At 39.8% G+C, this 57,671-nt stretch carries 57 protein-coding genes and 1 tRNA gene (2 of these 58 cut by a window edge); 42 read left to right on the top strand and 16 right to left on the bottom strand.

What is annotated here, in order from left to right; all coding sequences use genetic code 11:
- The 3 genes in view from ACZZZK_RS09010 to ACZZZK_RS09000 are tightly spaced (at most 12 nt apart) and all read left to right on the top strand, a layout consistent with a single transcriptional unit that may run on beyond the window.
- Nucleotides 1–458, top strand: partial view of a TlpA family protein disulfide reductase gene (locus tag ACZZZK_RS09010; protein ID WP_463483841.1) — the 3' portion only. The gene continues 286 nt to the left of window position 1, outside the view; only the last 458 of its 744 coding nucleotides appear in the window; the start codon falls outside the window, past its left edge; the stop codon is at nt 456–458.
- A 1-nt stretch (nt 459) separates the two neighbouring features.
- Nucleotides 460–3,687 (top strand): SusC/RagA family TonB-linked outer membrane protein, encoded by a 3,228-nt coding sequence (locus ACZZZK_RS09005; protein WP_463483840.1) that lies wholly within the window; start codon nt 460–462, stop codon nt 3,685–3,687.
- 12 nt (nt 3,688–3,699) lie between these two features.
- Nucleotides 3,700–5,076: a RagB/SusD family nutrient uptake outer membrane protein gene (locus tag ACZZZK_RS09000; RefSeq protein ID WP_265836328.1), complete on the top strand. Its 1,377-nt coding sequence runs from the start codon at nt 3,700–3,702 to the stop codon at nt 5,074–5,076.
- A gap of 61 nt (nt 5,077–5,137) precedes the next feature.
- Here ACZZZK_RS09000 and ACZZZK_RS08995 read toward each other — a convergent pair whose 3' ends face one another.
- From ACZZZK_RS08995 to ACZZZK_RS08975, 5 genes are all read right to left on the bottom strand, one after another.
- On the bottom strand, nt 5,138–5,518 hold the full coding sequence (locus ACZZZK_RS08995; protein WP_265836329.1) for a hypothetical protein: 381 nt from the start codon (nt 5,516–5,518) through the stop codon (nt 5,138–5,140).
- Nucleotides 5,519–5,620: 102 nt separating this feature from the next.
- Nucleotides 5,621–6,097 (bottom strand): MauE/DoxX family redox-associated membrane protein, encoded by a 477-nt coding sequence (locus ACZZZK_RS08990; protein ID WP_416348656.1) that lies wholly within the window; start codon nt 6,095–6,097, stop codon nt 5,621–5,623.
- 158 nt (nt 6,098–6,255) lie between these two features.
- Nucleotides 6,256–6,822: a Crp/Fnr family transcriptional regulator gene (locus ACZZZK_RS08985; protein WP_463483839.1), complete on the bottom strand. Its 567-nt coding sequence runs from the start codon at nt 6,820–6,822 to the stop codon at nt 6,256–6,258.
- Between the two features lie 45 nt (nt 6,823–6,867).
- Nucleotides 6,868–7,323: a cyclic nucleotide-binding domain-containing protein gene (locus ACZZZK_RS08980; RefSeq protein WP_265836331.1), complete on the bottom strand. Its 456-nt coding sequence runs from the start codon at nt 7,321–7,323 to the stop codon at nt 6,868–6,870.
- A 110-nt stretch (nt 7,324–7,433) separates the two neighbouring features.
- The gene (locus ACZZZK_RS08975) at nt 7,434–8,573 is read right to left on the bottom strand and encodes a hypothetical protein (protein WP_265836332.1); all 1,140 of its coding nucleotides are present in this window, start codon (nt 8,571–8,573) and stop codon (nt 7,434–7,436) included.
- A 293-nt stretch (nt 8,574–8,866) separates the two neighbouring features.
- On the opposite strand from ACZZZK_RS08975, the gene ACZZZK_RS08970 reads away from it, so the two are divergent.
- On the top strand, nt 8,867–9,709 hold the full coding sequence (locus ACZZZK_RS08970) for an RteC domain-containing protein (RefSeq protein ID WP_265836333.1): 843 nt from the start codon (nt 8,867–8,869) through the stop codon (nt 9,707–9,709).
- Between the two features lie 574 nt (nt 9,710–10,283).
- Complete coding sequence (locus tag ACZZZK_RS08965) at nt 10,284–11,255, top strand: toprim domain-containing protein (RefSeq protein WP_463483838.1); 972 nt, start codon at nt 10,284–10,286, stop codon at nt 11,253–11,255.
- A 132-nt stretch (nt 11,256–11,387) separates the two neighbouring features.
- Here the strand turns inward: ACZZZK_RS08965 and ACZZZK_RS08960 are convergent, their stop codons facing one another.
- Nucleotides 11,388–11,594: a DUF6965 family protein gene (locus tag ACZZZK_RS08960; RefSeq protein ID WP_131538525.1), complete on the bottom strand. Its 207-nt coding sequence runs from the start codon at nt 11,592–11,594 to the stop codon at nt 11,388–11,390.
- A gap of 258 nt (nt 11,595–11,852) precedes the next feature.
- On the opposite strand from ACZZZK_RS08960, the gene ACZZZK_RS08955 reads away from it, so the two are divergent.
- The 30 genes from ACZZZK_RS08955 to ACZZZK_RS08810 all read left to right on the top strand — a co-directional run bounded on the left by ACZZZK_RS08955 (nt 11,853) and on the right by ACZZZK_RS08810 (nt 35,727).
- Entirely contained in the window at nt 11,853–12,260 is a 408-nt protein-coding gene (locus tag ACZZZK_RS08955) for a plasmid mobilization protein (RefSeq protein ID WP_056095082.1), read from the top strand.
- A 3-nt stretch (nt 12,261–12,263) separates the two neighbouring features.
- Nucleotides 12,264–13,454 (top strand): relaxase/mobilization nuclease domain-containing protein, encoded by a 1,191-nt coding sequence (locus ACZZZK_RS08950; protein WP_463483837.1) that lies wholly within the window; start codon nt 12,264–12,266, stop codon nt 13,452–13,454.
- A 12-nt stretch (nt 13,455–13,466) separates the two neighbouring features.
- Complete coding sequence (locus ACZZZK_RS08945) at nt 13,467–14,102, top strand: ParA family protein (RefSeq protein ID WP_056095079.1); 636 nt, start codon at nt 13,467–13,469, stop codon at nt 14,100–14,102.
- The gene (locus tag ACZZZK_RS08940) at nt 14,099–14,479 is read left to right on the top strand and encodes a hypothetical protein (RefSeq protein WP_056095077.1); all 381 of its coding nucleotides are present in this window, start codon (nt 14,099–14,101) and stop codon (nt 14,477–14,479) included. The genes ACZZZK_RS08945 and ACZZZK_RS08940 overlap by 4 nt, the downstream gene beginning before the upstream one ends.
- Nucleotides 14,466–14,798: a hypothetical protein gene (locus ACZZZK_RS08935; protein WP_147273667.1), complete on the top strand. Its 333-nt coding sequence runs from the start codon at nt 14,466–14,468 to the stop codon at nt 14,796–14,798. Before ACZZZK_RS08940 ends, ACZZZK_RS08935 begins: the two co-directional genes overlap by 14 nt.
- A gap of 5 nt (nt 14,799–14,803) precedes the next feature.
- Nucleotides 14,804–15,115 (top strand): DUF4134 family protein, encoded by a 312-nt coding sequence (locus ACZZZK_RS08930; RefSeq protein ID WP_056095073.1) that lies wholly within the window; start codon nt 14,804–14,806, stop codon nt 15,113–15,115.
- 33 nt (nt 15,116–15,148) lie between these two features.
- Nucleotides 15,149–15,460 carry a DUF4134 domain-containing protein gene (locus tag ACZZZK_RS08925; protein WP_056095071.1) on the top strand — a complete coding sequence of 104 codons (312 nt, stop codon included), beginning with the start codon at nt 15,149–15,151 and terminating at the stop codon, nt 15,458–15,460.
- A 7-nt stretch (nt 15,461–15,467) separates the two neighbouring features.
- Entirely contained in the window at nt 15,468–15,758 is a 291-nt protein-coding gene (locus tag ACZZZK_RS08920; RefSeq protein WP_463483836.1) for a DUF4133 domain-containing protein, read from the top strand.
- Entirely contained in the window at nt 15,739–18,177 is a 2,439-nt protein-coding gene (locus ACZZZK_RS08915) for a TraG family conjugative transposon ATPase (RefSeq protein ID WP_463483835.1), read from the top strand. Before ACZZZK_RS08920 ends, ACZZZK_RS08915 begins: the two co-directional genes overlap by 20 nt.
- 11 nt (nt 18,178–18,188) lie before the next feature.
- Nucleotides 18,189–18,851, top strand: coding sequence for a hypothetical protein (locus tag ACZZZK_RS08910; protein WP_463483834.1), 663 nt, complete (start codon nt 18,189–18,191; stop codon nt 18,849–18,851).
- A complete protein-coding gene (locus ACZZZK_RS08905) occupies nt 18,848–19,504 on the top strand; it encodes a hypothetical protein (protein WP_056095057.1) in 657 nt (218 codons plus the stop codon). The genes ACZZZK_RS08910 and ACZZZK_RS08905 overlap by 4 nt, the downstream gene beginning before the upstream one ends.
- Nucleotides 19,505–19,508: 4 nt before the next feature.
- Nucleotides 19,509–20,174, top strand: coding sequence for a hypothetical protein (locus ACZZZK_RS08900; protein WP_463483833.1), 666 nt, complete (start codon nt 19,509–19,511; stop codon nt 20,172–20,174).
- A complete protein-coding gene (locus ACZZZK_RS08895; protein WP_463483832.1) occupies nt 20,171–20,944 on the top strand; it encodes a hypothetical protein in 774 nt (257 codons plus the stop codon). Before ACZZZK_RS08900 ends, ACZZZK_RS08895 begins: the two co-directional genes overlap by 4 nt.
- A gap of 3 nt (nt 20,945–20,947) precedes the next feature.
- The gene (locus tag ACZZZK_RS08890) at nt 20,948–22,075 is read left to right on the top strand and encodes a hypothetical protein (protein WP_056095048.1); all 1,128 of its coding nucleotides are present in this window, start codon (nt 20,948–20,950) and stop codon (nt 22,073–22,075) included.
- Nucleotides 22,076–22,079: 4 nt separating this feature from the next.
- Nucleotides 22,080–22,703 carry a conjugative transposon protein TraK gene (gene traK / locus ACZZZK_RS08885; RefSeq protein WP_056095045.1) on the top strand — a complete coding sequence of 208 codons (624 nt, stop codon included), beginning with the start codon at nt 22,080–22,082 and terminating at the stop codon, nt 22,701–22,703.
- The gene (locus tag ACZZZK_RS08880; RefSeq protein ID WP_056095041.1) at nt 22,700–23,086 is read left to right on the top strand and encodes a hypothetical protein; all 387 of its coding nucleotides are present in this window, start codon (nt 22,700–22,702) and stop codon (nt 23,084–23,086) included. The genes traK and ACZZZK_RS08880 overlap by 4 nt, the downstream gene beginning before the upstream one ends.
- 9 nt (nt 23,087–23,095) lie before the next feature.
- Nucleotides 23,096–24,322 carry a conjugative transposon protein TraM gene (locus tag ACZZZK_RS08875; protein ID WP_463483831.1) on the top strand — a complete coding sequence of 409 codons (1,227 nt, stop codon included), beginning with the start codon at nt 23,096–23,098 and terminating at the stop codon, nt 24,320–24,322.
- Between the two features lie 6 nt (nt 24,323–24,328).
- Entirely contained in the window at nt 24,329–25,168 is an 840-nt protein-coding gene (locus tag ACZZZK_RS08870; protein ID WP_056095036.1) for a DUF4138 domain-containing protein, read from the top strand.
- A 9-nt stretch (nt 25,169–25,177) separates the two neighbouring features.
- Nucleotides 25,178–27,220: a type IV secretion system DNA-binding domain-containing protein gene (locus tag ACZZZK_RS08865; RefSeq protein ID WP_463483830.1), complete on the top strand. Its 2,043-nt coding sequence runs from the start codon at nt 25,178–25,180 to the stop codon at nt 27,218–27,220.
- A gap of 36 nt (nt 27,221–27,256) precedes the next feature.
- Nucleotides 27,257–27,679, top strand: a complete 423-nt coding sequence (locus tag ACZZZK_RS08860; RefSeq protein ID WP_056095029.1) for a hypothetical protein — start codon at nt 27,257–27,259, stop codon at nt 27,677–27,679.
- Nucleotides 27,680–27,749: 70 nt separating this feature from the next.
- The gene (locus ACZZZK_RS08855) at nt 27,750–28,286 is read left to right on the top strand and encodes a M23 family metallopeptidase (RefSeq protein ID WP_197413307.1); all 537 of its coding nucleotides are present in this window, start codon (nt 27,750–27,752) and stop codon (nt 28,284–28,286) included.
- Complete coding sequence (locus ACZZZK_RS08850; protein ID WP_463483829.1) at nt 28,279–29,493, top strand: ArdC family protein; 1,215 nt, start codon at nt 28,279–28,281, stop codon at nt 29,491–29,493. The genes ACZZZK_RS08855 and ACZZZK_RS08850 overlap by 8 nt, the downstream gene beginning before the upstream one ends.
- Nucleotides 29,494–29,502: 9 nt before the next feature.
- Nucleotides 29,503–30,255 (top strand): DUF4099 domain-containing protein, encoded by a 753-nt coding sequence (locus tag ACZZZK_RS08845; RefSeq protein ID WP_463483828.1) that lies wholly within the window; start codon nt 29,503–29,505, stop codon nt 30,253–30,255.
- Nucleotides 30,256–30,767: 512 nt separating this feature from the next.
- Nucleotides 30,768–31,085, top strand: a complete 318-nt coding sequence (locus tag ACZZZK_RS08840; protein ID WP_056095014.1) for a hypothetical protein — start codon at nt 30,768–30,770, stop codon at nt 31,083–31,085.
- Nucleotides 31,086–31,105: 20 nt separating this feature from the next.
- Nucleotides 31,106–31,969, top strand: a complete 864-nt coding sequence (locus ACZZZK_RS08835) for a hypothetical protein (RefSeq protein WP_463483827.1) — start codon at nt 31,106–31,108, stop codon at nt 31,967–31,969.
- 23 nt (nt 31,970–31,992) lie between these two features.
- The gene (locus ACZZZK_RS08830; protein ID WP_056095008.1) at nt 31,993–32,193 is read left to right on the top strand and encodes a hypothetical protein; all 201 of its coding nucleotides are present in this window, start codon (nt 31,993–31,995) and stop codon (nt 32,191–32,193) included.
- 5 nt (nt 32,194–32,198) lie between these two features.
- Nucleotides 32,199–33,023 (top strand): DNA adenine methylase, encoded by an 825-nt coding sequence (locus tag ACZZZK_RS08825; protein ID WP_463483826.1) that lies wholly within the window; start codon nt 32,199–32,201, stop codon nt 33,021–33,023.
- The gene (locus ACZZZK_RS08820; RefSeq protein WP_056095002.1) at nt 33,020–33,694 is read left to right on the top strand and encodes a hypothetical protein; all 675 of its coding nucleotides are present in this window, start codon (nt 33,020–33,022) and stop codon (nt 33,692–33,694) included. Before ACZZZK_RS08825 ends, ACZZZK_RS08820 begins: the two co-directional genes overlap by 4 nt.
- Nucleotides 33,695–33,872: 178 nt before the next feature.
- Complete coding sequence (locus ACZZZK_RS08815; RefSeq protein ID WP_463483825.1) at nt 33,873–34,064, top strand: hypothetical protein; 192 nt, start codon at nt 33,873–33,875, stop codon at nt 34,062–34,064.
- A 49-nt stretch (nt 34,065–34,113) separates the two neighbouring features.
- Nucleotides 34,114–35,727, top strand: a complete 1,614-nt coding sequence (locus ACZZZK_RS08810) for a recombinase family protein (RefSeq protein WP_369817107.1) — start codon at nt 34,114–34,116, stop codon at nt 35,725–35,727.
- Here ACZZZK_RS08810 and ACZZZK_RS08805 read toward each other — a convergent pair.
- Nucleotides 35,687–35,760, bottom strand: a tRNA-Met gene (locus tag ACZZZK_RS08805). The two genes, ACZZZK_RS08810 and ACZZZK_RS08805, sit on opposite strands and share 41 nt — an antisense overlap.
- A gap of 136 nt (nt 35,761–35,896) precedes the next feature.
- Between ACZZZK_RS08805 and ACZZZK_RS08800 the strand changes: the two genes are divergently transcribed.
- From ACZZZK_RS08800 to ACZZZK_RS08790, 3 genes are all read left to right on the top strand, one after another.
- Nucleotides 35,897–36,277, top strand: a complete 381-nt coding sequence (locus ACZZZK_RS08800) for an START-like domain-containing protein (protein ID WP_029284154.1) — start codon at nt 35,897–35,899, stop codon at nt 36,275–36,277.
- A gap of 29 nt (nt 36,278–36,306) precedes the next feature.
- On the top strand, nt 36,307–37,731 hold the full coding sequence (locus ACZZZK_RS08795; protein WP_463483824.1) for an LptF/LptG family permease: 1,425 nt from the start codon (nt 36,307–36,309) through the stop codon (nt 37,729–37,731).
- Nucleotides 37,732–37,870: 139 nt separating this feature from the next.
- Complete coding sequence (locus ACZZZK_RS08790; protein WP_056851522.1) at nt 37,871–39,082, top strand: bifunctional 3,4-dihydroxy-2-butanone-4-phosphate synthase/GTP cyclohydrolase II; 1,212 nt, start codon at nt 37,871–37,873, stop codon at nt 39,080–39,082.
- A 95-nt stretch (nt 39,083–39,177) separates the two neighbouring features.
- Here the strand turns inward: ACZZZK_RS08790 and ACZZZK_RS08785 are convergent, their stop codons facing one another.
- A complete protein-coding gene (locus ACZZZK_RS08785; protein ID WP_463483823.1) occupies nt 39,178–43,545 on the bottom strand; it encodes a translocation/assembly module TamB domain-containing protein in 4,368 nt (1,455 codons plus the stop codon).
- A gap of 152 nt (nt 43,546–43,697) precedes the next feature.
- Between ACZZZK_RS08785 and tsaD the strand changes: the two genes are divergently transcribed.
- Together tsaD and ACZZZK_RS08775 are read left to right on the top strand one after the other, a co-directional pair.
- Nucleotides 43,698–44,699 carry a tRNA (adenosine(37)-N6)-threonylcarbamoyltransferase complex transferase subunit TsaD gene (gene tsaD, locus ACZZZK_RS08780; RefSeq protein ID WP_463483822.1) on the top strand — a complete coding sequence of 334 codons (1,002 nt, stop codon included), beginning with the start codon at nt 43,698–43,700 and terminating at the stop codon, nt 44,697–44,699.
- 145 nt (nt 44,700–44,844) lie between these two features.
- Entirely contained in the window at nt 44,845–45,042 is a 198-nt protein-coding gene (locus ACZZZK_RS08775; protein WP_463483821.1) for a hypothetical protein, read from the top strand.
- Between the two features lie 81 nt (nt 45,043–45,123).
- Here ACZZZK_RS08775 and recA read toward each other — a convergent pair whose 3' ends face one another.
- The 5 genes from recA to ACZZZK_RS08750 all read right to left on the bottom strand — a co-directional run bounded on the left by recA (nt 45,124) and on the right by ACZZZK_RS08750 (nt 49,309).
- On the bottom strand, nt 45,124–46,137 hold the full coding sequence (gene recA, locus ACZZZK_RS08770; RefSeq protein ID WP_056094982.1) for a recombinase RecA: 1,014 nt from the start codon (nt 46,135–46,137) through the stop codon (nt 45,124–45,126).
- 133 nt (nt 46,138–46,270) lie between these two features.
- Nucleotides 46,271–46,936, bottom strand: a complete 666-nt coding sequence (gene nth / locus ACZZZK_RS08765; RefSeq protein ID WP_463483820.1) for an endonuclease III — start codon at nt 46,934–46,936, stop codon at nt 46,271–46,273.
- A 43-nt stretch (nt 46,937–46,979) separates the two neighbouring features.
- Entirely contained in the window at nt 46,980–48,167 is a 1,188-nt protein-coding gene (locus ACZZZK_RS08760) for an MFS transporter (protein WP_463483819.1), read from the bottom strand.
- A gap of 275 nt (nt 48,168–48,442) precedes the next feature.
- Complete coding sequence (locus tag ACZZZK_RS08755) at nt 48,443–48,637, bottom strand: hypothetical protein (RefSeq protein WP_056851528.1); 195 nt, start codon at nt 48,635–48,637, stop codon at nt 48,443–48,445.
- Between the two features lie 87 nt (nt 48,638–48,724).
- Complete coding sequence (locus ACZZZK_RS08750) at nt 48,725–49,309, bottom strand: RNA polymerase sigma factor (protein ID WP_056851529.1); 585 nt, start codon at nt 49,307–49,309, stop codon at nt 48,725–48,727.
- A gap of 258 nt (nt 49,310–49,567) precedes the next feature.
- On the opposite strand from ACZZZK_RS08750, the gene uvrA reads away from it, so the two are divergent.
- Entirely contained in the window at nt 49,568–52,381 is a 2,814-nt protein-coding gene (uvrA, locus tag ACZZZK_RS08745; RefSeq protein ID WP_463483818.1) for an excinuclease ABC subunit UvrA, read from the top strand.
- A 50-nt stretch (nt 52,382–52,431) separates the two neighbouring features.
- Nucleotides 52,432–53,043 (top strand): LysE family transporter, encoded by a 612-nt coding sequence (locus ACZZZK_RS08740; protein ID WP_463483817.1) that lies wholly within the window; start codon nt 52,432–52,434, stop codon nt 53,041–53,043.
- A gap of 414 nt (nt 53,044–53,457) precedes the next feature.
- On the opposite strand, the gene ACZZZK_RS08735 is transcribed toward ACZZZK_RS08740, so the two are convergent.
- From ACZZZK_RS08735 to ACZZZK_RS08725, 3 genes are all read right to left on the bottom strand, one after another.
- Nucleotides 53,458–54,492, bottom strand: a complete 1,035-nt coding sequence (locus ACZZZK_RS08735) for a DUF2157 domain-containing protein (protein ID WP_463483816.1) — start codon at nt 54,490–54,492, stop codon at nt 53,458–53,460.
- 121 nt (nt 54,493–54,613) lie between these two features.
- Complete coding sequence (locus tag ACZZZK_RS08730) at nt 54,614–56,827, bottom strand: cation:proton antiporter domain-containing protein (RefSeq protein ID WP_463483815.1); 2,214 nt, start codon at nt 56,825–56,827, stop codon at nt 54,614–54,616.
- A 456-nt stretch (nt 56,828–57,283) separates the two neighbouring features.
- Nucleotides 57,284–57,671, bottom strand: partial view of a bifunctional riboflavin kinase/FAD synthetase gene (locus tag ACZZZK_RS08725; RefSeq protein WP_463483814.1) — the 3' portion only. Its footprint extends 623 nt past the window's final position; only the last 388 of its 1,011 coding nucleotides appear in the window; its start codon lies off the right edge, out of view; it ends in the stop codon at nt 57,284–57,286.

The following is a 57,671-nucleotide window of genomic DNA, read 5'->3' as shown; positions in this document are numbered from 1 at the left end:
GGGATAAAATTGGCAATATCCGATTTTCAAAAATCCTCAATTATTCGGATACATCAATTAATTTTTCAAAGCTCAGGGGAAAAGCTGTTATCCTTGATTTTTGGGCAACATATTGCACCGCATGTCTAAAATACTTTCCTAAAATGGATTCCCTGCAAAAGCTGTATGGTAAGAACTTACAGATCTTCTTAGTCAATGCTTACAAGAACGATACTGAACCAATACTGATAGATTTTTTGGAAAAAGAAAAAAAACGTATTTCCGGTTTTTGCTTACCGCTTATCCAAAGCGAAGAAAACAGCCGTGATCTTTTTCCGATTAAAAGTATGCCACATTACATCTGGGTGGGACCTGATGGACGCGTAAAAGCTATAACTGGTCCAGAACAAATCAACTCTTCAAATATCGAGCGTCTTATTGCAGGGCTAAGCCTTAGCATAAAGAACAAAATTGATTAAGATGAGAATAGATCAATTTAATTCAAGAAAAATGAAATGGAATTTTTTGCTTCTTGCAACTGCATTGTTAATTATTGCACTTTCTGCCCTCACAGCCTTTGCGCAAAAGGGACAGGAGGTGCGTGGAAAAGTGACTGATCTTGATGATCAGGTAATAATTGTTTCTGTTCGTTTTAAGGGTGGGGTTACCCTTACGGATAAAAACGGAAATTTTGTTTTAAAAAATGTGAGAATTGGGGATACCATCCGATTTACTGCTACAGGATTCAAACCAGTAAATCGTATTTACGAAGCCCCGTTATCTTTCATTTCAGTAAAGATGACTGAAGAAGTTCATCAATTGGATGAGGTTTTAGTGCAAACTGGTTACCAGAACGCTAAACCAAATGAAATCAATGGGACAATATCCTTGATTGACGAAAAAGCAATAAATTCCAGATCCGGAACCAATATACTTGACCGGCTCATCGGGCAGAGCAGCGGCTTAATGCTACAGGTAGGTAAAACCAGCAGCAATCCGCAAAATAAAACAAATATCAGTATAAGGGGATTAGGCACGATCAATGGACCATTGGATCCTCTAATTGTTTTGGACGGTTTTATTTATGAAGGCGATATTGAAAATATAAATCCCAACGATATCGAAACCGTTTCAATTTTGAAAGATGCAGCTGCATCTTCGATCTGGGGCGCCCGGGCGGGTAATGGGGTAATTGTAATAACAAGCAAAAAGGGTAAGTTTAATCAGGCTATGCAGCTCTCATTCAACTCAAACTTTCTTTTACAGAGCCTTCCAAAACTTAATGCCGTATCTCAAATAGATAATGCTGACTATATAGCTTTAGAAAGAAAACTATTTGACGCCGGTTACTTTAATGATAAAATAACTTCGACTCCCTGGGCTTCACTTACACCTGTTGTAGAAATTTTACTGGCTCAGAGAAATGGAAAAATCTCAAGAGCTGCAGCCGTTCAGCAGATTGAGGGACTATCAAATAATAATACCCAGCAATCCTATCTCGACAATTTTTATACAAGGGCATTAACACAGCAGCACAGCTTGAACATCAAGGGTGGGGGTGAAAGAAATAACTATCTCCTTTCTGCTGCTTATGATCATGTAAGAGGAGAGACATTTAGCAGTTCGGATAAGATAAACCTGCATTTGGCAAATGACTTTAAATTTAACAAGCTCATTAGCTTAAACACAAACGTTTATTTTACAAATCTGCATTCCAAATCTGGCAGACCCAGCTATAATTCATTATCTGTCGGTGGGAGGTACCCAACCTATCTGGATTTTAATCAAATCTCAGGCTTGGCAATGAAATATAGGGCAAATTATACAGACACAGTAGCAAACCGTAAGTTTTTGGATTGGAAATATTATCCTGATCAGGATTATATCCATGACTACTTTACGGGTAAGTCCCAAGAACTATACGCGAATGTAGGCCTGAAGTTCCAGATTCTCGACGGGCTGGATTTGCAGATATCTTATCAGTATCAAAGGCAAAACAGAGACGATGACCACACCTCAGATAGAGAAAGTTTTGCCGCCAGAGATTTGATCAACACTTATAGTCAATACAATTCTTCAACAGGAATCGTGACTTCTCCTGTACCTCTTGGTGGTATTCTATCAACGAATAGCTCACAGGTATCGTCACAAACCGGCAGGGCGCAGCTCAATTACAATAAGATTTTTGGAGTACACAAATTGACAGCAATTTTTGGTTCTGAGTTAAGGGCTTCTAATTCATCCGGTACCGGTTCCACAAAATTGGGATACCAAGAAGATCCCCTTTATTTCAACCTAGTGGATCAAACGGGTTATTATCCCGAGTATCTATCCGGAAACAGCAGTCAGATTGGGGGTTCCAACACAATCAGTAAGACTGCTTATCGGTTTATAAGCATATACAGTAATTTAAGTTACACATATCGTGGAAAATATATCCTTTCGGGCAGCATAAGGAGAGACGGATCAAATATTTTTGGAGCAAACACTAATGATAAATGGAAACCACTCTGGTCTGCAGGAATAGGGTGGCAGATATCAGATGAGAATTTTTATAATCTTGATTGGCTGCCAGTTTTAAAATTGACAGGTAGTTTTGGATACAGTGGAAACGTTGATTTGACGAAAACCGCATCACCAGTTGCAGGATATGCTAGCAACGTGGTCACCGGGTTTCCGATTACAAGAATCAATTCCATAAATAATCCAGACCTACGCTGGGAGCAACTCTCGCAGTTTAGCGTAAGAGTTGATTTTGAATCGGCCAAGAAAAAGATATCAGGATCACTGTCCTGGTATACTAAAAAGGGATCCGATTTATATGGGCAATCCAGTTATGACTATACCACTTGGGGAGCAAGGGAATTCATTACCCGGAATGTTGCAGATATGAAGGGAAAAGGTCTGGATCTCGACCTGCATACTAAAAACTTAAATGCAGGTAAATTTAACTGGACCACAGACTTGTACGTCAGCTATAACCTCAGTACAACCGAAAAGTATTATTCTAACACCGGTTCAAGCATATATGCACTTCTCTCTGGCGGTAAGGCAATCACTCCATTGGAAGGCTATCCCCTTTACTCAATAGCAGCCTATAAGTGGGGCGGCCTTGATGTAAATGGCAATCCTCAGGGTTATTTGAACGGGGTACTGAGTACAAACTATACTGCTTTGCTAGCGGAGGCTACAAAAGACGGTTCAAATTTAATATATAAGGGTTCGGCATCCCCTACTTACTTTGGATCCCTTATCAATAATTTCAATTGGAATGGTTTCAACCTATCGGTAAACATAAACTTTAAACTTGGATACCATGTGAGGAAACCATCTATTAACTATACTCAATTGATCGCAGGTAGCATTGGAAATTCAGAATTTGCTAGGAGATGGCAAAATCCTGGCGACGAACAGCATACTAATGTTCCTTCATTTCTGTATCCAACCTCAAGTTTACGTGATGCATTTTATTACGGGTCGGAGGTCAATATAATGTCTGGGGATCACATCAGACTTGATTATATAAAGCTAGGTTATAGCATAAATACTTCCCAGTGGAAATTTCCTTTCAGAACGCTTGAGGCATATTCCGGCTTACAAAATGTTGGCCTTATATGGAAAGCGAATAAATTCGGATACGATCCCGATTATGCTGGATTTGTTCCGCCATCAAGGCAGATAACGTTTGGTATAAAGGGCTCATTTTAAATGTTAAATAATATGAAAAATAGAAGAATAATTTTCTTAATAGCAGTTGCTTCACTTTTCCTTGCTATTGTGACCTCTGGGTGTAAAAAGTATCTTGATGTTAAATCAGACTCAAAACTTGTTATCCCAAAAACTCTTCAGGATGTTCAGGGCTTACTGGATGATGCCAACATCATGAACCTTCGGACATCCCCATCTTTTGGAGAAGCGTCCAGTGATGATATATTTTTGCCTTTAGCTGGCTACAATGCAGTGGGACTGACTGGCCAGGAAGCTTACACATGGCGTCCGACACCATATAGAATTGGGAATGACTGGAATCTTGGATATCTGGCAATATATAATTCTAATCTGAGTTTGGAACTGTTAAGTAAAACTGAACGCTCAGCCGTTAATTCGGCAGCATGGGATAATGCACAGGGGAGTGCATTATTTTATCGTGCATATTATTTTCTAATGCTCACAAGCCAGCATGGCTTGGCGTATGATGATTCCCGTTCCACTACTGACCTTGGAATTGTTCTGCGGCTGAGCTCCGATTTCAATGTGCCCTCATTCAGATCAAGCGTTTATGAATGTTATCAGCAAGTTATAAATGATGGGATGAAGGCATTATCTTTATTGCCTGATTATCCGCAACACGTTATGCGCCCATCGAAAGGTGCAGCGGCAGCACTTCTTTCGCGCTGTTATCTTTATATGGGCAAATATGACCTTTCTCTTCAGTATGCTCAGGAGTCATTAAAGTTAAATGCTAAACTAATGAACTTCAATGGAGATCCGGACTTGTTGGCATTAAGCACAGCTGTACCAATAAAAAAGTTTAATAAGGAGACAATATGGTATGCAGAATTAAATAGCAGTTTTGGAATTACAAACGTTACGAGGTTTAGGATCGATTCAAACTTGTATGCCAGCTATAATGCCAACGATCTCAGAAAAACAGCTTTCTTCAAATTAGCTGCTCCCTATCAACAATTCAAGGGTAACTATACAGCCAGTGCAAATATCTTCTTTTCTGGTTTAGCTACCGACGAAGTTTATTTAAATAGCGCGGAGTGTAAAGCAATGCTCAATGATCTCGCTGGTGCAATGAATGACCTAAATACTTTGATGAAAACCCGTTGGAAAAGTACAATCCCTTTCATTCCAATTACTGCCATTGATCAAAGAGATGCCGTAACTAAGATTAGAGAAGAAAGGCGGAAAGAGCTACTCCTGCGTGGTTTGCGTTTCGCAGACATAAAGAGATATAACAAGGAGGGATTTGGGATAATTTTAAGGCGAGTAATTGATGGCAAGACCTTCACTTTAATGCCTGAATCTAAATACTATGCACTTCCTTTACCAACCGATATTATAGAACTGACAGGAATGCCTCAAAATTGATAAAAATCGGGCAGTCTAAATTTAACTGCCCGATTTTAAATATTTGCCGGTAAAATGATGTTTACTCCGCAGAGCGATTGATGATATCCATCGTATTATCACTGCTACCTGAAACATATGCAGTAGAGGCTGCATTCGAAGCAGAAATATTTAAGGACGATTTCAGTGTTGGCGTTGTGCCTTCATTTACGAAACTTTTATACACTGTAATCGTACAAGCCGCCTCTTGTTCATTATCGCACACGGGTGCACTTTCATCATGAGTCCAGTAAGTTTCCTCTTCAACATCTGCTTGAGATAAACTTGGTCCTGTATAGCGGAACTGGTATCTTTCAAGCTTACTGGTCTTTTCAGATTTGAAAGCCGATCCGGTTAAAACTAATACTAACCCTAAAGCGGCGGCCATTAGGCCTTTGCTTACATTTTTTATTGCTGTATACATAATTTAAGGATGCTTTTTACTTTGAAAAAACAAGCGAAAAAGTTAGTTTAAGATTTGGGCACCATGCCCTGTTGAATGCATTAAATTTTGGAATTATATTTTTCACTCTTTGCCGCTTAACCTCCTTTCCTTTTTGATAACTCTAATAAGACAACCCATATTTATAAAAAACAAAAGTATATTGAAGTAGAGATGGGTTTTCCAGCTCATCTTAGAGATGAAGCCACCGCAGCTGCATGGGGCATTGGGAAAAACATGGGTTAGGATCAGTGTGATGTATATCGTAAATCCTAATATCAGAGTTAAGGAAAGCCAAAGCCCCCATTTGTGTTTATTAAAAATCAGTAGCATCGCTGCGGTTAACTCAAGAATCGGGACAAGATAAGTCAGTAACTGCTGTATTGAATAAGGAAAGGGTTGCTCCTTCATCTGGAGCTGGTAAAGTTTTAGATCAGCGAGCTTTGCAAAAACTGCATAAGACCATAGCAATGTTAACAGGAATATTCCAATGGTATTTAGGTTTGATACCAAGCTTTTATAGCTTATATGTGTCCGTTTATGTGAATAAATATTTTCCATGTTTTGTTCATTAAAAACCCATCTGATTGTGGATTAAAGTTCGAAACAACAGAAATAATATTTACTACCCGAATTCGGCAATTTTTACTCTTTTTGCACCCCTTGGAAAAAGTGATAATCGTACACCTATTTGTGTAATAATGCGATTCCCTGCCGTTTCATCTGCGGTATTTCCTTTTTATTTTGAAGAGATATTTTGATTCGATTGCGAGAAGGGAAGCCAGAATCTTATGAATGGGAAGATTAATTAATTCTGGATACTTGGCTTGAAAATAGAGAAATCTTGTTTCCGCATGTCTGATCCTCAGCATTTGTTCTCTTTGCGTTATTTCACGGTAATGTTCCTCATAGATTTCCAGAAGAATCATTAAAAATTGAGGATTTGCTTTGGCAAGATCACTCCATTGGGATAGACTTATTGAGTAGCCGTAACTGTCCTTTAAAAAATTAACATACTCATTTGTGTGACTGAAAGAAAAAAACGAAGTAGTCGGAAAAATAAACCCACTCTGTAATATCCAAGAAGTATTTTCCTGCCCCTCGAAAATAAAATATCCCCTTGCAAGACCCTCTTCGATAAAATAAAGTTCAGGGTATGAATGATCTGGTGTGCTAATAAGTAAGCCTTTATTGAAAGTTTTCTGAACAGAGATTTCCGCCAGTTGGCTTACAACAGGTTCGCTTGCATTTTGAAGACTTTGGAGTTTTTCGATGAGTCGTTTCATTTGAATATGATTTATGGTAAACTTTAAAGTGTGTCATATACGTTATTACCTATCAGGAATATTGTTGTTGCCGAGAAGAAGTTCCAACTGTATGTTCAAATGCCAGGCGGTATATGATAGATTCAAGAGGTACGCATCAGGGAATATTTTCATAAGGTTCGAATAATGCTTTTCGCTAAACGCTATCAAATAGGAATCCTCCAAAAACTCTACATAAAGTTCAAATCTTGATCTTGGCATAACGTTTGGAAAATGATACAGGAATTCCTCAGCATTATAGGTTCGGATAACAATTTCTTCATCATTATCCTTATCGATTGCCATTAGCCGTAAAGACCCGCTTTCAATCAAGGGATAAAAATTATAATCTTCTCTAGTCAGGAACACAGTCTGGCCACCTTTGTATGCAGTTTTTTTGGCTATGGTTGAGATGTATGCTTTGAGTCCAGGCGAGAGTGAGTGAAATGCGTTTAGTTTCTGTGAATAGTTTTCTACGTCCATAATCTTTTTAGGGATAAAGAACGGCTATTTGAAAACTTTGTCAAGTTGCAGAAATTTTATGGTCTTGCAACCCCTCATCAAATTGCAAGATTCGCAGTATTCTCACAATTTCAATATCTTTCCTGAGCTAATGCGAGCATTTCACTGAGCTTTGCGATGACTTTCTTAATATCTTCACTAGCATGATTATAGTGGGCGTTTCTTGCACTTTTTTCAGATATTGAATCGCGTTCCACAGTGCTAAAGTGCCTTGCAATATACTGGTGCGCGAATTTTGCCCTTTGCCATATTATTATCCCGGTCTCCATCTGAAGATGGACAAAAAAGGCCAGCTGTTTAACGGAAAAGGAAACTTTATAGTTGGCGTTCATAATTCCCGCTTCCTCAACTTCATGATTCACAAATTCCATAGCGCGGAGTAAAAGGAGTTCTTCTCGGAGGAATTTTTTTATAGTGCGCTGAATATCGGGTTTCTTTGTAAACTGGAGCATTTGGGTTTCTCTGTATAACACTCTTATCTCTTTCCGATAGGAACAGACTGCAGAAATTTTTTCCCCTAAAGTTGTCTTATGCTCAATCTCTTTTGAAATATGCCGTTTAGTATAAAAAAATAAGTCAGGATGATTTATTCCAAGCCCCATGAAAATTTTTATAATGCGAAATTCATCAACTGGATCAAGCAACATAAGATCTTGATGAATTTTGTAGCAGGATTCTTTCCAAAATTTCAGATCTTGAAAACTGATTATCTGACTTATATCCAAAACCGATCTTGTGACCTGCATCAGTTTAGGATCCAATTTCTTCATTTCAAATTCTCCAACGATTAAATCTAAATCATTCTCAATTTCCGAAATTTCGGACTCAATCATTTTTATAGGGATCCTGCCTTTATAGTCGAAGATCTTCGGAAAGATTTGTTTCATCCAGATTAGTAATTCTTCCATTATATCCAGCAATGCTTCCAGAGTACTTATTATAATCTTGTGGTCCGGATCTTTTTCCCTAAGCTTTTTTTCTGTGCTAGTCTTATCCATTAAAAGGGTTAAGTTCTGTTGGTGAAAATTGAAATATGCTTTTGACTTTTCATGATTATTTAGTTCAACGGCCATATCCCTGAAGGCTCTGGTCAGTCGGGAATGCTCTCGTTCCAGATTTTTTTTTGATTCCATTGCAAAATTTTTTGCAAAAGTTTTTTTCGTTTGCAGGCTTGTGAGATGTTCCTCAAAAAAAATAAATTGGTAATTCATAGCTGATTTTTAGCACAATTTATGACTGAACTTACCTGTCAAAAAGATTTTTACACCGAGGCCTTTGGTGGTTACACCATTAGTTTGATTAGGCTGACAAACATATTCTCAAAAGTAAAATTTAACGAATATTGTCCTTAGAATTTATCTGCAAATAATGTATTCAAAGGGGGTTGATCAATTATGCAACTGATAGTTAACTTGATTTAGAGTGCGAATTGGCACAACTTGCGAAAGTTCCTGTAGGATAATCGCAGGTTCAGTCAACCAACTTTTTACCTAAATCCTTCTCTATGTTAATCCAAACTTCTGAACAGCTTTATTTAGAAATGACCGCAAAACTGCATGCTGTAAAACAAGAACCCATCAGTGACCTAACCAGATTTTCATTCTCTCTAGACATTATCGAAAAGGATATCAGTCGTTTGAACACGTTGGTAAACCAATTGGGTTTCTCTTCTGAAATGGAAGAGATATTATTCTTTAAAGAACACAAACCGAAATTCTATTGCTGTAAAATTTTGATTGTGGAGCAATTCAATATTCTATCAAATATTCCGATTGATACGGACGAGGCAATTAGGAGTTATTATGTTCTGGAAATAGATTTCCTGAGAAGATACTTTGAGCAAAATAAATTCCTTTACCAATATTACCTCAACAATCAAACTGCCCTGGACCAGGAATATTTTCTCAGAAAAAACAAGCAGGGGATTCTTCCAGCGTTGAAATACGACGAATTTGATACCAATGTAGATTATACTTTTGCAAAGTTCCGTGCATACGAGCAGCTGCGCGAATTTTTGCTGACCAGGATTCGTTTGATTTATAACAATCCCGATTCCTCCCTTTATCACCTTCTTGCGAAAAATTCGGAGCTGAAATGGACCGATGACAAAGTTAATCTGGTTGAGCTCGCCTATGGCATATACTTTATGGGTTCTTTAAACAATGGAAAAGCTGACATTTCCCAGGTAGTGGATATTCTTGAGCGAACCTTGAATATAGACCTGGGTGTTGCCTACCGAAAATTCATCGATATATCCAGAAGGAAGAGCAAAGGGTATACAGTTTATCTCGATGGTATGAGAAGTGCAATCAACAATCATATTATCAGTAAACAACGCTTCAGTTAAGATGATTCTTCTGGGATTTTTTCTAACAAATTCAATGTAAAGCTATGTGTCCGGAAAGAAATTTTTAAAAATGTTTGGTAGTGAAAGTATAACACAAGTTTGAAAAAGTGTTAAAATCTTATTGCCAGGATTTGTAGAGATTTTAGCAAGTTCTAAAGTTTTGTCAAGAATTTACGCTTCGATGTGAGGGTTTTACGGTAATATCGGTAAGCTACAACATTTCCATTCCGAAAACCACTACGATTAAGCTACGTTAAAGGAATTAAAAAATCGTACCCACTTTTTGAAAAGTGTCAAATGCTCGCAGCATACTTCCTGAATTTTGAGCCAACAAAAGAGTTGGTCTTTGACATTCAGGAATGAAACATTACCCTTTAAATTTAAGGGAATTTTGCGAAGCTTTGAGATGACGTCAAAAAGGTGAAAGCGCATTGGCAGACGATAAGTCCGGTTTGTAGAAATCGACGCGAGTAGTTCCAAAATTACAATATATAGAGGCCCTTCTTTTTGGGTTCTATTTTGAAGGGGCGATAAGCCCCTTTTTTGTTTCTGAAAATTCTAAAACTAAATCGGTATGTCAGCTTTTTTAAACGTTAATGAGATCAAGGAGAAAGTGTCGCTCCTCGATCTTTTGAAGAACTTGGGGTTTAGTCCCCAGAAAGTATCGGGGGGAGAGTATTTTTTTCTAAGTATGTTGCGTGAAGAATATACGGCCTCACTTTGTGTAAATGATAATCTGGGGGTCTGGTTTGACCATGGCGGTGCAGGAGTATCGGGAATAAAAAGCGGAAGCATAATCGATTTTGGCCTTGCATATTGGTATCCCTCAAGCTTTCCTGAGGTTCTTAAAAAAATCGTAGAGTATGCAAAAATAAACCTTGAGAGAACCGAGGATGTGCCTGTTGATAATTCCCGAAGGCCCTTGCTCTTCAAAGTTCCAAGATATGAAGTAGAAGTAGTAAATGAATCAATCGGCAACGATGTCATCAGTTCTTATCTTAAAGGCAGGGGAGTGCAAAGCGTTGCAGGTGGTTATTTATATGAACTTTATTATTCGGTCATGGACAGCAGCAATAAGCGCAGGAATTACTTTGCTTCTGCATGGCCAAATGAGAATGGTGGCTGGGAGGTACGCAACAAATATTTTAAGGGTTGCCTGGGGCACAAGGGGATGAGTTTTTTGCAGGGGGCTGTTGACAGGCTAGGTGTCTTTGAAGGTTACTTTGATTTTCTGAGCTGGAAAGTCGAACATCCACAGGATCCTGCATCCATATTGGTGTTAAATTCCCTTTCGTTTCTACAGGCTGCCAAGGGTAGGTCAAACCAGTTTGGTTCTATTGAACTTTATTTTGACCATGATAAAGCAGGAAAATCTGCTGCGCAGGAATTTATCCGAGATGTACATGGAAGTATAGACTGTTCGTTCAAATATGCAGGGTTTAAGGATTATAATGAGAAGCTTGTGGCTGATCTAAGGCAAATTGAAAAATCTATTGTTAAGCCTATGCCTTTTAGTGTAGAGAGTGGTTTTGGTATAACACGTTGATATATGAATATATAACTATGTAAATATTGAGCTATTTAGATATAATTATATCTGTATATGCGTAAAATATCAATATGCCTCTATCGGTATATGTGGATATTCTTATATAGAAATATGTGGATATATGTTTAGCTAGTTAGACTCAATGATAAGTTTCATCATTTTTAGTCTTACTAATAGTGGCTTATTGATTTTACTTTCCGGATTAGCTCTAAGTGGCCCGAAATGGCTCTCTAGAAATAAATCAAAGTCAGTTACTTTTGTTGCCTCATTTAAAAACACCGGCATTTCCGGTCTCTGGCAATTCTTGAAAAACTCTTCTAATTCCTGCAGCTCCATCTGGCAAAGATAGCTTTAGGCTTCCTCTTTTGCCGGAATACTTTTTAACAAAATCCTAATAAACCAAGCTTAAATTTTTTGGTTTTTATCCTTTCGTTATTGTAGGTGTATTTTGGTTTTTTAGCCTGCAAGTTGTGTTTTTGTTGCTCAAAAACCCTATAACTTGCCCGCTTTTTTTCGCCTTGGGGGCGTAGCGGGATGGAAAAAACGTCGCAACTAGTTTTTTCTTCTTCGGAGGATGTCCCTTAATTGTTGAATATGACCAAGAAAAAGAATGGGAGGCCTTTAAAATTAGATGGTAAAAGAACCAGGTTCATTAAGGCCAGATTTACCGAGGAAGAATATGCTTTACTCCGAAACCTTTGGCTTTCCCTTGGATTGAAAGAAAGTGATTTCTTGCGGCAAAGGCTTTTAATCTCCTCTGCGGTTTCAAATAAAATCAATGCTGTTGAAGTTTTAAAACACCTGAACCAGATCGGTGCAGAGATCGGTAGGTCAGGAAACAACATTAACCAGCTTGCCCGGCATGCGAACTTTTTAAATAAACGAGGAATGCTCTCTGCTGAAATTGTACTTCAGTTCAACACGATTTTTACTGATTACATTTCAATATTTAGAGGAATGGAGAGAGCAACCAGGGAATTACTCAGATTATTAAAGGCTTAGTTTATGATTGTGAAAATTCTTTGGAAATCAAAGACTTTTAGGGCAGTTAGGTACAATACCAATAAAGTTGAAAAAAATAAGGGAGAACTGGTAAAGGTATCCGGTTTTGGGGCGCTGCAAGGGCTATCTGAGATCAGGCCTGGAGATTATATAAACTACCTCTCATCCCTAGCGAGCAGAAACCGCAGGGTTGTATATCCGCAATTTCATGCAATGATATCTTCAAAGGGCAGAAGCTTGGACAAGGGGGAACTAGTTACACTGGCCGAAGGCTGGCTAGAGGGCATGGGTTATGGAAATCAGCCGTATCTTCTCATTTTCCACAAGGACACGCAGAATAATCACATCCATATGGTATCTTCAAGAATAGACCTGGAAGGGAAAAAGATTTCCGACAGCTTTGAGAAGATCAGGGCTTATAAGGTACTGAATAAACTTATCGGTAATGATGAGAAACATGCTGCTGAAAAAGCTTTGACGAGGGCACTTCAATACAGCTTCTCCAATAAGGCGCAGTTTATGATGTTGCTTGAAAGACAGGGATATGCATTAAAAGTTCTGGAGGATACGCTTGATCTGTCAAAGTATGGTGAAAAAGTAGGCAGTATAAACTTAACCAGAATAGAACAAAAAATTGCCCGGTTTTCACCTGATCAGAAAAGAAAGGAACAGTTAAAACAGATTTTTGCAAAGTATAGGCCAATTACCGATTCCAGAATTCAAGCGATCAGGGAAGATCTTCCAGGTGGTGAGAAAGGAAAAGTAATATGCTATAACTCTGAGTTAAGCGAAAAATTATCTTCTTCATTCGGCCTTCAGTTTGTATTTCATTTTAAAGGTGACAAGCCGCCATATGGCTATACCATTTTAGACCATTCCACCAAGGAAGTTTTTAAAGGTGGCGATATTATGTCCATAACTAAATTTATGGAGACTTTACGCCAAACCGAAGAAGTAAAAACGTCAATACCCATTTCGGAGGGTATTTATGAAAATCAGTTTTCTCCAAAGGAAGAGATGCTCCTTGAAAATCCATCAGAGTCAATATTTCCTGCTGACGAGGTTGAAATGCATGATTGTATATCCATTGGCGAATTCTCTTTGGATATAGATATCTCTGATGATATTGATGATGAGCAGATCCTCGGACGGAATAGGCGCAGGCAAAAAAAAGCAAGAACCAATACACGTTAAATTTTTATGCTTATGGTTATATTAATTGGAAATCAGAAAGGGGGAGCAGGTAAAAGTACACTCTGCCTGTTACTGGCCTATTTCCTCTCAATGCTTAAAAAAAAGAAGGTTACCGTTCTGGATATGGACTACCAGGCTTCGATTTCAGGCAAGTTTGAAAAGGCAAAAATTCTGGAGAACGATCCCCTCTACGAGGTTATTCCCTCTGATCTTAAGTACTTCCCGGCTCTGCTGGAACTGCTTAACCAAAATAGGGATGAGTTTGTGCTCATTGATCTTCCGGGTAAAATGGACGATGATCTATTGATTCCCATTATCAGTTCCGCGGAACTCATTATCTGCCCGTTTAATTATGATGAATTTTCTGTAGACAGTACAGTGCTCTTTTCGCTTGTATGTCGGGAGATCAATAATTTATCACCCATGGTGTATGTGCCAAATAGGATTAAAACAACCGTAAAGTATGAAACCAGGGAAGAGGTAGACAAGGTACTATCCAGATTTGGAAAGATTTCTCCCGGTATTTCTGACCGCATCGATTTTCAGCGGGTAGGAACCATCCATGTCCCGGCCTCTTTAATTCCAGTTTTTATGCCGGCAATGGACTTTATCTATGGCAGCTTTATGAAGAGAGGTATATCATCATGAGCGAAATCAAGTCCCTTGCCGATCAATTGAAATCAAGGATCCAAGAGGAAAAGGGATTGCCGGAAAAATCCCAGGCCAGTCATGGGGCTGAAAAGATTGGTGTAAAAAAAACTGAATCCAAAGAAACGGTCGTGAATACCAAGCGGCTAGCTAGCTTTCTCTCATCCCTGCGGGACTTTAATATGGATGGGCAGGAGAAAATCCTTATCCGCATTGATAAGCGCACAATGAATAAGCTTAGGCAACTAAAGATTACTTCGAATATTGATATGACCAGGGTAATCGTTTTTTCCCTCCACCAGTTTTTAAAAGGCCATCCCTGGTTAAACGAATATATTTCTCAAACTTTAAAAAATATGACCCATGAGCTGGACTAATTTCTTGACCATAATCTTTATTGTATATATGGTTTATTATTTACTGAACTTATTTTTTGATCTTTTTCTATCTCAAAGAGTTGGTGTGAATGAAACTCCGGAAGACGAGCTTTTCTTTGCACAAACATTTACCCCTGAGCTGATTACCCTGGAAGAGAAAGCTGAGGAGGCTGTGCCTACGGATTCAGAAAAAAAGGAGAAACCAGCCCCTTATTTGCCAACAGGTCCAATTAGCTCAAGTGGAGGCATTGGACTAAAACAGCTTTTTTCCCTTGCGAAAGACAACCTCATCGAACATACGCGGGCAATACCTTACTAAACTCCATGAGGTTTTCTTTATTCTTTTTAAGGGCAGCGTCAGCTTCTTTTTTTTTGCTCTCTACTTTTTCCGCTAATGCTCAACCAGGAATCTCAGAGTTTTATTCCGCCTCGGCAGAGGTGAAAGGCTGGTATTTTTCGCTCTCGGATCTGGTACTGGTTATTGGCGCAATCGCAGGAATCCTAGGTGGACTTAGGGTTTATGCCAATTGGCAGATGGGCAAGCACCACATCGATGCGCAGGTTATGGGATGGTTCTTTTCATGCCTCTTTTTATCTCTCATCGGTGTATTCCTCCGCGGTCTTTTCGGACTGTAAATACAATTTTATTCAATTTAAATCAATTTTTTTATGACAAGAAAAAGCAAAAGACTTTTGTCATTGGCCGCGCTATTGGGTTTAGTGCAGGCAGTTTCCGCCCAGACTGGGGGAGGAACAACAGGAATCAATGCGGCGACTTCCTCGCTGACCTCTTATGTAGATCCAGTTTCTACACTCACCCTTGCGATTGGTGCCGTGGTAGGTATTATCGGCGGGGTACGTGTCTACATCAAATGGAATTCCGGAGATCAGGACATCAACAAAGAAATTATGGGCTGGGGAGGTTCCTGCCTTTTTCTGGTTCTGGTATCGGTAGTGATCAAGGCTTTCTTTGGCGTATAGCATGAGGATGTATCCAGTTTACAAGGGGCTTCAAAAGCCCCTTGTTTATCGCGGTTTCAAAGGGAAGTTTATTGCTTATGGAATTTCTTCCTTAGGTCTTGGGCTGGTCACAGGAGGCCTAGCCGGTGCGCTCCTCAATATGTATATCGGTGGCCTCTTAACCATTCTTTCAATAGCCGGTGGGCTCCTCTACACATATTCCAAGCAGGCATCCGGTCTTCATGATAAGACCAGATCCAGGGAGATATTTATTCATCGTATTTATTTAAGGCGAGGTTATGGGAAAACAGGAATTTAAACTGCCATATGCCGGAATAGAAGAGATAGGCGGACTTTCGGTTCTTTATGGTGAGTCAGGCGATTTTTCAGTAATTCTTTCTATCGAAAATCCGGTGCTTATTTATTCCGCTGATCCGGCAGGCTACCAGGCCTTTCATCTTCTGCTTCTCAATGTGATCAAGATATTGAGTGAAGGGTATATCATTCAGAAACAGGATGTGTTCTCTAAAAGAACTTATCAGGCGAAAGTGCAAAGTGAACCCCTTCAGCAAAAATACGATGAGCATTTTTCAGGGAGGGAATATATTGAGCACTCTAGTTATCTGGTTATAACCCGTCAGGTCAAACGAAGGGCAATGTACGTTTATGACAGGAAAGCCCTTTTGGATTTTGTATCCAATATTGCCAAGGTCTGTGAACTATTGAAAGGAGCATCGGTATCACCAAAAGTACTGCCCCAGGGTGAGATAGAACGCTATATTTCGCGGATGCTTGCCATGGATTTCTCCTCAGACCATTTTTCGCTCAATAACTTAAGGGCCGGGGATACTGAAATAGGTATTGGGAAAAAGGTGATCCGCTGCATGAGCCTGGTCAATATCGATTCCATTGACATGCCTGAATCCATTGGGCCATATTTAATGGCGAACGACGGGAAAGGACTACAGGAATTTCCGATGGACAACTTTTCTTTCCTGTCATCAGTTCCGGGTATTGAAAGTCTTGTTTATAACCAATTAATTGAAATTCCTTCCCAGGGCATTACCCTGAACAAACTGCAGCTGAAACGCAAGCGGCATTCCGGAGTTCCTGATCCAGCCAATCAGATGTGTGTGGAGGATATTGATAAGTTGCTCATAGATGTGGCAAGGGAAAACCAGTTGCTCGTCAATGCGCACTATTCTTTATTGGTCTGCTGCGAACTTCCACTTCTGGATACCAGCTGTAACTTTATTGAAGCTTGCCTATTTCAGCAGGGGATTATCCCCTCCAAGAATGCCTATAACCAGATGGAACTCTTTAGGAGTGCCTTGCCTGGAAATGCAGTGGAACTGAAAAAATACGACTGGTTCCTCACCACTTCGGATGCGGCCCTTTGCCTGTTCTACAAGGAACGGCTGATGCGGGATGAGCCCTCCAAGTTTCTCATGCGCTTTACCGATAGGAGAGGAATCCCTGTAGGCATAGATCCAGCAGATCTTCCTATGGAATCTGGCAGGATTACCAACCGTTCAAAATTTGTTCTGGGCAGCTCTGGTACTGGTAAATCCTTTTTTATGAACAGCCTGCTTGAACAGTATATGCTTTATAATTACGACATCGTGATCGTTGATGTAGGACATTCCTATTCCGGGCTATGCAATTATTTTGGAGGAAAGTATTACACCTATACCGAGGAGAATCCGATCACGATGAATCCCTTTCTTATTTCTGAAGCAGAATATAACATCGAAAAGAAGGATTTCCTCAAAACACTTATCGGACTTCTTTTAAAGGGTGCAGAGGGAAGCGTATCGCAGATTGAGGATACGGTTTTCTCAAATGTACTCTCGGCCTACTATTCAGACTTCTTTTTAGGAGAGGCTGCTTATGCGCTGTGTTTTGATTCTTTCTACCATTATTCGATCGTTAAGATTTCGGAGATCAAGGAAAATGAGAAGATCAGTTTCGATCTTGATGAGTACCGTTATGTACTTAAAAAATTCTGTCTTGGCGGAGAGTACGGTAGGCTGCTCAACGAAAGCGCTGATCTTTCAGATTTTACAGAGCGTTTTATTGTCTACGAAATTGATTCAATCAAGGAAAATAGGGTTCTTTTTCCAATCGTGACGCTGGTGATTATGGATTTGGTACTGCAGAAAATGAGGCACCGTACAGGCCAGCGAAAAGCGATGATTTTGGAAGAAGCGTGGAAGGCAATCGCATCTCCGCTAATGGCTAACTACATTCTTTACCTCTATAAAACGATGAGGAAATTCTGGGGAGAGCCAATTGTGGTGACGCAGGAACTGGGCGATATTATCGGAAATGCTGTAATAAAGGATTCCATTCTGGCCAGTTCCGACACCATCTGCCTGCTCGATCAATCCAAGTTCAGGGGGAATTATGCAGAGGTAGCAAAGCTCCTGGCGCTCAGTGAGGTAGAGCAGCGAAAGATATTTACCATCAATGCGCTTGAAAATAAGGCCGGCCGCGGGAAATTCAAGGAAGTTTACATTAAGCGCGGAAGTATAGGGGAGGTCTATGGCGTTGAAGTGTCGCTTTTTCAGTATTTAACCTTCACAACCGAAAAACCCGAAAAGACTGCTGTCGAATCTTATGTCAAGCGTTACGGTTCTTATCCTCTGGGACTGGAACATTTCGTTGCCGATATGAAAATGAGCGCAATCTCTCTTCCCGAATTTGTCAAGAAAGTCAATTCATCCATCACAAGTTAAATTCTATTTTTATGCGAAAAATATTCATCTATTTTTTATTTGGAATCTTCGTGCAATCGGCCTCCGCACAAATATACGTTGACCCAACAACCGCTGCGGCCACGGCTGCCCATGCAGGGGTGATGAACAGCGGTCTGTCCCGAACCAGCGACAACCTTACTCTTGTGCAAAGGGCACAGCTCGCGGTAACTGGTCAGCTTGGAATTGTAAATGACCTTCAATCCACTATTTACAGAGGCTTATCTGAGGTTTCAGGAGTAATGAGGTCTCTGCTTTCTGTTAAGGATATTTATGCGATTTCTCAGGATATTGTCATTGATGTGAATAAGGCGATTAATCTAGCCTCTGGTGACCCGGTATTACTGCTGTTTGCCGAAGGAGGTGCTAGGGAGTTCAAAATCCGTTCGATCAACCTTGCTACCGAGGTTAGCTCTTTTGTATTAAAAGACGGGAGGGACGCGCTGATGGATTCCGGTGAACGGGCAAAGCTTCTCAATAGGATCGTCACAGAACTTACCATCCTCCGCGGAGTGGCCTATGGCATGTACCGTACGATGTACTGGGCAAAGCAGCGCGGAATCTTAAATTCCCTAAACCCTTATGCAGGATATATCAATATTGATAAACGCATAGCGGACGATATTATCAGGAATGCCAAGATGCTCAAGCAATGAAAAGCGCAGCATTTTTCACGGCTATGATTTTCATATCAATAGCTGCTCATGCGCAGTTGAATGTCGGGCTTTTGCACCAGCTTGTGGGTAATAGCAAAACAGAACACGGAAAACAGTCTGATGCGAGGGACAGGCAGGCGGGATCCACTGCAAATGAGGAGGCAAACAAAACCCTGATGGTAAGATTAAAGAATAAATACAGGGATATCCAGTCCCGGTTCAAGACTTTGGGACTTGCCATTGATGCGGTGCAGATCGGAATCGAAGCCTATCCATTGATTGCTGATATTACCGAAAGCCAGGGGATGATTTTTGATTTATGCAAGGACGATTCTATACTTTCCGTTCTGGCCATACAGGCAGAGCTGGATATGGGGGATCGGGCACATGCACTGCTGAATTTTTTGTACGGACTTGCTCTTTCTATGCAGGACATCAACCAGATGAAGCAGAGCGACCGCAAAATGCTTTTTTCCCATGTGCTCACTGAACTCCGCCTGATAGCCGGGGCATCCAGAGGACTGGCGGTAACCCTTCAATATTCTTCAAGAAAAAAGGTCTTCAATCAGCTAAACCCTTTCTCAGAATTTATCAATACCGATAAAAAATTGGTAGATGAAATCCTGCGAAAAAAAGATATCCTAAAAAACTGATGTTATGAAATTGCTTATTTTAATTTTTTTAATGCTGATTGGTCATTATTGTAGTAAAGCTCAAAGGCTAGTTTTTGACCGCGGGCATTTTAATATCGTAAATGAAAATGGAGCAGTACGTCTGGCAGCTGAAAATACGTATAACAGTTATTTAAATACGATCAACAACCGCCTTTCGGATATTAATCTCAATCTGGGCGCGGTCGTTATGGTTCAGTCATTAATCCTGTCTTCCTTAAGAGAAGTTGATCAGGGGCTCAAAACAGCAATCGCGGTCAGACAGATCGGTTCACTGGTTGCCGAGATTTCATCGGAAAGTGCCGGGATGATTGATATCGCCAAATCAGATCCCCATCTGCTGCTTTTTGCAGAAGACGTTTCCCGCCAGGTAAAAGATAGGGGGATAAACCTATTTTCAGAAGTCTCTGCTTTTGTATTGAAGGAAGGCGAAAACGTCCTCATGGATTTCGAAAAGCGCGATGCGCTGCTTAAGAAAATTGCCCTAGAGCTCCGCGTCATCCGTGCCCTGGTATTCAGCATGAAAAAATCCATGTACTGGACAAAAATGAATGGAGTCTTCCGTTCGATTAATCCCTATCAGGGCTTTATCAATCAGGATCTGCGTCTCGGGAGTGATATTTTATTCAAATCAAAACTTTTAAAACCATGAAAAAACCTTTTTTGCTTCTTTTCCTCTGTTTGCTCTCAACGCTCCTCTGGTCACAGAAGAAAATTACCGACAAACACATTACCTACCAGCAGGAACGGATGGTCTTCAAGCAATGGGATGCGGATAAGTTTACGCCCAAACCAGGATTTTTAGGGCTCAACCCTGATTACTTGATTACTTGGGCGCTTCACCCCAATTATCCCAAAACGGATCTAAGACCCCTTGGCCCGCTCGGTCCACAAACGCAACGGCTGATGTTGGCAGCAGCCATGCAGAACACAGATAATCTCTACAAACTGCATGCGGATACCCTTCGCAATACTGCGCTGAGCGAGGCCTCCAATTATTCTTCGGCACTTTCTTTTGCCGATCCCCTTTGGCTAATGTACTATCGCAACGAGTTTGAAGGATTATTAAATCAGGCAGATGCCGATATGCTTGCAGGCCTTTCGCTTGCAGAACAGAAATACATAATATCTGTGGGTCTGTTTGACTGGTACAGGGAGGAAAGCAGTGCACTTCTTGAAAGGCTGGAAATCGCGAGGTCGACTACCTTAGACCGGGGATCAAGGATAATGGCCTACCACAGGATGCTATCTGAATTCAGAAAACTCTCGGCAAGCTGGGAAACCAAGAAATCCAGGGCAAAAACCTATCTCTCTATCCGCTCATCTGTCCAGAAGTTACGGGCCGGTGAAGTTCAAAGACCAGCATCCCCAAAGAGCGATATCCAGATTGCCAATGATATTCTTAAAAAATCAAAACTATAAGCAATGGATATTTTAAATGTTATAACCGGCACAGCCGGTTTTTTTGTGCAGGCAGTGCCCGATTCGTTCAAGGACACTTTTAATTTTCTTCAGGGCAACGGCGTGTATGAAGAGGGGATGATGCATTTTCTGCATGAGATGAAAAGTACGATCTGGACTCATTATGATGCCTTTATTGCAGATGCGCAGGCACTGGCGGCAATTTTTATGCTCATCTTTTTTGCTATCAAAAGCTATGAAATGATCTCCGGGGATAAACAGCTTGAAATTATGCCGCTGCTCCGTCCTTTCGGTCTGACCATGGTGATTCTATGGTGGAGCATCTTTACCCGGGTCCTTGCGTATCCAACCGATGTTGTAGAACAGAAGACCTCAGCAATGTTCGATGGCAGCCAGGCAGAGATCAATGATCTCAGGCTACAGCGGGCGAAGCTCATGGTAGAGGTTTCTGATCAGCTCTATAAAATTCAGGCCGAGACGCAGACAGCAAAAACAGAAGCGGATACCTGGTATGAAAATGCATGGGAATCTGTTAAGTCTTCGGTAAAGGAAGGGTTTTCCGAAGTCTGGAACCCAATAGTGGAAATGAGAAACCGGCTGGAGGTTGGTCTGCAACTTTTGGCTACCTCTCTTTTGGAAACACTCGCTATATGGATACTCAGGGTCTGCACCTACATTATTTTTATCATTCAGATCATCTTTTCCACGATACTGATTATTTTAGGCCCCTTTTCAGTAGCCGTCTCTATTCTGCCAGCTTTCAGGGATTCCTTTTCGACATGGGTCGCCAGGTTCATCTCGGTAAACCTTTATTCAGGGATTGCATATCTGGTGATGTATGTAGCGTCCCTTTTCCAGCATTATGCACTTGAGGCGGAAATTACCCGTTATCAGGAGCTTGTTGGGACTGGCGGGGCAAGCCTTGAAAAGCTCGGCTGGTTTGCCAGCAATGGAGTTCTCTCCTTTGGAATGGTAATCGTAACCTTTATCATCGGTGCACTAACCATGCTTACCGTGCCGAGCATTTCAACATGGATAGTATCCACATCGGGTGTATCTTCTGCCGCAAGTTCTATGGGAAGAGGTGCATCAAGCATGACCAGGGTTGCTGGACAGATAATGGGAGGATAGAGAGATGATGATAAAAAGTATCGAATCCAAAATCCGTCTAGCCACATTCCTTTCGCTGGGAAGTTTTTTGCTCTGTCTATCGGTAGTCGCTGTTGTTTCTTTTTTTGCCTATGGATATGTTAGGGATTCTCGTAAAAGTATTTATATTCTTGACCCCTCGGGAACACCAATCCTGGCAAAACAGACCGATGTGCAGCTAAACAGAGCAGCAGAATATCGCGCACATATTGCAAAATTCCATTCTCTTTTCTTTTCGCTGGTACCAGATGATAAGTTCATAGAATATCAGATGAAACAGGCCATGTACCTTATTGATGAAAGTGGTGCCCTTCAGTATAATAATCTGAAGGAAAAAGGTTTTTTCACCTCTATTCTCTCCTCCTCTGCTGTACTCACGCTCCGAACCGATTCTATTTTTTTAGATGAAAAAAGAATGTATTTCCGGTATTATGGTACACAGAAAATAGACAGGAGAAGTTCAAGCGTCACCCGCTCGCTTATCACGGAGGGAAGCCTGGTCGATCTTGAAACAAGATCTGACAATAATCCCCACGCGGTCTTAATTACCAGATGGAAGACATTAGAGAACAGGGATATTTCAACTATAGATAAAAATGCATTCCAATGAAAAAGACAACTGTGTTTTCAGAACTCAGAAATGAGTTCTCTGATCTGATCGAACGCCTCCTGGCCTCCATATCAGGTTTTTTCAAAAAATATCCGAAGGTTATCTTCTCATCTATGGTGCTGCTACTAGGCAGTTCCTTTCTCTTGTGCTTTACGCTGCTGAGAATGGATTCAAAAAAAGCCCCTTTAGAAAAAAAAGCACTGCTAAAAGTTGAGAGTGGGCTTAGCGAAATAGGAACAACTGTAAGTAAGCTTAAAAGAACTCTGGAAATTAGGGAAGCGCTGAAAGTTTTATTGGCCAAGGAAACGCTAAATAGCCAGGACAGCCTGCTCATGGTCAGTATGGTAGCCGAGCTTGAGCGTGCCGGCCACACGAAGAATTAATTAAATTATATGAAAAAAATAGATTTAAAAAAGCCCAGGTACGCTCTTCCCATAATCTGTCTGCCTTTTCTTTTTCTCTTCTTTTATGTCTATAAAAGCAGTTTTGGAAAAGAAGGTAAAATAGTCCTGGGAAGAGATTCGCTACAGACCAACGTGGCAAATGTTTCCGAGCAGGTGAGGAACCAGGAGCTTTCGGGAAAGCTGGATGCCTTTAGAAATAAATTCAAGCAGGCCGATGGATACACTGCTGTTGGTAGTATTGGTGAAGAAAACCAACAGCTGGCAGAGATAAGCTCATCCTACAATTTGAGGGAAAAGCATATGCTAGATTCCATTGACCAGGTAATGAAGGCTAAATATGGTCTGCCAGGCAGACCGGAAAATGTAAACCATGGATATTCTGCGGCAGGACAGAGCTTTGTAAAGTCGCGGAATCCTTCCAGAACTGAGCAGGACATCGCACTCGCCTCGGCACTGTCGAAGATAAAAATGCAGGAGAACAGGGTAACTAAGGAGGTTGATAACTCTAAAAACCCATCCGATCCCATGCAGCTTTTTCGGGCACAGATGGCTCTTGTCGACAGTATGGGGAAAGCTAATGATCCCGCTGTAAAGGAGAATATTGAAAAAGAACGGGCTCTGAAACTGGCCGAAGCAGAAGCCAAAAGCAAGAAGATCATTCCGGTCAAAAGATCGCATGGATTTTCGGCTGGCTTCAATACCATACTTTCCGGGGATGTCGAACGCCCTATTTCTGCGAACATTGATCAGGATGTTACAGGCTTTTCCGGATCGCGCCTGCGTATAAGGCTGACTGATGATATCATGGCCGGCAAGTTTATGATCCCTAAAGGCACCTACCTCTATGCAACTATTTCAGGCTTCTCTGCCCAAAGGGTTTCCTTGGTGATCTCATCGGTATTCCATGGCGGGGAAATTCTGCCGGTAAATCTTCAGGTTTATGACAACGACGGAATGGCCGGTATTTATGTTCCATCATCCGCCTTTCGCGAATTTACCAGGGACATGAGCAGTTCAAGCACGCAAGGGATTACCATACAGCAGATGGCGGAAAACAACAATCAACTCGTTATGGGGGTGCTTTCCAAGATGTTCCAGTCTACAACAACAGCGGTAAACAAGTTGATCCGGTCCAATAAGGTCAAGGTCAGATACAATACCCAGGTTTATCTCATTGATCCCAATGAGCTTAAAAGAAAACAACAATCTTATTAGAATTTCATGAAAAAAATATTGTTCCTAGCTCAAATTTTCCTGAGCTCACTGGCCCTTTATGCGCAAGTGCCACACTCAGTTACCGTTGCCGATATTCCGGTAATCGGAATATCGGGTTCAGTTTCTATCCACTTCATCTCGCCAGAGAAAATTTCCTATGTAGACCTATCCAGCAGTTCGCTGATTGGTGACCTTCCGGAAAAGAACATTCTCAGGATCAAGGCGATTCCAGACTCTGTTGCCGCTCTTTTCTCCAGCGGCGATGCTGGCCTGGTTACCATTGTCGGAGAAACCTTTATTGCACAATACAGACTCTCCTTTTTATCGCCTGCTAGTCCCGAGCTGGTTTCCACACAAATCGATATCCTGCCAACCTATATGAGATCCATTGATATTTCGGGGATAGGATTATCACAGAACGAAATGAAGAGCAATGCGCTTTCCCTGCTAAAGCGCAGAGGGGATTCCCGAATTAAAAAAGAATCAGCTTTCGGGATATCACTGGTGGTAAACCGGGTTTATACCCTTGGCGATTGCATCCTTCTTGACCTGAGCTTCCATAACTCGACAAATCTCACCTTTGATGTCGACGAGCTCAGGTTTAAGATAGCGGACAGAAAGATCAATAAATCTACCAATGTCCAGTCCATAGAATTAAAGCCGGTTTTTCAGCTTTATCCCTTTGAAAGATTTTCGAAATCCTATCGTAATATTTATTTCATTAAAAAAACCACCTTTCCCGGTGACAAGGAATTCAGTATTGAATTATCGGAAAAGCAGATTTCCGGAAGAAATCTTCGCGCTTCATTAAGTTACTCCGATATCCTAAACGCCGACACCTTTTAATGTTTCATTATGGAAGAAAGCAAGGAACAACAGAGCCTGCACCGCTTCCTTCAGTTTGCCATTTATCTAGCCCTTTTGCTAGATGTGCTCATGTTTGTCTATGCAACTAAGCTGTTAACTGATTTAGGTGCAGAGAAAATCGGGCTCGCCAGGTTTCTAGTGCGCATGTCACGGATTATTATTTACCAGCACCCGCTCTACAGCCGGTTTTTCTCGTTGTTGCTTATCTCGCTGGTTTCAATCGGGACACTGAGCAAAAAAGAAAAAGATCTTGATGCTAAAACAGCGATCATTTATCCGCTCGTGTTGGGATTAGTCTTAATGGCGGCCAGTATCTTTTTTTTTGGTGAAAAGGGGACTGCGGTTTTTTATCTGACCAGCTGGCAGGATATCGGGTATATCTTTTTATTGTTGATAGGTACGATCCTGGTGCACCTAGCGATGGATAATGTTTCCAAGATTATCAGCTCTTCTTTAGGTAAGGATAAGTGGAATACCGAAGAAGAATCCTTTATGCAGGCAAGAAAGCCTGTAAACGGACCATTTGCAGTTACCATCCCCTCACTTTTTTATTACCGCAAGAAAGTACATTCGGGCTTCATTAACATAGAGAACATCTTTCGCGGAACGCTTTTGATCGGGACCCCGGGCTCGGGCAAGAGTTTTGGCATTGTTATGCCCTTTATCCGGCAGCTTATCTTTAAGGAATTCTGTATCTGCTGTTATGACTTTAAGTTTCCCGACCTGGGTCAGATCGCCTATTACCATTATCTGCTGGGTAAAAAGCAGGGCAGGCTCTCAGGCTTCGATTTTCATGTCATCAACTTAACCCAGGTAGAGCGAAGCAGGAGGATAAATGTATTAAGACCAGATTACATAGTAACGCTCGCCGATGCTGGCGAAACAGCGGAAGCCCTGGTTGAAGCCTTGAAAAAAGGGGATAAATCCGGTGGTAGCGATCAGTTCTTTACCCAGAGTGCGGTAAATTTTCTTTCTTCCTGCATTTATTTCTTTTCTCAGTACCAGGGAGGGAAGTATTCTACTTTTCCGCACGTACTTTCATTTTTGAACTGCAGTTATGAGCAGATTTTTTCGGTGCTATTTTCCAATCCTGAGCTTGGGAGCTTACTTTCTCCATTTGCCACTGCATGGCAGGCTAAAGCTTTCAACCAGCTAGAGGGGCAGATAGGAACGCTAAAGGTATTCATCTCCCGCTTAGCTACTAAAGAGACGTTCTGGGTTTTTTCCGCGGATGATTTCAACTTAAAGATTTCATCCCGGGCGGAGCCCTCTATATTAGTCCTTGCCAATGACCCCAATACACAGAATATCAATTCCGCCTGCTATTCTGTGGTGCTCAACAGGCTGACCAGGCTTATCAACTCTAAAGGAAACCGGCCCTCGGCCTTGATTATCGATGAGCTGCCAACCTTATTTGTGCACCGCATTGAAAATCTAATTGCCACTGCCAGATCAAATAAGGTAGCGGTTCTCATGGGACTCCAGGAGCTTCCACAGTTTCAGCAGCAATATGGAAAGGATACCGCAACCACCATTACCTCGGTAGTAGGGAATGTACTTTCTGGCTCGGTAAGGAACAAGGAAACGCTCGAATGGCTGGAGCGGCTTTTTGGGAAAGTTAAGCAACAGTCAGAGAGCTTGTCCATTGATAGAACCAAGACATCGGTGTCGCTCTCGGAAAAACTAGAATCGCTGATTCCTGCAGGTAAGATCGCATCATTGAAGGCCGGAGAGCTCGTTGGTATGCTTGCAGCGGATGCGGTAGAAGAATATACCGGAAAATTTGATACCTCGGCGATCAACTGCAGGGTGAATCTTGATATGGAGGCATTAGCTACAGAGGAAAAAGCTTACCCTGATATGCCGTTGTATTATGATTTCGCAGGAAAAAAGGATGAGATTCTCCGTAAAAACTTCATGCGCATAAATGATGAAATACAGGTATTGGTTAAAAAATTCAGAACCGAGGCTGCCGTACCAAAGGATGGGGAAAGTCCCAAAGCCTCCATGGCAGGCGGAATGAAGAGATAAACAAACTATTTTTTTTCAATCTTAAAATCAATTTTTATGGAAGAATTAACCGGCCGGCTTGTGGTGGTACATCCCCAGCTGACAACAGATCCTGTTTCCAGACAGGGTCAGATAGGTGTAATTGCAATAGCGGATCTTCAAAAAGATAACATTAGCGTCGGCTTTGGTGGTGGCCCACTTGGCAGGTATTCCTCAGATGCCCTCCTTGTGCTAAAGGATAAAAGGGAGCTTTATCAGGATATTATGACTGGGGTAAAGGATATGGATGCCGGTACTTTTAAAGACTTGCTCGATATTAATATGAAACAGGAGTATTCAGATTATGGTCACATCTCTGCTGCGATGAAGATTGCTGTCGAAAATCCAGAGGTGATGAAAAGGAGCATGATTTCCCTGGAGGACTATATTTCACGAAATCACAATATAAATGTCAGCGAAGCGGTTTCTTTTGAGCGTTAGGCTTTTGGCAGGCGTACTTCTCATTTTTGTTTGCTCTTCTCTATCCTGCTACTCCCAAATCTCCTTGCCTTTGAATTCAATAAAGGTAAATAGCGCTTTTGGTAAAAGGATACATCCTATTACCCATTTTGCGGATTTCCATCGTGGCATTGATCTTCACGCAAGAAATGAGCCTGTATTTTCTTTTCTTACCGGAAAGGTATCCGGCGTAGGCTTTAATCCAATTCTGGGAAAATTTATAAGGATTGATCATTCAGGCCTTGAAAGCATATATGGCCACCTCTCCATTATTCTGGTTCGAAAGGGCGAGGAAGTCCGTTCTGGGGAAGTTATAGCGGTTACGGGATCTACCGGTAGGGTGACTGGCGAACACCTGCACTTTAGTTTGCGCATCGGGGGAGTCTACATCGATCCTGTAAACTTTATTCTTCGCTACTATAAAGTAGCCAAAATTAATCAAATAAATTTTATGGAAAATTCAGCCTATTTGACCCTAAGGCAAAAACTGGAACTACTCGCCATGGTAGAGGAAGTGGAACTGAATCAGGACGAGGCCTGGGTTTACGGAATTGGTTTTGCGGATACGGAGGAAGAGCAAGATGGATAAAAAAGATGTTCATAAACCCCTGCACGTTCAGGTTGCCGAGAAAGTAATTGAGGCACTCCGCGCCGGAACCGCACCCTGGCAGATTCCATGGGATTCAGCGGGCATGCCTCTTCTAATGCCTTACAATTTTCAGAGCGGCAATAGATATAAGGGAATCAATGCCCTATCACTTTTGATGGCAGGTAGGGAAGATCCAAGATGGATGACCTACAGGCAGGCAGAGGAAAGCGGAATGCAGGTGAGAAAGGGAGAGAAATCCATGCTCATCCAGTTCGTTAAAACAAGTGATGAGCGAACCAGGCGCGACGCTTCAGGAAAGGTTATGCATGATGAGCTCGGAAAGCCCATAAAGGAAACAAGGGAACTTCCCCATGCCATTGTTCGCAATGCTTACGTGTTTAATGCCGCGCAGATCGAGGGCATGCCCAAACTGGAAAGAGAAAAGCCAGGCACCAAGTGGGCACCGGTTGAGCGGGCAGAGAATCTCATTGCCTCCTCAGGCGCAGTAATTTTTCACCAATATTCCGCAAATGCCTTTTATGACCCAAAAAGGGATGCTATTACGCTTCCCTACAAGGACTGGTTTTCTGAAAGCCACAAATATTATGCTACACTGCTCCACGAACTGGGACACTGGACGGGGCATCCAGACCGGTTGAACCGAGACATGGGTAAAGGCTTTGGGGATGCGAGCTATGCCAGGGAGGAGCTCAGGGCAGAAATCGCTTCGATGCTTATTGGACAGGAACTTGGTATAGGCCATGACCCGGGACAGCATTATGCCTATGTGGAAAGCTGGATATCGATTCTGGAGAACAATCCTTTTGAGATCTTTTCTGCTTCCATGGATGCCGAGCGTATTCTTGGCTATATCATGGATATAGAAAGAAAGCAGGAGATTACCAATGAAAAGGTTTCCCTGAATGCGATGCAGCCTGCTCCCGGAAAAGCTTCTGGGTATCTCACCACGGGAGATAAGATTCCATATAACGGATCGGTCTATGAGGTTCTAGGCCATTTAAAACAGGGAAGGCTGAAGATGCATGAAAGCCTGAACGGCAATGCATTTAAATTGGGCCGGGAAGATAAACTCTACGCAGCGCTTTTATATCTCAAACGCGAAATGGGTGCTGAGTTTCAAAATGATAAGCACACTAACCAGATTGGCGAAGCTGTGAACCAATCACATCTTGATTTAAACAGATAAAACGAATTTATGAAAAATATAATTATCGAGGAGGCCCTGCCCGTTGCAGAGCTATCCAGGCTAGGGCTATACGACGGGACCAGGTACTTATTGGACGACACAGACATTGCTGCACTTCTTTCGGGCAGGAGAACTTCTTTAGTGAACCTAAAGAATCTGGTCAGCGAGGCTTTTGCTATTGATAGCCTGGATGCTAAGCTATCCTTAAACCTGGATGAAGATAGTCTCCACGAGATAAAATTGCATCCTATTTACAAGGAGCCGAAACTGTCTCCGGATTTATTGGATGTTGAAGCTGATGCGCTGGTCGCAGGAGAGGTTAAGAATATTGCAAAACCCATTAATTTTCCTGATGGCACAAATAGGACTATCGTATTTGAATATGATAGTGAAACCAGGGAGTTCATTTCCTATGATCCAAAAGGGGTAGAGGTTCCATTTCAGATCAACGGAGAGAAACTAGATGTAAAGAAAAGTAAGGATTTTGCCCTAGGACGCATTGTGCAGCTAATCGATGGGACGATGATTCAACATAGGGCCAGTGAGCCCAAGGGGATCGTAGCCAGCCGTACAGCACTTATCTTAACTTTTTTGAAAGACGGTAAAGCCGCGGGTTTTTTATTAAAAGATCTCGCTCCCATAATGGATTCAAGTATTCATCAGACTCCCTTTTCACTAGGCTTTGAATCAGCATTCCTGGAATTGAAAAAAAAACGATGGCGCAATTTCAGACGAGATGTTGCAGCAGAGAGAACTCGATGAGTTCAAAAACGAGTATAGCCGCGGCTATAGTCATGGCATATCTAGATAAATATGGACAGAGAATGGGTTATGTGCGATGGTTTCGCATACCTGATTCCTTACGGGCTGCCAGAGATATGTATCCGTACCGTTTATCTTTTTTATGAAAAAAGGGATTGTCTAAAAGTTCTGTCGGATGCTACCTCAGTCAAATTTCGGGATGCCGCGCTGGCAACGTTTGGTTTTCTTGCTCTTCCGGAAGGTATAATACGCATCAGCTTGGTATTTCCCAATGCGAAATTCGTGACTGTATTCGGAGATGATCTGCCTGCAATCGTATTAACCTGTAAGATTTCGCTATGGCTGAAAGGATTTGACGCAACTTTTCTGGTTTTATCCCATCATGTGGTTTTCACTTTTAAGTCATGCGAATTTTCATGTGCGGAATCACTCTTTTCACTTAATAGGTTTTGTAAGATCACCGGATTTAGGACTAATCTAAGGCCTTTGCAAATCCGGTAAAATCCATTCCCATGATTCCAGAAATTTTCAAACAGGATATAAGTCTCGATATCCGGGTATTTGGATTCGATGTCAATGTCAATTATGTGTACAACTGGCCCAGCAAAAGAAATGATGAAAAAGAGCCAACCGTTGTACACCTGGAGTTTCGCTCAGATTCCAATATTATATCCGGTACCGGCTACCGGTCACATTTTCTCTTTTCTGCTTTTTTAAAGGATTGCGGATATGCGTCCATCGAGGAACTGGCAATCTCCCTTGGCGAACACCTCGCCCGGGAAAATGGCTATAGCCCTCCCCAGCCTGAGCGACAGCTTAGCCTATTTTGATTAATTAATAATATATTCTTATGAATGAACAAAATTTGGATTATCTAAAAAAGAGCCTGGATTATCTGGGCTTTGGAACAAAACTTAACGATGTTCTTGAATCAGCAATTTCCAGGGAACTCCCTGCTTTTACCCTCGGAGTTACGCAAAGCTACACATCTGCCAACGCCAAAAAGAATCCTGCAATTGGTTCCGATCAGGTCAGGTTCATGCTGAATTTCAACCGCTCCAAGCAGAGCGATATGTATTTTCTGAACGATTATGAGGTAACTCTGAATAAGGCCGGAAGTGCCTTGCCTATCAGACAAATCTTTGATCTGGAAAGGGACAACCGGATTACGGTGCTACAGGCCTATAAACTACTCTCTGGGAACTCACTTGAACGGGATGTTTACACCAAATTGGAAAACAGTGAGGGTTCGGAAAAGAAAAAGGTTTGGTTTAAGCTCAACCTTGATGTTCAGGATGCCTACGGGAATCATCCCCTGAAAAAATTCTACCCCGAATTCAAGTTTGAGCTATCTGATGCCATAGACAAATATCCGTTCAAGGGTCTTACTGAACTTGGAAAGGATGGTATGATGAAAATGCTGAGAAGTGGCCATCTGGCACCGGCCGAGATGATGGTGGGTAAGAAAGCCGTTGCTGTAATGGTAACCGCGAATCCCCAGTTTAAGGGACTTGATATTTATGATAAGAACATGGCCATTATCCGCCAGGATGAAATCTTTCCTAAAAAAGAAGAGCAAAAAGAAAGCACGGCCTCGGCTGAGCAAAGAACTTCCCAAAAAAGCGAAATCGATGCCAGCCATACAGAAGAGCGGTTTCCATGGGAAAACCAGCGGGATGGTGATACCTCCCAAAGCGAGGAAATAGGAAGATAATCTTTTGTAACAGCAAAGAAAAAATGAGAAAGCTTTTAGCTAAGATAGACCGCATCCGCGCAAGCGGATGGGTTACCCTTGATCTTAAGGAAGATCACCTGCTATATAACTTAAACGGCAAGCGCTTTCAGGTAGAAAGTATGGCCACGCCCGATATCAAGTGCAGGGTGTCGGTAATGATTGAGGGTGAAAAAGTTGATTTAAGCATTGACGACTTGTATTAGAATTTATGACCAAACTAAAATTAAGAACCCCCATAAGCTATTATGGGGGTAAACAAAAATTAGCCAAACGCATTGTTTCGGTAATTCCGCCACATGTGCTTTATTGTGAGCCTTTTATTGGTGGCGCGGCGGTATTCTTTGCTAAAGAACAATCAAAGGTTGAGGTAATTAATGATACCAATAAAGAACTGATGAATTTTTATAGGGTAGCGAAGGAGGATTTTACTTCACTTGAAAAGGAGATCAGGATCTCTCTTCATTCCAGGGATCTGCACAGAAAGGCTTCGGTGATCTATAACAATCCGGATATGTTTTCGGAGACAAAAAGGGCATGGGCAGTCTGGCTGACTTCATCACAGAGCTTTTCTTCGCAGCTTGACAGCAGCTGGGGATATGATAAATCAGGTAATACCACCACAAAAAAAATAAATTCCAAGAAAGAAGGATTTGTTGAGGAAATGGCTATCAGGCTCCAGAACTGCCAGATAGAATGCGCAGATGCGCTCTACATCATCGCAAGCCGCGATACCTCAGATAGTTTCTTTTACTGTGATCCGCCCTACTACAACTCTGACTGTGGTCACTATGATGGTTATTCTGAAGGGGATTTTGAAGCCCTTCTTTTTTTACTGGCCGGAATAAAAGGTAAGTTTTTGCTCTCTTCCTACCCATCTCCACTATTGGAAAAATATGCCAAAGAACATGGCTGGCATCAATGGTCGGTAAAGCAACAGGTCTCCGTTAATGCAAAGGGAGGAAAGCAGAAAAGCAAGACGGAGGTGCTAACAGCTAACTACCCGATAGACCTAAAGACGGAATTTGGAGTTTGAAAGTAAAGGAAATAAACCCAGAATTGCTGGCACTTTATCATGGTTCGCTTGGACTGGACGGTGGGAAAATAAACATCCAGTCCGGTAAAGGAGTTGGCTGGAACGCTCTCACTCTCGGAAATGCATTTTATACTTCAATAAGTGAGGACGCCGCCTGCCTTTTTAGCCATCTCGTACTCCAGAAGTCAAGATTGAAAGGTGAATCGGGGTTTGATAATCTTGGATATGCCAAAATCTATAAGATAACACTCAGCAAGGATGCCAGCATTTTGGATGCTGACAAAGCTCTGGACGCATCTCGCGTCCGGAGTATTTTGCTGTGCGCAGGAGTTTCCGAGCGATACCTAAATCACCGGCACGATGACCAGCTCTCTGATTTTTACAAGGTTGCTGATCTGCTCTGCTATGGGATGGACTGGGAAGGTAACCGTAATGAATATCTTACAAGGGTACTGGGTTACGACGGACTTTTAATTAAAGAGAGAGCCTGGGAAAACTGGGATTATTATCCATCAGGCATTGGGATTGACTGGGATAAAACAAACGACCCGAAACTTTGGCCACCAAAAACAGTCGCGATATACAATACAGATAGTGTAGCGGGATTTGAGGTAATCCGCGATGGCGTAATTGAATCTTTGGCAATAGATCATTCAGATTTGCAAAGATAAATTATTAACAGGAGACTCATGTGCTCATCTCAAAATGCGAGTACATTAATGATAGATGCACCCCAGGTTATGCCTATTTGCATCTATTTCTAACAGGAGCGTAATTAAATGTGATTATCCAATCCTGTTATTCTTCAGAATACCGTTCGAAAAATATTTGTTACTCAAAATAAACGTCATGGATATGGAGTTTGATTTAAATATAGAAACTATTGTGCGCCAGCATGATCTAACGATCGAAGAGGTGCTTTCAAAGCAAATGTTTTCACATTTCACCGAGCAGCAGGCTAAGGATGTGATCCTTACTATCAAAAAAATGTCTATAATCATTTTTAATGCAAGTGAAAAAAAGGATCAAAAAACTTGGTAAATTAATTGATTATTAGTATCTTATAATGTAATAAAAAGAAGTAATATTTATGTCAGACATCTTTTTTTTCGACTCATTTGCAAAAGGGAAACAAAATAAAAAAGTTTCCAAAAGCTTGGAATGCGTTATCTATACAAGGGTTAGTAGTAAAGAGCAGGCTGATAATTTAAGCCTGGGAACCCAATTGAAGGCATGTATGCTATACGCAGAGAAATTTGGGTTTAATATTGCCGCTCAGTTTGGGGGAACCTACGAAAGCGCTGAGAACGATGAGAGAAAGCAATTTACCGCCATGCTTTCTTTCGTGAAAAAATTCAAAGGAAAAATATCTTCTATCTTAGTGTATAGTCTGGAGAGGTTTTCAAGAAATGACAACTCAATCTGGCTTAGCGGAGAATTGAGGCGCTTAGGTATAGAAATAATTTCCGTAACACAACCTATTGATACCTCGAGTGCTTCGGGTCAGATGCAACAAAAGTTGTTGTTCCTGTTTGGCGAGTTTGACAATCAATTGAGAAAGCAAAAATGTAGTGCTGGTATAAAAGAGATGTTACTGCGTGGTGATTGGCCGACTAATCCCCCTTTAGGATTTGAGATTGACAGATCGAAGAACAAAAGGCAGATTGTTATAAATGGGAAGGGAAGGCTCATTCGTCAGGCCTTTGAATGGAAAGCTTATGAAAATGTGTCAAATGAGGTAATTCGCGATAGGTTGGCGGCTAAAGGACTAAAATTGATTCATCAGCGTATCTCAGAAATCTTTAGAAATCCATTCTATTGTGGCTTGATGGTGCACAATATGTTGGAGGGACAAGTGGTTGTGGGCAATCACGAGAAATTAATTAGCAGGGAACTTTTCTTAAAGGTTAACGGTATGCTAGATAAGATTCCCCATGGTTTTTCACTAAATGAAGAAAATGTGCACATTCCTTTGAAGCGCTTTATGGTATGTGCCGAATGCGGGAAGCCGTTGAGTGGCTACCTCGCACGCAAAAAGAATATACATTATTATAAATGCAAAACCAAAGCTTGCTGTAATAACAAAAATGCTGATTCTCTTAATTCCAGATTTGCAGACATACTTGATTTCTTTAAAATTGACATTGCCAAGGAATATATAGAACTATTGGTTGAGCAGGTTGCTGCAACATTTAACCAGTTGACTCAAAATAAGCAAGCGGATCTTTTAGAGTTGGAGAACAGCCACAGAGAAGTGAAGAAGAAGGTGGAGCGATTAGAGGAAAGATATATTGAAGAAGATATAAGTCAGGAACTTTACACAAAGTACCATGAGAAATATTCGGACGAAAAAAGAGAAATTGAGCGGAATTTGCTCATCCTGTCTAATAAAAGTTCGAACCTTTTAAAATGCGTTAGGTTGGCTATAGAATATGCCACTCAGCTACCTTTAAACTGGCTTTCTGGTGATTACCATACTAAGCAACAACTCCAAACATTACTGTTCCCTAGTGGTATGAGTTATGATAAGAAAAATGATAAAGTTCGAACCACTGAAATAAATTTAGTGTTTTTGTATATAGCTTATTTTCAGCAACTTATCAGTAAAAAGAAAAGAGGCATACCAGAATTATCTCTGGATTATGCCTCTTTTGCCGATTCGGTAGCGGGGAGCAGGATCGAACTGCCGACCTCAGGGTTATGAATCCTGCGCTCTAACCATCTGAGCTACCCCGCCGGGTAAAAATATTTGCTTATATTATCAAATATTTAGGTGGTTATTTTTTGGAGTTGCAAATATAGAATAAATTACCTTTCTTTAGAAAAATAAAATAAAAAAAATACGTCCGGATATATTCTGGTAATGAATTAACATGGCAGAAAAGAAAAAATTTACGCTTGAGTACGAGGTTAAATCTTCACCACGAATTTTGTATAGCTTTATAAGTGAGCCAAATGGCTTATCGCAATGGTTTGCCGATGATGTAAATTTCCGTGATCAGGTTTACACCTTCACTTGGGACGACGAACAGCTTAAAGCAAAGCTTGTGTCTATCAAAGAGAATAAATTAGTGAAGTTTAAATGGCTTGATGATGAGCCGCAGTGCTATTTCGAAATGGAAATTGTGCAGGATGAACTTACTAATGATGTTGCTCTTGCCATAACCGATTTTACCACCGATGATTTGTTGGCTGAGAAAAAATTGATTTGGGATAACCAAATTGACTATTTGATTAGCGTTTTAGGTGCATAGTTTAACGCTGCATTGCTTACCTTTGTAGGGTGAAAAAAATACATCTTCTTCTTATTAAAGCATTCATTAGGCCTTTCCTTGCCACATTTTTTGTGGTGATGTTTATTCTTTTAATGTTTTTTCTATTTAAGTGGATTGATGATCTGATTGGTAAAGGCTTCGAATGGTACACCATTTTGGAACTGATGTGTTATGCTTCGGCAGCCAATGTAGCCATGGCGTTGCCGCTCTCTGTACTGCTTTCTTCTATCATGACATTCGGAACGCTGGGTGAGAATTACGAACTTGTCGCCATTAAATCTGCAGGAATTTCCCTTCAAAAGGCCATGAGGCCACTCTTTGTGGTGATTATTATGCTCACCATCGGCTCTTTTCTGTTTTCAAATTATATGCTTCCAAAAGCCAATTTGAAATTTAGCTCATTATTGTACGATGTTAGAAATAAAAAGTTGGCCTTCTTGATCAAGCCCGGGGTCTTCAATAATAGCATTCCTAATTATTCCATTCGCGTGGATGCAAAAGATGAGGATGGAACGCTACATGGCATCATGATTTATGATCATAAAGGTACCAACGGCATTCCAAAAGTGATCATGGCCAAAGAAGGGCAGATGAATAAAACTACTGACGGCAAATTTTTGGTCTTAGAGCTTAAGGATGGCGTTCAGTATGAAGAGCAATCTAATACCAGCGGAGCTTACAATCCCCGGCAAGTTTTATATCGAAGCAGATTTAAAGAAACAGCGCCGAAATTTGACTTGTCATCTTTTGAAATGAACAGGACTGATCCGAATGCTTTCGGAAACAGCACCCCAATGTTAAATTTGAAAGGCATTGTTAGAAAAAGAGATTCATTAACGAAGCAACTTGATACACTTAACAGGCAATCAAGCCGTGTGGCAAGCAATACCTTCAAACAATTTAATACCACGAAAGGATATACAAAAGTAAAAATTGCCCCTATTGTTATTGGCGAGATTACTTTAAAATCTATTCCTAACGGAAGTAGAAAAACAGCAGTTGATAATGCATCGAACATCGTTTCCGGGATGGTGCAAAATCTTTCGAACACGGCTCCCAGATATGATGATTTGATGGGTGAAATTATCTTTACCCGGGTAGAATATCAACGTAAATTTACGCTTGCCGCCTCTTGTATCCTGCTGTTCTTTATTGGTGCTCCTTTGGGTGCTATTATCAGAAAGGGCGGAATGGGATTACCTGTGGTTATTGCTATTTCCTTCTTTTTGGTCTATCATATCATCACGACGGTGGCGGAGAAATCTGCTAGGGAAGGTAATTTGAACCCCATATTTGCCATGTGGATTGCCGTTATTGTGCTATCGCCATTGGCTGCATTTTTAACTTATAAAGCCACTGTTGATTCTGCACTGTTTGACGTAAACTATTATAAACAGTTTTTCAAAAAACTCCTTCGAATTAAACAGAAATAAGCCCAAATATCATTTACTTCCAGATGATATTTATTTCATCAAATTGCTCATTTAGATTGTACCTTTGTACCTGTAAAACATTAGCGAAATAACCTGTTTTGGGCGAAGCTAATGTTATTACCTATATGCTTTTATACAAATGCAAACAAAATTAAACACCATAGAAGAGGCGATAGCCGACATCAAAGCTGGTAAAGTGATCATCGTTGTAGATGATGAAAATAGAGAAAACGAAGGTGACTTTTTAACCGCAGCAGAGAATGCCACGCCAGAAGTGATCAACTTTATGGCAACCTATGGGCGAGGTTTAATTTGCGCTCCGCTCACTGAAGAGCGTTGTAAAGAATTAAAACTTGATTTAATGGTGGGCAAAAATACCGCCGCTTACGAAACTAATTTTACAGTATCGGTAGATTTAGTTGGTCATGGTTGTACCACAGGGATTTCTGCCAGCGACAGATCAAAAACCATGTTGGCACTTGTTAACCCTAAAACCGATCCGGAAGAATTGGGTAGACCAGGACATATTTTTCCTTTAATAGCTAAAGATGGTGGGGTAATTCGCCGTGCTGGTCATACTGAAGCCGCAGTAGATTTAGCCCGCCTTGCCGGGATGAAGCCTGCGGGTTTATTGGTAGAGATTTTGAAAGAAGATGGCGAAATGGCCAGACTTCCGGATTTAATGAAGATCGCCGAGCAACATCAGTTAAAAATTATTTCGATAGAAGATTTAATTGCGTATCGTTTAAATATTGATAGTTTAATTAAGAAAGAAGTTACTATTGATTTACCTACGGCGTGGGGCGATTTTAAAATGAGCGCTTATACTCAACTCGACAATGGTGCTACACATTTGGCCATATCAAAAGGCGAATGGGGCCCTGATGAGCCGATTCTGGCTCGCGTCCATAGTTCATGTGTAACTGGTGATATTTTTGGTTCTTGCAGATGCGATTGCGGACCTCAGTTGCACAAAGCTTTGGAAATGATCCAAAAGGAAGGCAAAGGAATCGTTGTTTATATGAATCAAGAGGGTAGAGGCATTGGACTCATAAACAAACTTCGCTCTTACAATCTTCAGGATGCAGGTTTTGATACAGTTGAGGCCAATATTAAATTGGGTTTCAAAGGCGATGAACGCGATTATGGCGTTGGTGCTCAAATTTTAAGATCAGAGGGTGTAACTAAAATGCGCTTAATGACTAACAACCCTACAAAAAGAGCCGGGCTAATTGGCTATGGTCTCGAAGCGGTAGAAAACATTCCAATCGAAATTGAAAGTAATGTTCACAATGAGCGCTATTTGAAAACAAAAAGAGATAAAATGGGTCATTCTATTATGAAAGGATAGGTTGATTTTTGGTTGGCAATTTTCAGTTAATAAGATTGCCAACTAACATTTAATTCTGCAGTTGTTAGCTGCTCACTAAAAACTTCTACAGTAACCTACCTCCGCTGATTCCCCTTACTTTGATTAATAATCGCTTCTTTATTAATTGATTTATTCGTTTTAACAGGTGACTCACTTTGCTTTCTTTTCAAGTTTCTGCGGTAAGCTCCGGTAATCTTTTGAATAAATTCTTTAAACGTATCAAACTGCTGGGTGTAAACTAAACCAAATGAGGTTACATTCCTATTTTGATCAATACCTGGGTTGGCAAAGATACTTTGGATAGTTGGTGGTTTATTGGCCACTTTACCTAACAAGCTACCATCTTTTCTGATTAAAAATAAACCTTCAACCTCACCGCCAACGTTGCTTCTGTTAAAATCGATAATCGTAAAATCATTTAAGCTGTTTCGATCTACAATACCAGCATTGATAATTAAACGATCATTAAAAAGTTTAACAGATGCGCTGGCTTCACTTAATGAACGTACGTTAAGATCGACAAAGTTTAAGTTTAATGAAGAAAGCACATTGTTAAATTGATTAAACACCAATTCGGTAGCCGTACTGGTGGCGGTTGAGCTCAATTGGTTTCCGATAGATTCTCCACCATTTCCTGGAGCAAAACTTCTTCTAATGATTAAACTGAAAGCTTGTAAGTTTAAATTATTTTGATCGCTAAAATAAGTTTGAAGTTCTTCTTTAATTGCTGGTTGAGCAGGGAAGAAGATATCCAGTTTAATATCTGGCTGTAACAGCAATCCTGTTAAACCCATTTCCACTTCTGTGTTTACACGCTGGTTAGCATTACTGCTGGCATCTCTATTCGCAGCTTTAAATAATTCGTTCAAGTTCGCCCGTAAGGCGTAAACGGCCTTTAAATTGATTTGCGCTGCGGTCGGGTTACCCGTCCATCGTATCGTACCCCCTTGCCTGATCTCAAATTTCTTGTTAATCACTTCTTGAGCCGTGAAGTCAAAACTTCCCGTTTCAATGATATAATCACCAGACATTTCGAAATCGCCTAAGCTATTGATGTTTAGGTTTAACTCGGCATTACCTTTTCCACTTAAATTGCCAAGTGTGGTATAAATATTTGCTGTTGTATTCGGGTCGATGGTAAGCTTAAATGTTAACGTTAAGCCATCGAAATTAGTGGTTTTCTTTACCACCTTGCTCGAATCTCTACTGATGAAATTAATAAAATCTTTATCCGAAACCGTTTCCGAACTATTTAGTGGAAGATTGAAAACTGTACCTTTTTCAGTTTTGGCTTTTATATCAATCTTCATTTTACTGGTAGGACCAGTAAACTTAAACACCCCTGTTCCGTATGCTTTTCCGAAATAAACTGAATTGTCTTTCGAAGTGGTGTTTAAAGCCATCAAACTGTTGGCGTTCACCGTTACATTCAATGTAGGATCATCGAGGTTATTCAGGTCTACTGTACCTCTCGCAGTTGCTTCATGGCCCTCCAGATCGGCCAGGACAAAACCATCTGATGATTCACCATCTAATAATACCACACTGTTTTGTATTTTTACCTCATCAGTAATTACATAAGTAGTTTTAAGATAATTTACCATCAACTGTCCCTTATCAAAAGCTACACTTCCATTTATTTCGGGTTTATCTAATTTTCCCTTAACGGTTAAGTCGGCAGAAATATCACCTTTAAGATTAGAAACAAGTTGTTTCACAAATGGCTCCAGAATCGTTAATTTGCTGTCGTTCATTCTAACATTCAAATCAATCAGTTTCTCTTTTAAATCAACATTTCCGGTGAGTTTAAAAGTTTCTGAATCCTCGGCCATGATGCGGGTGAAGACGTTTACTTTGTTGCTTTGATTATCGAAAGATGATGTATCGGTAAGGGTTCCAATATAAATATCATTGAAAGTAAGCGAATCGATTTTGAGGTCGTCGTTTACTTTTGGAGCTTTTAAAATGCCGTACAAATTAGTTGTTCCATTCACATTTCCGCTTAATTTTACACCGAAACCCTTAGTAAAAGGATTAAGCGTTTTTAAATTAAAATTTTTAAAACCAACAGCGAGCAGATCTTTTTGATCTTCGGAAATTAAACCATCAATGGTTAATTGTTGAATTCCATTCGTCAGATCGAAGTTACTGATCAAAGTTTTGCCATTATTTAACGCGATGCGTACTTTCTCCTGAATGCGCCATTCTTCACTATTTATTTTTAAGATCGATGGTAGAATGCTTAGGCGTGCAACAGTATCCTGATTTTTAGTAAACTCTACCAGACCATTCAGATCGAGCTGGTTAGCTTCATCAGAATTAGACATTTTTACGTTGAATGAAAGACTATCATTCCGAAGAATATTTGAAATATTTACATCTTTAATGAATAAACTATCATTCAGCTGAACACGATCTGAAGTAACGATCAGTTGCAACTGTTCTTTGGTCGTATTTTCATCCAGAATGATGTTATTTATTACAACACCATTGTATTTCAATTTCCTTACAAAACCGTTTAAGGTAGCGGTATTATTTCGCGAGTCAAAGTCTCCAATAAGCGTGGCACCTTCCTCCATTTCCAAACCAGGCGAAATAAATTGCGCTAATGGCTCAAATTTTTTCACCTGTAAGTTAAACTTGAATATCTGATTTTTGAATTTAAAAATATCAGCCCTAAGCGAGGGAACGTATGTTTTGGCGATGGCTTTGTAGTAGGACACGATGGAGTTTAAATCGTATTCACCGCGAATACTTGCATCTAAAATATCTGATCTGATATCCAATGTCCGATCTACTCCTGTACCCTTCGCCATCAATTGAAGTGAATCGACATTATAAATTCCCTTCGGATTTTGCAACCTAATCTCCTGGATAAGCAAGCTGCCTTCAATATTGTTTAGGTTTGTTCCTGAAAAATTTGTGCTAAACTTTGCATCAACCAACAACGAGTCTTTTAAAAGCTTTAATGCTTTTAACCTTGCCCTGGTGATGGTGGCGTTAAAGGCAAATACCGGAAGTTTCGGATTTAAGTTTACACCTCCATCAAAAAGAAGTTTCACATTTTTATCGTTGATACTTAATTTTCCATCGAAATTTTTCTTTTCAAAAGTTCCATCAATTTTAACGTTTCTATATCGATAATTGTTAAAGTCGATATATTCAACATCTCCGCTAAGTTTTTCGGTTAGCTCCTTTAATTCAGTACCTCTTCCTTTTACATACAATGATGAACTAATTCGGCCCAAACTCTTCTCATCTAACAAATTGCCGATATTAAAATCAAACGTTTTAACATTACCTGTATAAGAAGGAACATCATTTTTGTCGATTTTCATATTCACATCAGAAACAATTCGGCCTAACTTCGTCTTAAACTCTCCGTAAGCAATAAAGTCGTTCTGAAAACCAGTAAAATTTCCATTGAAATTGATATTGCCGAATTTGCTGACGATAATTGGAATCATCGGTTTTTTGTTTCCTGTAATTCCAGCTAGTACTTCATCTAAATCTTTTTTATTCGTACCAGCCATTTCAATCTTTAAATCCATAAAGGTTTCTTTCCATCTCGGAAGACCTTTAAGGATAAAATCACCTTTAATGTGCGTAGCTTTTCCTGATCGAATGGAAAGTTTTTTGGCTCTCAGGTTATTTACTAATCCAGTAATCTGGCCATCTATATCAAGTTCAATTTTCATTGAATTTAACTCAGGAGCAAAAAAAGCAACATCTTTGGAGGAAAGATGACTTTCTTTGAAAATGGCTTTCATTCGTACGCTATCTACATAATGATTAAAGTCCCGATAGCTTTTAAACTTCATTTGATAGTAATCGGTTAAGCGGCTATTTTCCGTTACCAATAACAGTTTCTTTAGTTCTATCGCGTTACTATCGATAGTTGTTTCAGCAGTTAAATTTTTTAGATAAAAGCCACTTCTTTCGCGAAGGGTTAAGTTTTTGATGTTGGTTTTAACCAGATGGTTTTTGGTGTCTAGTCCTTCAAATATTCCGCTTAATTCTTTAACATCAACATTATCGAAATTTACATTTTTACCTTGAACAGTATCTTTCGCGGCAAAATTCTTATATCTAAAAGCGAATTTATTTAAAATCACCCGACCTATATTGATATCATAAGGTTTACTTTTCGGTTTCTTTACAGTAGGTTTACCAGAATCGAAATAGTTAATAATGAAATCAAGATTAGAAGACTTATCTTTGAAATCCTTTAGGAAAAATTGGCCATTATTGACTTGAATGGTATTGATATCAATAATCTTTTTGTCGATTGAAAATTGATTAATATCAACCATGAACTCTGGAGTGCTCAACAAGGTATCTTTTTGAAGATCGAGAACAAGCAAATCTTCCAATACGATAGATTTGAAAGGTTTGATGTAAAGGCTTTTAATTGATACCTTAGTATTGAGCTCTTTTGACAAATATGCCGCTGCTTTTTGGGCAATATAAGTTTGGACAGGCTTAAACTGTAGTGAAAAAATAATAAGCGCCAGCAGCAAAATTATTGATGCAATTACCCAAAGGAGTATTTTAAATAGTTTTTTAATAATTTTGCAGCTTAAAAATAAATAATTTGTCTGTTATACTTGCTATCGAATCTTCTTGCGATGACACTTCAGTCGCTATATGTAACAACGGCAAAATTACGGCCAATGTTATTGCAAACCAAACAATTCATGAAAATTATGGTGGTGTAATCCCTGAATTAGCATCTAGGGTACATCAACAAAATATTGTGCCCACCATTGAGCAAGCTTTAAAAAATGCACAGGTTACAAAACAGGACATTAGTGCTGTTGCCTTTACGCAGGGTCCCGGCCTGTTAGGCTCACTTTTGGTAGGTGTTTCCTTTGCAAAATCATTTGCATTGGGTTTAAATATACCCTTAATTTCTGTCAATCACATGCATGCGCACATATTGGCGCATTTTATTGATGAGCCAAAACCCAATTTCCCTTTCTTGTGTCTTACTGTTTCGGGTGGGCATACACAAATTGTATTGGTGAAGGATTATTTCGATATGGAAATTGTAGGTGAAACATTGGATGATGCGGCGGGGGAGGCCTTCGATAAAACGGCCAAAATTTTGCAGCTGCCTTATCCTGGTGGTCCTTTAATTGATAAACATGCTAAAAATGGAAATCCGAAAGCGTATAAATTTGCCGAGCCCCAGATAGCTGATTTAAATTTTAGCTTTAGCGGTTTCAAAACCTCCATTCTTTATTTCATCAGAAAGCAAGAGATAGAGAATCCCAATTTTATTACCGAAAATTTGGATGATATTTGTGCATCTGTTCAACATAGCATTGTTCAGATATTGTTGACCAAGCTTAAAAAAGCAGCAAAGCAATTTAATATTAATGAGATTGCAATAGCTGGTGGTGTTTCGGCAAACTCTGGATTAAGAGATGGCTTGCAGCAAACAGCTGATGAATTGGGCTGGAAAGTTTATATTCCTGCATTTCAATATTGTACTGATAATGCCGGAATGATTGCCATTGCCGGATACCAAAAGTTTTTGGTTAACGACTTTGTTGGCCAAGAGGTATCGCCGAAAGCGAGAATGGAATTTTAATAAGATGATTACACAGATTATTAGATTACACGGATGTAGTTTTGAATAAATATTTTAAGATTGAAATTTTATTTTGCCTTATCCTTAAATCGTGCAAATCCTAATCTAACTATTTGACTTTATACTTTTAACTTTATACTTTTTTATGACTGGAGCATCATTAATATTTTGGATTGTTTGTGCAGTACCACTTATCGGGTTGTTATATTATTTGATCAGAAAAGATAAAAATAAATTAAGCGGAAGTTGGGGAGTAATTATTTTAGGTGCTTTGGTAGTTGCAGCCTTGTTGGTAATTGTATACGTAACAAAAGATTTTAACGCAGTTTTTAGCCAGGGTTAAAACTATTGCCATGATATCATAAAAAAGCGCTTTGCCAGATTTTGTCTAACAAAGCGCTTTTTATGTTTTTGAGTATCGAAATTATTTTTCTTCTAATTTATCGCCGGTTACTTCGGCTTTAATTTTAATTTCTAATTCTTCTGCTAATTCTGGGTTATCACTTAAAAGTTGCTTAACGGCATCTCTACCTTGACCCAATTTAGTATCTCCGTAAGAATACCAAGAGCCTGCTTTCTTGATGATGCCAAAATCAACACCTAAATCTACAATTTCGCCGTTTTTCGAAATACCTTCTCCAAACATCACATCAAACTCTGCAATACGGAAAGGAGGTGCTACCTTGTTTTTAACAATTTTAACCTTAACACGGTTACCAGAAACCTCATCAGAATCTTTAATTTGAGAAATACGGCGAATATCTAAACGTACTGAAGCATAAAATTTTAACGCGTTACCACCAGTAGTTGTCTCTGGGTTACCAAACATCACACCGATTTTATCACGTAATTGGTTGATGAAAATACAGCAGCAGCCAGTTTTTGAAATGGTACCAGTTAACTTACGTAATGCCTGACTCATCAAACGGGCATGCAAGCCCATTTTACTGTCACCCATTTCGCCTTCAATTTCACTTTTTGGAACCAATGCAGCAACGGAGTCAATCACGATTACATCAATTGCTCCCGAGCGAATCAGGTTATCAGCAATTTCTAATGCCTGCTCGCCATTGTCTGGTTGAGAAATTAACAGGTTATCCGTATCTACGCCAAGTTTTTTAGCATAAAACTGGTCGAATGCATGTTCTGCATCAATAAAAGCAGCTATGCCACCTTTTTTCTGCGCTTCTGCAATGATATGAGTGGCCAAAGTCGTTTTACCAGATGATTCCGGGCCATAGATTTCGATTACTCTTCCCTTCGGAATACCACCAATGCCTAAAGCAATGTCTAAACTGATTGATCCTGTAGAAATAAAATCTATGGGTTCAATAGCCGTATCGCCAAGTTTCATGATGGTACCTTTACCATACGATTTTTCTAATTTATCTAATGTAAGCTGTAGAGCTTTTAATTTGTCGGGGTTTGCGCTTGCCATTTTCTTGTGATTTGATTTCGTAAATATAATTGAATTATGAGCTAATATGCGTGTAATGTTTATAAGTATTTACTAAAATATTTAGCTAAGTTAATTGTTTTTTAGCTAATGTCAATAGTAATTGAAAAATAATTTAAGCTTCGTGCTTTTCACGCTCATTTTTCGCCGTCAGGCGTTCAAAATACCTGCACATGTAGGTAATTTCACAAACATCACATTTCGGACTTCGGGCTACGCAAACATACCGGCCGTGAAGAATTAGCCAATGATGCGCAATGTGAATATCATGTTGGGGAAGATGTTTAACCAAGTCTTTTTCTACTGCCAGAGGCGTTTTGCCATTAGTTAATCCCAATCTATTGGCTACCCGAAAAACATGAGTATCTACAGCCATTGCCGGTGCATTATAAATTACCGATGCAATTACATTGGCAGTTTTACGTCCAACTCCCGGCATTTTTTGTAAATCATCTATTCCCGAAGGAACAACATCATTAAATTCATTTACCAGAATATTGGCCATACCTACAAGATGTTTGGCTTTGTTATTTGGATAGCTGATACTTCTGATGTAATCAAATACAATATCTGGAGTGGTTTCAGCTAGTGTTTTCGCATTCGGAAATCGTTGAAAAAGGGCTGGGGTAACCATATTTACCCGCTTATCAGTGCACTGAGCCGAAAGAATTACGGCAACCAGAAGCTGATAAGGATTATTGTAATGTAGTTCTGTTTCTGCATCGGGCTGCTTTGCTGAAAAGTGCTCTACAAAAAGTTTATAACGTTCTTTCTTTAGCATGAGCAAATATAGAAATTGATCCTTTTACTCGTGAGCCAAAAGATTAATGCATCATTGCGTATTTTTCTTTCGATGAAGCAACACCTTTTGTGGCTTTGCTTTTGATTAGCCAAATGGCGAAAAATGCACCGACCAAAGCCATTGCTGCACCAACATAGGCGGGGGAGGTATAGTCAAACCCGTAAACCAAAGGTAAACCGCCAAAGAAAGCACCCAATGCATTCCCAATGTTAAAACTGGCTTGACTCGCCGAAGCGGCCAGCATTTCAGATCCCTTGGCCGATTGTATCATCAACATTTGGATTGGCGCAGCAAGAGCAAACGCAACGGCCCCTGTAATAAAAGTCATTATTAAAGCCAGGGGTTGACTGAAAGAGATATAATGTACAATAGTTAAAGTTACAGCCATAGCCAGAAGTAACGCAGCCGAAGCTTTGGCAGGAGAAAACTTATCGGCTAATATTCCGCCAATGTAATTTCCAACCAGCATCCCTACGCCAGCGAGCATTAATATATACGTTACGGCATCGGCAGAAAAACCTGCTACATCTGTCATTAAAGGGGCAATGTAGCTGTACCAGGTAAATAAGCCACCTGTACCAATTGAGATCATCATGATAATAATCCATGCTTCCCTCTTCTTGAAAAAACTTAATTCAGCTTTTAAATCTCTGTTCTTGGCAGCTTCTAATGCAGGCAGCCAAAGTTTTAAGCTTAATAAGGTAACCAGACCCACCAGCACTACAACGGCAAATGAAATTCGCCAGGAAAAATTATGACCTATAAAAGTACCCAGCGGAACACCTAAGATATTTGCAATGGTTAAACCCATAAACATTAATGAAACCGCCTGAGCCGCCTTACCTTTTTCGGCAATTCTACTTGCAACTACTGATCCTACACCAAAAAATGCCCCATGTGGCAAGCCAGAAAGCAATCTGGCAATAAACAAAGTGTCGAAAGTTGGTGCAAAAGCCGAGAATGCATTAAAGGCAGTGAACATGATCATTAAAGCCATTAATATTTTTTTAGGTGGATATTTCCCGGCAATCATAATTAATAGGGGCGCACCAATCACTACTCCTAAGGCATAGGCAGAAATCAAATGTCCGGCTTGTGGAATGGTAACTTTTAGGTCTTTTGCAATATCTGGTAGTAAACCCATCATCACAAACTCTGTTATGCCAATGCCTAATCCTCCTAGGGTGAGTGGTAGTAAGTTCTTATTCATACCTGTGCTTAGTGTTAAAATTACACTATGTAAAGGTAGGTGTTTTTGAGTTAATGAAATGTAAAAAAGAAAAAGGGAGTTTGGGAAAGGAAAGTGGAAATTGGGAATCAGGGAATAGAAAATAGTGAATAAGGAAATGGAAAATAGTAGATAAGAAAATAGACTATAAGTTAAGAGAGGAACAAATAGAAATTCTGTTCGCAGCATCATTGTTAAAATTCCTGCTAAAAAAAAAGCTGCCTTTTATGAAAGGCAGCTTTAGGCTGGTGTAAAATTTACTTCGATTTGCTGTATGCTAAAATCTTGTTGATGGTTTCATCTTGAGGATTTTTAGCCAGACGATCTAATTTACTTTTGATTTGATCGTAAAATAAGTCGATTTCCGCGTCAGATTCAATATCAGTTTTAGGCTGAAACATACTGTGGGTTGGTAAATTTACATTGTTTTTTGATGTAGAGGTTTTTGTCATAAGCAACTAAATGTGATAAGTTTATAAACTTAACGATAGTTCAGATGCTTTATTTCGAGCCCTAAAATTTTTAATGTAACTTTTTTATTACCCTTTGTAAGTCATCTCTTTAGTTTTAAGCATTTTGCGCAAGTTGCTTAATGCATAACGCATACGCCCAAGGGCAGTATTAATGCTTACATCTGTCAAATCAGCTATTTCTTTGAAACTCAAATCTGCATAATGGCGCATTAAAAGCACTTCTTTTTGCTCATCAGGCAGTAAATGAATCATCTCTTTCAAATCTTTATGGGTTTGATCACGTAACATTTTTTCCTCTGCACTTTCGTCATAAAAGTGTAGCATATTAAATACATCCATCCCATCCGAACTCGTAATGATTGGAGTTCTTTTTTCTTTTCTGAAATAATCAATTACTAAATTATGAGCAATGCGCATCACCCAAGGCAGAAACTTGCCCTCCTCATTATATCTTCCCGAACGAAGCGTATTAATTACTTTTATAAAAGCATCCTGAAAAATATCTTCTGCTAAATATTGGTCTTTTACCAATAAGTAGATGGAAGTATAAATTTTACTTTTATGCCTTCTTAAAAGTTCTTGTAGCCCATTCTCATCCCCTGCAATGTATAACTTTACAAGGTCTTGGTCACTGTATGATTGTAAATTCATAGGTTTACCTACACTAAATCCCGTACTGTTTGCTAAAAATTAATTTGTAGAAGTTTAATTTCTATAGCGTCTCTCCTATGTTTTTTAGATTGTGTTAGTTTGGTTCTGAGGTTGTTAATATTCAAAGAAAGTTATTTTTTTATCAAAAAACAAAAAATAAAATGTTAAAAAATAAATTAACCGCATCAGTACCTTATTTTTGTATGTTTTAAAAACCCAACAGTATTCTATGGGTTATATTTAAAATCATAACCATACATGAGCAAAAAAGAAGCCGAAAAAGATCCGCATAAAAATATTATTATAAAAGGTGCTCGTGTGCACAACCTGAAAAACATTGATGTCGCCATACCTAAAAATAAACTGGTCGTGGTTACTGGCATGTCTGGTTCGGGAAAATCTTCTCTGGCTTTCGATACTTTATACGCAGAAGGACAACGCCGATATGTAGAAAGTTTGTCTTCTTATGCTCGTCAGTTTATGGGTAGGATGAATAAACCTGATGTAGATTATATTAAGGGTATTGCTCCCGCAATTGCCATTGAGCAAAAGGTAATTACTTCCAATCCTCGATCTACAGTGGGTACCTCCACAGAAATATACGATTATTTGAAACTTCTTTTTTCGAGGATCGGGAAAACGATTTCTCCCATTTCGGGAAAGGAAGTAAAAAAAGATTCGGTTAGTACCGTGGTTGATTATGTAAGCGCTTTGCCTGAAGATACCACCGTAACAATTTTTTGCCCTCTATACCCACATAACAACCGCACGATAAAAGAAGAACTTGCTATTTTATTGCAAAAGGGTTTTTTACGGGTACTTATTGAAGATAAAATTTTAAAAATTGAATCTGTATTAGATGATGCTGATTTCAAAGATGCCGAATTAACCGATGATAAAACGGTTCAGATTTTAATTGATAGAATAGTTACCAACCAGGAAGAAGAAACTTTAAGCCGCTTAGCCGATTCTGTTCAAACTGCTTTTTTTGAAGGTAAGGGTGATTGTTATGTTGAGGCTAATGGCAAAACCAAGCATTTCAGCGATCGCTTCGAGCTTGACGGAATGAAGTTTGAGGAGCCAACGCCAAATTTTTTCTCTTTTAATAATCCTTATGGTGCATGTAAACGCTGTGAAGGTTATGGAAACGTAATTGGTATTGATGAAGATCTGGTGATTCCAGATAAGAGCAAAAGCGTTTTTGATAATGCCATAGCGCCATGGAGAGGAGAGAAGATGAGTGTTTGGTTGCAGAACTTTATTAAAGCTTCTTCAAAATTCGATTTTCCTATACATCGTCCTTTCAGTCAGCTAACTGAGAAGGAGCAACGTTTACTGTGGACTGGAAATAAATATTTTGCTGGCCTTGATGCTTTTTTTAAGGAGCTGGAAGAGCAGACCTATAAAATTCAATACCGGGTAATGTTGTCTCGCTACCGCGGGAAAACCACTTGCCCAGAATGTAAAGGATCACGTTTGCGCAAGGATGCATCTTATGTAAAGATTGCAGAAAAATCGATTATCGATGTGGTTTTAATGCCATTAGCGAAAGCTTTAGTTTTCTTCAATGAGTTGAAATTAAACGCTACCGATGCTAAGGTGGCTAAACGTTTACTAGCCGAAATTGATAACCGGTTTCTGTATTTAAATAATGTTGGTTTAGGTTATTTAACATTAAATCGCTTATCAAATACCTTATCAGGAGGAGAATCGCAAAGAATCAATTTAGCAACTTCTTTGGGAAGTAGTTTAGTTGGTTCTATTTATGTTTTGGATGAGCCAAGTATTGGTTTGCATCCACGAGATACAAATAAACTGATTGAAGTATTAATTTCCCTCAGAAACGTTGGCAATACTGTTTTAGTTGTGGAGCATGAAGAAGAAATGATGCGGGCTGCCGATTATATTATCGACATCGGTCCGGAAGCGGGAACCCACGGCGGTAACCTTGTTTTCAGCGGGAATTACGAAGAAATATTAAAAGATAAAAACAGTTTAACCGGACGCTATTTATCAGGGGTAGAAAAAATCGCCATCCCAGAAAAGCGCCGGAAGTGGAAAGATCATATCCTTATAAAAGGTGCAAGAGAAAACAACCTTCAAAACATCGATGTTAAATTTCCTTTGGGCGTTTTCACTGCTGTTAGTGGAGTTTCAGGTTCGGGTAAAACCAGTTTGGTTAAAAAGATTTTATATCCTGCTTTGCAGAAAGCCATTGGAAATTATGCTGGTGAACAAACCGGAGCTTACGATGGTATTTTTGGTAATTATGACTTGATCAGTGCCGTAGAAATGGTCGATCAAAATCCAATTGGTCGTTCAAGCCGTTCTAACCCGGTAACCTATGTAAAGGCCTGGGATGATATCCGTGCTTTATTTTCTGGTTTGGCATCGGCAAAAGCAGCTGGATTAAAGCCAGCAGCATTTTCTTTCAATGTAGAAGGTGGCCGTTGCGATGTTTGCCAGGGTGAGGGTGAGGTGAAAATCGAAATGCAATTTATGGCAGATATTTATTTGCCATGCGAGGCTTGCGGAGGAAAACGGTTTAAGCAGCAGGTTTTGGATGTAGTTTACAAGGAGAAAAACGTCTCTGAGATACTGGATATGACTATCGATGAAGCTGTGGATTTCTTTAAAGATGAACCTAAAATTCTCAATAAATTAAATCCTTTGGTTGATGTTGGTTTGGGTTACGTTCATTTAGGCCAATCATCTAATACCTTATCAGGTGGAGAAGCCCAGCGGATTAAACTGGCTTCATTTCTAATCAAAGGGAATAACGCCAGCAAAACACTATTCATATTTGATGAGCCCACTACGGGTTTACACTTCCACGATATTAAAAAGCTATTAAAGGCTTTAAATACGTTGATTGAGCAGGGAAATACTATCCTAGTGATTGAGCACAATATGGATATGATTAAGTGTGCCGATTGGGTGATCGATATCGGTCCGGAAGGTGGAGATGGTGGGGGTAAAGTTGTTTTTGAGGGTATCCCTGAAGATTTGGTGAAAGAAAAGACTTCCTATACAGGGAAATATTTAGCATCGCATTTGAATTTAAATCCATAATTTCGGCAATGCTTTTTCTCACCTTTTTCATAGGCATTCTCCTCAACGCCATGGGGTATATCCCTCCTGGTAATATTAACCTCACGGTTGCGCAACTTGCCATTAATAAAGGCATGCGCCAGGTTTGGTATTTCATCCTTTCTTTCTCATGCGTAGAAGTATTTTTTACCTTTGGAATGATGCGTTTTGCCCGCTGGGCAATGAGCGACATCAATCCTAATGAGGCCGTAAGTGAAGTAAGATTAGGAACATTAGTAGATTGCTTTATGATTTTGATGTTTATCACCATGGGTACAATCACATGGGTAAACAGAAAAAAAGTACCTATTACCAGCAATAAAAAAGAGGATAAGCGCAGTGGTAGTGTACTTTACGGATTAATACTAGGTGTTTTAAATCCAGTACAAATTCCTTTCTGGCTGTTTTTTGGCAACTATGTAATTTTGCACGAATGGATTGAAACCGATTACCTTTCGCTGATTATTTTTAGCTTAGGTTCTGGGGTAGGTTCTGCGGTAGCATTATATGTTTATGCGCATTTTGCCACTTTTATTCAAGAAAAATTTGCGCTAAGCAGCCTGATCATCAATAAATCGATCGCCATATTTTTATATGTATTGGCTGGTTATTTAGTTGTTAAGCAATTGGTAATTTTGTTGTAAAGGAAACTATTTCATTGCCAAGTTACCCGTAATGATCTTGGAGTATTTCTGGATTTCTTTCAATGTAGATTTAATAGTTTGGAAATGAAAGCGCTGTTTTTAATGGCGGCTTTCAGTCCCGCCAAACACTTTACTTCACTGCGTTCCGTGTTCGTTTATGTCGGGTTTAAATACAACGTATGTGCATAAAACCACCAAAATAGTTCTGAATTAAGTTAAATAGCCCCGACATAACTAAAATCCTTTTGATAACTCAAACTTTCATCTTCACCAAACTTAAATCAAAAGATTGCCTGCCTGCGATAGACAGGTAGTATGGGAGGGACCACCTTGACCCGATTATCACAGTCTTTGCGCTGCGAATTACTTAACAAGCCGTAGAATTGGTTTTTTGAGTATAACCCGTATTTATTCCTATTTCAAAAACTCAACGTTCCAAATTTTCTCTGCCTTCCTGCCGATTAACCAAAAAGATGCTGCAAGTACCGAGAAGAACAATGCTTTATGCCAGCTATCCCAGAAGTATTCGAAATAACGGGTGTAAAGGTTAATGAATAAAAAGGTGATCCCGAATTCACGGGCAATATCATCATGATATTTTAAGCCAAATAGGGTGCTTGCTACACAAACTATTGCCGAAATTAACGCCCAATAAAATAAACTCAATTGCCTTACCGAATACCATTCTTCTAAGCTGGCAAAATTCCCGAAAACGGATAATGCCCAAAGTGAGATAAATAAGTAAACCATTCCGGCAATGTAAGTTGCCTGGAAGAAATGTTGTGTTTTGGGTACTGCTTTCATGATAAAAGATGCGGCGGTTAAAACCGCTCCAAAAACAACGAAACGCAAAGGGTAATTCATCCCCAGGAAATAATAATTCCAACGGCTTAAATAACCAGTTTCTGTTCCGAACCAGGCCCCTAAAGAGATTAATGCGAAAACCCAGATGAGCCGGGAATTGAAAAAGTACCCCAAGCCCCCATAAATAAAAACGGAGATTAAGATTAAAATTGAAAAATTTCCAGAGCCATTGTCCATTGCCTTCCCGAAATAGGCAACGGCATTAGCTGTGAGCAATATCGCTGAAAATACGATGGCCTCATTGCTAAACTTTAAATGAGCCACTTTCTTTTTTCTTCTAAATCCTAGCATGTAAAGCCAGGCGGCCAAACCTCCTGAAACAATTGCAATAACAATATTCGGTGTGTTGTAAACCCTTTTAAGATAGTTGAGGATGGAATTATCTATTAATAATGAACCGAGTGCAATAAACCCACAAGCAAGGGCAACCCAAAAAGCATACTGCGCTAAACGCAACCAATCGAAATTTTTAGCCTCATAGCTTTTGCGAAGTTTGCTGCCAGTATCTTCAGTAATTAAGCCAGTGGTTTGCCACTGTTCAATCATATCGTCTAAAAACTCACTCTTTTCTCTATCAACTTTCATAGGTTAGGTTATACACGAATATATAAAAAAGTCCTCAGTCTGGAGTCGGCAGTTCCAAGCAAAAAAATAATGTCATAAATAATCAACTGTGCTCTAAACTAAAACTGTTGACCTGGGATTATTATATTACCTCCTTGATTTTCTTATTGTTCCCTACAATCCAAATGACGTCTCCGTTATCAAATATGAAATCGGATGAAGGATTTAAAATTCGCTCGGTACCCCGCTCAATGCCAACAATTAATGCTTGTGCTTTTTCACGGATGCCAGCATTTCTAATACTTAAGCCATACACCGGTGAATCAGTATTGACAACCACCTTCTGCAATGTCATTTCCTTATCGGGGAAAGATTTTTCTTCTTCCTGATGCGGTATATCCACATCAAGGAGTGCTTTTACTGAGGCAAGCTGATCGTCAGCTCCAATCAACAATAAATTATCATTCGGGTAAAGTCTCTCATCGCGGCCAGGCGTTGGAATGTTGTTTCTACCACGTTCAATTAAGGCAATATTTACCCCATACTTTTCCCTAATCATCAGTTCTGAAAGCGTTTTTCCAACCACATCCGATTCTGGTGATACCTTAATTTCCGTTAAGTGGGTATCCCAGGGTAAAATATCAGGCTTTTGGTTTTCTCTCGCATTCAAATTTAGCATGAAACGTTTTTCCAACTTATTGTAGAAGGATTGAAGTTTTCGCGAAAATATGACCATCATCAACACAATTAAGGCTAATGCGATTCCTGCGGCAACCCAGGTGTCGAAAAATTCATACATCAAAAACCCGACAAAAAATATTCCGAGTGCAATTCTAAATACTTCGATGGCAATTAATGGTCCACGGGTATATTTCTTGTTTAACCACAAATGAGAATAAGCCGTTTTCTGTATCCTTCTGATGGATAATGCCCATAAAAACGGAGCCATTAGAATGAACGATGCAACTAAACTGATAATCGTAGACTTTAAACCATTAACCACGTTTTTAGCGATAAACGGTTGCACATATCGCGAAGCTAAAAAGATCACGGCAATGATAATTACCGAGTGGATAATGGTGTTAAACGCATAACTACGCAGTAGGATTTTCCAGTCACTTAAAGTGGTGATTCCAGCTGTACTTGAACTGTATCTTGATATCCCATCAATCCATTTCTTTGGCAATATTCGTGTTAGGAACTGATAAAAAGGTTCTGATAATTTAATGAGATACGGTGTTGTGAACGTAGTAATTGCTGATGCGGCTACGGCGATAGGATAGAGAAAATCGCTGGTTACTTTAAGCGTAAGGCCTAAAGTGGCAATGATAAAAGAAAACTCTCCAATTTGCGCCAAACTCATTCCGGCCTGTACCGATGTTTTGAGCGGCTGACCAGATAATAATGCGCCAAGACTTGAGCTTAAAAACTTACCCAAAATGGTAGCCAGGGTTACGATAACAATTGGCAAAGCATAATCAACCAAAATTTTTGGATCAATGAGCATGCCTACAGATACAAAAAACACCGCTGCGAATAAATCTTTAACTGATTTTGTGAGATGCTCTATTTTCTCTGCCTGTGTTGTTTCTGCTAAAATTGAGCCCATAATAAAGGCCCCTAAAGCTGGAGAAAAGCCCACTTTAACTGCAAGCAAAACCATGATTAAGCAAAGTGCCAATGAAACTACTAGCATCGTTTCATCATTCATTAATTTTCTGGTGGCCTTTAAAAATGTTGGAATGAGGAAGATTCCGCCTAAAAACCAAAGCACCAGGAAAAATGCAAGTTTTAAAATTGAAATGAGCATTTCGCTTCCTGCAAATTGCTGGCTTACTGCTAAGGTTGATAATAACACCAACAATAGAATGGCCACTAAATCTTCTACAATCAGCACACCGAAAACTAAACCAGCAAACTTTTTGTGCTTTACACCGAGTTCTTCAAATGCCCTGATAATAATTGTGGTTGATGAAACAGAAAGTATACCGCCTAAAAATATACTGTCCATCGTTTTCCAGCCCATTAACTTGCCGGCGGCGAAACCAATGAGCAACATAAAAACAACTTCTACAACAGCTGTAATGGAAGCCGAGCCGCCAACCTTTACCAGTTTTTTGAAACTGAATTCTAACCCCAAACTAAACAGCAAGAATATTACTCCAATTTCTCCCCAAATGTTGATACTTTTTGTATCAGTTACTGAAGGAAAAAAATCGAGATGTGGGCCAACCAATAGTCCCGCCAGGATGTAACCTAGTACTAAGGGTTGTTTTATTTTTTTAAATATGAGCGTTGTTATTCCTGCTGCGGCGAGTATTAATCCTAAATCGGCTATTAAGTCTGGTAAATGCATTGATAATGATGGTAATTTAAAATTTAAATAAATTGGACTTTCGGTTTTTACGAATTGCCAACTTAATTACCAAAATACATGTTTTGGGTAAAGCATTTTAAACGAATACCAATAATTTTGCCTGATAGTTTGTACTATTTTTTTGGAAATAGAAAAATAGAACTTCAAAAAAATAGTAGTGAAAAATAATAGCGATAGTATGCCGGTGAAATTTTGATGCTGGTAATTGTTGAGGAGGTCCTTTTCAATACTTTCGTTTTCCATTGCCGTTTGCTGATGGAATTTAACCTGACTATGATAAGGCTGAAAACTTGTAGGCGTGGATTTAATTACAACATAACCTGTTTTTATTTGTGATGCGGCACTCACAAAATAACAAGGTATACAAAAGAATATGATGATGTAAAAAAGCCTCATTGCCGCTAATATAACGAATTGAGGCCTTTTTTGGAGGATTTATTTTTTTAAATGTGTTGCAGATGATGCAAAAAATGCGAGTGTAGCTTCTTTGTCTTGATGAAGTTGTAATGTTAATGCTTCAAGCCCTGTAAACTTTACATCATGGCGTAAAAATTTAAGGAAGTTCATTTTGATATCCTGTCCGTAAATTTCCTGATCGAAATCAAAGATGTTAACCTCGATATTTCTGGTCATTCCATTTATGGTGGGCCGCTGGCCGATGTAAGCCATGCCTTTGAAAGTCCGAAGTCTGGAGTCCGAAGTCCGGAGTCTGCTTTCTGAATCTACACTTCCTTCTTCAAACTCCTCACTTATTTCCACTGTTACAGCATAGATTCCATCACCAGGAATAAGTTTATAGGTTTCCTCTACAAATAGGTTTGCT

This window comes from Pedobacter sp. AC163 (genome assembly GCF_979258665.1).
Note: the sequence above shows the minus strand (reverse complement) of the source record. Positions and strands in the feature narration are given on the sequence as shown.

Coding starts and splice junctions, on each gene's coding strand:
- ACZZZK_RS09005 (WP_463483840.1), top strand. CDS start 460: ATGAGAATAGATCAATTTAATTCAAGAAAAATGAAATGGAATTTTTTG.
- ACZZZK_RS09000 (WP_265836328.1), top strand. CDS start 3,700: ATGAAAAATAGAAGAATAATTTTCTTAATAGCAGTTGCTTCACTTTTC.
- ACZZZK_RS08995 (WP_265836329.1), bottom strand. CDS start 5,518: ATGTATACAGCAATAAAAAATGTAAGCAAAGGCCTAATGGCCGCCGCT.
- ACZZZK_RS08990 (WP_416348656.1), bottom strand. CDS start 6,097: ATGGAAAATATTTATTCACATAAACGGACACATATAAGCTATAAAAGC.
- ACZZZK_RS08985 (WP_463483839.1), bottom strand. CDS start 6,822: ATGAAACGACTCATCGAAAAACTCCAAAGTCTTCAAAATGCAAGCGAA.
- ACZZZK_RS08980 (WP_265836331.1), bottom strand. CDS start 7,323: ATGGACGTAGAAAACTATTCACAGAAACTAAACGCATTTCACTCACTC.
- ACZZZK_RS08975 (WP_265836332.1), bottom strand. CDS start 8,573: ATGAATTACCAATTTATTTTTTTTGAGGAACATCTCACAAGCCTGCAA.
- ACZZZK_RS08970 (WP_265836333.1), top strand. CDS start 8,867: ATGTTAATCCAAACTTCTGAACAGCTTTATTTAGAAATGACCGCAAAA.
- ACZZZK_RS08965 (WP_463483838.1), top strand. CDS start 10,284: ATGTCAGCTTTTTTAAACGTTAATGAGATCAAGGAGAAAGTGTCGCTC.
- ACZZZK_RS08960 (WP_131538525.1), bottom strand. CDS start 11,594: ATGGAGCTGCAGGAATTAGAAGAGTTTTTCAAGAATTGCCAGAGACCG.
- ACZZZK_RS08955 (WP_056095082.1), top strand. CDS start 11,853: ATGACCAAGAAAAAGAATGGGAGGCCTTTAAAATTAGATGGTAAAAGA.
- ACZZZK_RS08950 (WP_463483837.1), top strand. CDS start 12,264: ATGATTGTGAAAATTCTTTGGAAATCAAAGACTTTTAGGGCAGTTAGG.
- ACZZZK_RS08945 (WP_056095079.1), top strand. CDS start 13,467: ATGGTTATATTAATTGGAAATCAGAAAGGGGGAGCAGGTAAAAGTACA.
- ACZZZK_RS08940 (WP_056095077.1), top strand. CDS start 14,099: ATGAGCGAAATCAAGTCCCTTGCCGATCAATTGAAATCAAGGATCCAA.
- ACZZZK_RS08935 (WP_147273667.1), top strand. CDS start 14,466: ATGAGCTGGACTAATTTCTTGACCATAATCTTTATTGTATATATGGTT.
- ACZZZK_RS08930 (WP_056095073.1), top strand. CDS start 14,804: ATGAGGTTTTCTTTATTCTTTTTAAGGGCAGCGTCAGCTTCTTTTTTT.
- ACZZZK_RS08925 (WP_056095071.1), top strand. CDS start 15,149: ATGACAAGAAAAAGCAAAAGACTTTTGTCATTGGCCGCGCTATTGGGT.
- ACZZZK_RS08920 (WP_463483836.1), top strand. CDS start 15,468: ATGTATCCAGTTTACAAGGGGCTTCAAAAGCCCCTTGTTTATCGCGGT.
- ACZZZK_RS08915 (WP_463483835.1), top strand. CDS start 15,739: ATGGGAAAACAGGAATTTAAACTGCCATATGCCGGAATAGAAGAGATA.
- ACZZZK_RS08910 (WP_463483834.1), top strand. CDS start 18,189: ATGCGAAAAATATTCATCTATTTTTTATTTGGAATCTTCGTGCAATCG.
- ACZZZK_RS08905 (WP_056095057.1), top strand. CDS start 18,848: ATGAAAAGCGCAGCATTTTTCACGGCTATGATTTTCATATCAATAGCT.
- ACZZZK_RS08900 (WP_463483833.1), top strand. CDS start 19,509: ATGAAATTGCTTATTTTAATTTTTTTAATGCTGATTGGTCATTATTGT.
- ACZZZK_RS08895 (WP_463483832.1), top strand. CDS start 20,171: ATGAAAAAACCTTTTTTGCTTCTTTTCCTCTGTTTGCTCTCAACGCTC.
- ACZZZK_RS08890 (WP_056095048.1), top strand. CDS start 20,948: ATGGATATTTTAAATGTTATAACCGGCACAGCCGGTTTTTTTGTGCAG.
- traK (WP_056095045.1), top strand. CDS start 22,080: ATGATGATAAAAAGTATCGAATCCAAAATCCGTCTAGCCACATTCCTT.
- ACZZZK_RS08880 (WP_056095041.1), top strand. CDS start 22,700: ATGAAAAAGACAACTGTGTTTTCAGAACTCAGAAATGAGTTCTCTGAT.
- ACZZZK_RS08875 (WP_463483831.1), top strand. CDS start 23,096: ATGAAAAAAATAGATTTAAAAAAGCCCAGGTACGCTCTTCCCATAATC.
- ACZZZK_RS08870 (WP_056095036.1), top strand. CDS start 24,329: ATGAAAAAAATATTGTTCCTAGCTCAAATTTTCCTGAGCTCACTGGCC.
- ACZZZK_RS08865 (WP_463483830.1), top strand. CDS start 25,178: ATGGAAGAAAGCAAGGAACAACAGAGCCTGCACCGCTTCCTTCAGTTT.
- ACZZZK_RS08860 (WP_056095029.1), top strand. CDS start 27,257: ATGGAAGAATTAACCGGCCGGCTTGTGGTGGTACATCCCCAGCTGACA.
- ACZZZK_RS08850 (WP_463483829.1), top strand. CDS start 28,279: ATGGATAAAAAAGATGTTCATAAACCCCTGCACGTTCAGGTTGCCGAG.
- ACZZZK_RS08845 (WP_463483828.1), top strand. CDS start 29,503: ATGAAAAATATAATTATCGAGGAGGCCCTGCCCGTTGCAGAGCTATCC.
- ACZZZK_RS08840 (WP_056095014.1), top strand. CDS start 30,768: ATGATTCCAGAAATTTTCAAACAGGATATAAGTCTCGATATCCGGGTA.
- ACZZZK_RS08835 (WP_463483827.1), top strand. CDS start 31,106: ATGAATGAACAAAATTTGGATTATCTAAAAAAGAGCCTGGATTATCTG.
- ACZZZK_RS08830 (WP_056095008.1), top strand. CDS start 31,993: ATGAGAAAGCTTTTAGCTAAGATAGACCGCATCCGCGCAAGCGGATGG.
- ACZZZK_RS08825 (WP_463483826.1), top strand. CDS start 32,199: ATGACCAAACTAAAATTAAGAACCCCCATAAGCTATTATGGGGGTAAA.
- ACZZZK_RS08815 (WP_463483825.1), top strand. CDS start 33,873: ATGGATATGGAGTTTGATTTAAATATAGAAACTATTGTGCGCCAGCAT.
- ACZZZK_RS08810 (WP_369817107.1), top strand. CDS start 34,114: ATGTCAGACATCTTTTTTTTCGACTCATTTGCAAAAGGGAAACAAAAT.
- ACZZZK_RS08800 (WP_029284154.1), top strand. CDS start 35,897: ATGGCAGAAAAGAAAAAATTTACGCTTGAGTACGAGGTTAAATCTTCA.
- ACZZZK_RS08790 (WP_056851522.1), top strand. CDS start 37,871: ATGCAAACAAAATTAAACACCATAGAAGAGGCGATAGCCGACATCAAA.
- ACZZZK_RS08775 (WP_463483821.1), top strand. CDS start 44,845: ATGACTGGAGCATCATTAATATTTTGGATTGTTTGTGCAGTACCACTT.
- recA (WP_056094982.1), bottom strand. CDS start 46,137: ATGGCAAGCGCAAACCCCGACAAATTAAAAGCTCTACAGCTTACATTA.
- nth (WP_463483820.1), bottom strand. CDS start 46,936: ATGCTAAAGAAAGAACGTTATAAACTTTTTGTAGAGCACTTTTCAGCA.
- ACZZZK_RS08760 (WP_463483819.1), bottom strand. CDS start 48,167: ATGAATAAGAACTTACTACCACTCACCCTAGGAGGATTAGGCATTGGC.
- ACZZZK_RS08755 (WP_056851528.1), bottom strand. CDS start 48,637: ATGACAAAAACCTCTACATCAAAAAACAATGTAAATTTACCAACCCAC.
- ACZZZK_RS08750 (WP_056851529.1), bottom strand. CDS start 49,309: ATGAATTTACAATCATACAGTGACCAAGACCTTGTAAAGTTATACATT.
- uvrA (WP_463483818.1), top strand. CDS start 49,568: ATGAGCAAAAAAGAAGCCGAAAAAGATCCGCATAAAAATATTATTATA.
- ACZZZK_RS08740 (WP_463483817.1), top strand. CDS start 52,432: ATGGGGTATATCCCTCCTGGTAATATTAACCTCACGGTTGCGCAACTT.
- ACZZZK_RS08735 (WP_463483816.1), bottom strand. CDS start 54,492: ATGAAAGTTGATAGAGAAAAGAGTGAGTTTTTAGACGATATGATTGAA.
- ACZZZK_RS08730 (WP_463483815.1), bottom strand. CDS start 56,827: ATGCATTTACCAGACTTAATAGCCGATTTAGGATTAATACTCGCCGCA.